Annotated in this window: 46 protein-coding genes and 1 pseudogene; 37 read left to right on the forward strand and 10 right to left on the reverse strand. The window is 26.9% G+C overall.

All coding sequences use genetic code 11. From position 1 onward, the window contains the following. Positions 1–181: 181 nt before the first annotated feature. From agaF to GM111_RS02995, 6 genes are all read right to left on the reverse strand, one after another. Positions 182–604: a PTS galactosamine/N-acetylgalactosamine transporter subunit IIA gene (gene agaF, locus GM111_RS02970; RefSeq protein ID WP_156299399.1), complete on the reverse strand. Its 423-nt coding sequence runs from the start codon at positions 602–604 to the stop codon at positions 182–184. A 9-nt stretch (positions 605–613) separates the two neighbouring features. After that, on the reverse strand, positions 614–1426 hold the full coding sequence (locus tag GM111_RS02975) for a PTS system mannose/fructose/sorbose family transporter subunit IID (protein ID WP_156299400.1): 813 nt from the start codon (positions 1424–1426) through the stop codon (positions 614–616). Further along, the gene (agaW, locus tag GM111_RS02980; RefSeq protein WP_156299401.1) at positions 1416–2183 is read right to left on the reverse strand and encodes a PTS N-acetylgalactosamine transporter subunit IIC; all 768 of its coding nucleotides are present in this window, start codon (positions 2181–2183) and stop codon (positions 1416–1418) included. The genes GM111_RS02975 and agaW overlap by 11 nt, the downstream gene beginning before the upstream one ends. A gap of 18 nt (positions 2184–2201) precedes the next feature. Next, a complete protein-coding gene (agaV, locus tag GM111_RS02985; RefSeq protein WP_156299402.1) occupies positions 2202–2675 on the reverse strand; it encodes a PTS N-acetylgalactosamine transporter subunit IIB in 474 nt (157 codons plus the stop codon). 345 nt (positions 2676–3020) lie between these two features. Then, positions 3021–4487, reverse strand: a complete 1467-nt coding sequence (gene nagE, locus GM111_RS02990) for an N-acetylglucosamine-specific PTS transporter subunit IIBC (RefSeq protein WP_156299403.1) — start codon at positions 4485–4487, stop codon at positions 3021–3023. Positions 4488–4729: 242 nt separating this feature from the next. Continuing rightward, a complete protein-coding gene (locus GM111_RS02995) occupies positions 4730–5755 on the reverse strand; it encodes an extracellular solute-binding protein (RefSeq protein WP_156299404.1) in 1026 nt (341 codons plus the stop codon). A gap of 384 nt (positions 5756–6139) precedes the next feature. On the opposite strand from GM111_RS02995, the gene GM111_RS03000 reads away from it, so the two are divergent. The 9 genes from GM111_RS03000 (at position 6140) to GM111_RS03040 (ending at position 15084) form a co-directional block, all read left to right on the forward strand. After that, on the forward strand, positions 6140–6475 hold the full coding sequence (locus GM111_RS03000) for a hypothetical protein (RefSeq protein ID WP_197034452.1): 336 nt from the start codon (positions 6140–6142) through the stop codon (positions 6473–6475). A 239-nt stretch (positions 6476–6714) separates the two neighbouring features. Further along, positions 6715–7164 carry a hypothetical protein gene (locus tag GM111_RS08165; protein ID WP_197034453.1) on the forward strand — a complete coding sequence of 150 codons (450 nt, stop codon included), beginning with the start codon at positions 6715–6717 and terminating at the stop codon, positions 7162–7164. Between the two features lie 16 nt (positions 7165–7180). Next, positions 7181–8419, forward strand: a complete 1239-nt coding sequence (locus tag GM111_RS03010) for a dicarboxylate/amino acid:cation symporter (protein WP_156299407.1) — start codon at positions 7181–7183, stop codon at positions 8417–8419. Then, positions 8412–9221 (forward strand): HAD family hydrolase, encoded by an 810-nt coding sequence (locus GM111_RS03015; protein WP_156299408.1) that lies wholly within the window; start codon positions 8412–8414, stop codon positions 9219–9221. The genes GM111_RS03010 and GM111_RS03015 overlap by 8 nt, the downstream gene beginning before the upstream one ends. Before the next feature lie 76 nt (positions 9222–9297). Beyond that, on the forward strand, positions 9298–9669 hold the full coding sequence (locus tag GM111_RS03020) for a response regulator (RefSeq protein ID WP_156299409.1): 372 nt from the start codon (positions 9298–9300) through the stop codon (positions 9667–9669). Positions 9670–9672: 3 nt separating this feature from the next. Beyond that, positions 9673–10026: a CidA/LrgA family protein gene (locus GM111_RS03025; RefSeq protein ID WP_156299410.1), complete on the forward strand. Its 354-nt coding sequence runs from the start codon at positions 9673–9675 to the stop codon at positions 10024–10026. Then, positions 10026–10733: an LrgB family protein gene (locus GM111_RS03030; RefSeq protein WP_156299411.1), complete on the forward strand. Its 708-nt coding sequence runs from the start codon at positions 10026–10028 to the stop codon at positions 10731–10733. Before GM111_RS03025 ends, GM111_RS03030 begins: the two co-directional genes overlap by 1 nt. Positions 10734–10911: 178 nt before the next feature. Further along, entirely contained in the window at positions 10912–14910 is a 3999-nt protein-coding gene (locus GM111_RS03035) for a hypothetical protein (protein WP_156299412.1), read from the forward strand. A 9-nt stretch (positions 14911–14919) separates the two neighbouring features. Then, positions 14920–15084 (forward strand): hypothetical protein, encoded by a 165-nt coding sequence (locus GM111_RS03040; RefSeq protein WP_156299413.1) that lies wholly within the window; start codon positions 14920–14922, stop codon positions 15082–15084. A gap of 178 nt (positions 15085–15262) precedes the next feature. Here the strand turns inward: GM111_RS03040 and GM111_RS08480 are convergent, their stop codons facing one another. After that, positions 15263–15700 (reverse strand): transposase, encoded by a 438-nt coding sequence (locus tag GM111_RS08480; protein WP_197034454.1) that lies wholly within the window; start codon positions 15698–15700, stop codon positions 15263–15265. Positions 15701–15735: 35 nt separating this feature from the next. Here GM111_RS08480 and GM111_RS03050 point away from each other — a divergent pair, with 35 nt between their 5' ends. The 6 genes from GM111_RS03050 (at position 15736) to GM111_RS03075 (ending at position 19918) form a co-directional block, all read left to right on the forward strand. Beyond that, complete coding sequence (locus GM111_RS03050) at positions 15736–16284, forward strand: NADPH-dependent FMN reductase (RefSeq protein WP_156299415.1); 549 nt, start codon at positions 15736–15738, stop codon at positions 16282–16284. Positions 16285–16354: 70 nt separating this feature from the next. Then, positions 16355–17245, forward strand: a complete 891-nt coding sequence (locus GM111_RS03055; RefSeq protein ID WP_156299416.1) for a VOC family protein — start codon at positions 16355–16357, stop codon at positions 17243–17245. Between the two features lie 7 nt (positions 17246–17252). Continuing rightward, a complete protein-coding gene (locus GM111_RS03060; protein WP_156299417.1) occupies positions 17253–17867 on the forward strand; it encodes a flavin reductase family protein in 615 nt (204 codons plus the stop codon). Beyond that, a complete protein-coding gene (locus GM111_RS03065; protein WP_156299418.1) occupies positions 17864–18460 on the forward strand; it encodes an alpha/beta hydrolase in 597 nt (198 codons plus the stop codon). The genes GM111_RS03060 and GM111_RS03065 overlap by 4 nt, the downstream gene beginning before the upstream one ends. A 372-nt stretch (positions 18461–18832) precedes the next feature. Further along, positions 18833–19573, forward strand: coding sequence for a MerR family transcriptional regulator (locus tag GM111_RS03070; RefSeq protein ID WP_156299419.1), 741 nt, complete (start codon positions 18833–18835; stop codon positions 19571–19573). A 69-nt stretch (positions 19574–19642) separates the two neighbouring features. Continuing rightward, a complete protein-coding gene (locus GM111_RS03075) occupies positions 19643–19918 on the forward strand; it encodes a hypothetical protein (protein WP_156299420.1) in 276 nt (91 codons plus the stop codon). Positions 19919–20196: 278 nt separating this feature from the next. Here GM111_RS03075 and GM111_RS03080 read toward each other — a convergent pair whose 3' ends face one another. After that, positions 20197–23058: a S8 family serine peptidase gene (locus tag GM111_RS03080; RefSeq protein ID WP_156299421.1), complete on the reverse strand. Its 2862-nt coding sequence runs from the start codon at positions 23056–23058 to the stop codon at positions 20197–20199. Between the two features lie 355 nt (positions 23059–23413). Between GM111_RS03080 and arcA the strand changes: the two genes are divergently transcribed. The 8 genes from arcA to GM111_RS03120 all read left to right on the forward strand — a co-directional run bounded on the left by arcA (position 23414) and on the right by GM111_RS03120 (position 36275). Continuing rightward, positions 23414–24625 (forward strand): arginine deiminase, encoded by a 1212-nt coding sequence (arcA, locus tag GM111_RS03085; RefSeq protein WP_156299422.1) that lies wholly within the window; start codon positions 23414–23416, stop codon positions 24623–24625. A 57-nt stretch (positions 24626–24682) separates the two neighbouring features. Beyond that, on the forward strand, positions 24683–25675 hold the full coding sequence (argF, locus tag GM111_RS03090) for an ornithine carbamoyltransferase (protein ID WP_156299423.1): 993 nt from the start codon (positions 24683–24685) through the stop codon (positions 25673–25675). Between the two features lie 10 nt (positions 25676–25685). After that, positions 25686–26618 carry a carbamate kinase gene (gene arcC / locus GM111_RS03095; protein ID WP_156299424.1) on the forward strand — a complete coding sequence of 311 codons (933 nt, stop codon included), beginning with the start codon at positions 25686–25688 and terminating at the stop codon, positions 26616–26618. A 23-nt stretch (positions 26619–26641) separates the two neighbouring features. Further along, on the forward strand, positions 26642–28096 hold the full coding sequence (locus tag GM111_RS03100) for a YfcC family protein (protein ID WP_156299425.1): 1455 nt from the start codon (positions 26642–26644) through the stop codon (positions 28094–28096). A 77-nt stretch (positions 28097–28173) separates the two neighbouring features. Beyond that, positions 28174–29622: a C69 family dipeptidase gene (locus tag GM111_RS03105; protein WP_156299426.1), complete on the forward strand. Its 1449-nt coding sequence runs from the start codon at positions 28174–28176 to the stop codon at positions 29620–29622. 99 nt (positions 29623–29721) lie between these two features. Beyond that, complete coding sequence (locus GM111_RS03110) at positions 29722–31209, forward strand: class I SAM-dependent methyltransferase (RefSeq protein WP_156299427.1); 1488 nt, start codon at positions 29722–29724, stop codon at positions 31207–31209. 198 nt (positions 31210–31407) lie between these two features. After that, on the forward strand, positions 31408–32394 hold the full coding sequence (locus GM111_RS03115; RefSeq protein WP_156299428.1) for a transglutaminase-like domain-containing protein: 987 nt from the start codon (positions 31408–31410) through the stop codon (positions 32392–32394). A gap of 68 nt (positions 32395–32462) precedes the next feature. Continuing rightward, entirely contained in the window at positions 32463–36275 is a 3813-nt protein-coding gene (locus GM111_RS03120) for a YadA-like family protein (protein ID WP_156299429.1), read from the forward strand. 346 nt (positions 36276–36621) lie between these two features. On the opposite strand, the gene GM111_RS03125 is transcribed toward GM111_RS03120, so the two are convergent. Continuing rightward, entirely contained in the window at positions 36622–37578 is a 957-nt protein-coding gene (locus GM111_RS03125) for an IS91 family transposase (RefSeq protein WP_331279611.1), read from the reverse strand. 227 nt (positions 37579–37805) lie between these two features. On the opposite strand from GM111_RS03125, the gene GM111_RS03130 reads away from it, so the two are divergent. From GM111_RS03130 to GM111_RS03180, 10 genes and pseudogenes are all read left to right on the forward strand, one after another. Further along, positions 37806–38054 (forward strand): helix-turn-helix domain-containing protein, encoded by a 249-nt coding sequence (locus GM111_RS03130; protein ID WP_456243023.1) that lies wholly within the window; start codon positions 37806–37808, stop codon positions 38052–38054. Continuing rightward, positions 38047–38301 (forward strand): class I SAM-dependent methyltransferase, encoded by a 255-nt coding sequence (locus tag GM111_RS03135; RefSeq protein WP_003145474.1) that lies wholly within the window; start codon positions 38047–38049, stop codon positions 38299–38301. Before GM111_RS03130 ends, GM111_RS03135 begins: the two co-directional genes overlap by 8 nt. Next, positions 38298–38771 carry a DNA-methyltransferase gene (locus GM111_RS03140; protein WP_231479748.1) on the forward strand — a complete coding sequence of 158 codons (474 nt, stop codon included), beginning with the start codon at positions 38298–38300 and terminating at the stop codon, positions 38769–38771. The genes GM111_RS03135 and GM111_RS03140 overlap by 4 nt, the downstream gene beginning before the upstream one ends. Further along, positions 38752–39186: a DNA cytosine methyltransferase gene (locus GM111_RS03145; protein ID WP_156299432.1), complete on the forward strand. Its 435-nt coding sequence runs from the start codon at positions 38752–38754 to the stop codon at positions 39184–39186. Before GM111_RS03140 ends, GM111_RS03145 begins: the two co-directional genes overlap by 20 nt. 262 nt (positions 39187–39448) lie before the next feature. After that, positions 39449–39520, forward strand: coding sequence for a hypothetical protein (locus tag GM111_RS03155; protein WP_456243024.1), 72 nt, complete (start codon positions 39449–39451; stop codon positions 39518–39520). 180 nt (positions 39521–39700) lie between these two features. Continuing rightward, positions 39701–40069: an ArsR/SmtB family transcription factor gene (locus tag GM111_RS03160; protein WP_156299433.1), complete on the forward strand. Its 369-nt coding sequence runs from the start codon at positions 39701–39703 to the stop codon at positions 40067–40069. Between the two features lie 145 nt (positions 40070–40214). Beyond that, a complete protein-coding gene (locus GM111_RS03165; RefSeq protein WP_156299434.1) occupies positions 40215–40436 on the forward strand; it encodes a cation transporter in 222 nt (73 codons plus the stop codon). Positions 40437–40451: 15 nt separating this feature from the next. Beyond that, complete coding sequence (locus GM111_RS03170; protein ID WP_156299435.1) at positions 40452–42296, forward strand: heavy metal translocating P-type ATPase; 1845 nt, start codon at positions 40452–40454, stop codon at positions 42294–42296. Positions 42297–42538: 242 nt separating this feature from the next. Beyond that, positions 42539–42919 (forward strand): annotated as a pseudogene (locus GM111_RS03175) ((2Fe-2S)-binding protein); the annotation flags it as partial. Positions 42920–43502: 583 nt separating this feature from the next. Beyond that, positions 43503–49166, forward strand: a complete 5664-nt coding sequence (locus GM111_RS03180) for a DUF3320 domain-containing protein (protein WP_156299436.1) — start codon at positions 43503–43505, stop codon at positions 49164–49166. A 118-nt stretch (positions 49167–49284) separates the two neighbouring features. Here GM111_RS03180 and GM111_RS03185 read toward each other — a convergent pair whose 3' ends face one another. Further along, on the reverse strand, positions 49285–52134 hold the full coding sequence (locus GM111_RS03185) for a S8 family serine peptidase (RefSeq protein ID WP_156299437.1): 2850 nt from the start codon (positions 52132–52134) through the stop codon (positions 49285–49287). A gap of 408 nt (positions 52135–52542) precedes the next feature. Between GM111_RS03185 and rpsL the strand changes: the two genes are divergently transcribed. From rpsL to GM111_RS03205, 4 genes are all read left to right on the forward strand, one after another. Then, the gene (rpsL, locus tag GM111_RS03190) at positions 52543–52914 is read left to right on the forward strand and encodes a 30S ribosomal protein S12 (protein WP_012858232.1); all 372 of its coding nucleotides are present in this window, start codon (positions 52543–52545) and stop codon (positions 52912–52914) included. A 31-nt stretch (positions 52915–52945) separates the two neighbouring features. Further along, entirely contained in the window at positions 52946–53416 is a 471-nt protein-coding gene (gene rpsG / locus GM111_RS03195; RefSeq protein ID WP_156299438.1) for a 30S ribosomal protein S7, read from the forward strand. 15 nt (positions 53417–53431) lie between these two features. Further along, positions 53432–55507 carry an elongation factor G gene (fusA, locus tag GM111_RS03200; protein ID WP_156299439.1) on the forward strand — a complete coding sequence of 692 codons (2076 nt, stop codon included), beginning with the start codon at positions 53432–53434 and terminating at the stop codon, positions 55505–55507. A 21-nt stretch (positions 55508–55528) separates the two neighbouring features. Continuing rightward, on the forward strand, positions 55529–55652 hold a 124-nt coding region (locus GM111_RS03205), incomplete at its 3' end, for a GTP-binding protein (RefSeq protein WP_231479751.1).

Below are 55652 nucleotides of genomic sequence, written 5' to 3' on the forward strand. Positions count from 1 at the left end.
ATTACACAAGATAAAAGAAATATCATAAATACTTAAAATATTTAAACCCTTATTTTTGTTGTACAAAAAAATTAATAAAATAGAAGGAATTATCTAATTTTTTTAGATTAATCCCTTCTATTTTTTTAAGGAGACTATTGAGGAAGAAAAAAACTCTTACTTTTCAACAGCCCCTTTTATACTATATTCCATCTTCTTCTTCAGATGGTTGTTCTTTAACTTTTAATTCAAAACCTACGATTTCTTCTTTACCAATTTCTAAAGCGAAATTGTATAATTTTTCAACAGTAGAGTAGTCTCTTTCAGATAATACTTCAAGTACCATAGGTAAGTTCATACCTCCAATAACTTTAACATTTTCATGTTTTAAAGTTAATACTGAAGCAGTTTTGAAAGGAGTTCCTCCAGCTATATCAGATAATACTAAAACACCATCTGTAGCTGATAGAATTTCTTTTTCAATTTTTTCTTCTAAAACTTCAGGTGTTACATCTTGAGTAAAGTCTATTGCAACTAACTCTTCAGCAACTCCGTATATTAATTCTACTGATGAATGTATACCAGAAGAAATTTTACCGTGTCCTGTTAATACTACTTTAATCATTTATACTCCTTATATAATACCTAAGTAAGTTCCTACGATACCAATTACTAATGTAATTAATACTAAGTTTAATGGAGATACTTTCTTTCTTAATAAGTATAACATTAAGAATGTATAAGCTACTGGTAATAATTTAGGCATAACTTTGTCAAAGCTTTCTTGTAAGTTAACACTTGCTTCCCCTGCTGGTATAACAATTTTAGTTGTTAATCCGATGAATGAAGCTATCATAGCACCAACTACTGTTAATCCTAAGATAGTAATTGATTTAGTGAATTTTTGAGTGTTAGCTTTTAATGTAGCGATAGAGTTAACCCCTGTTTTGTATCCGTAGTGCATTAATCCGAATTTTAAAGCAAATTGCATTGCGTTGAATAATACGAAGAATACTATTGGTCCAACTATTGATCCTTGTAAAGCAAATGATGCTCCAAGTCCAGCTGAAATTGATAAGAATGTTAACCAGAATAATGAATCTCCTATTCCACCTAAAGGTCCCATAGTAGAAACTTTAATCGCTCTTATTGTATCTACGTCTTCTTTATTTTCTTCCATTGCAACTACTAATCCTAAGATGAAAGTAATTAATAATGGGTGAGTGTTAAAGAATTCCATATGCATTTTCATTGATTTAGATAAATCTTCTTTGTTAGTGTGAATTTCTTTTAAAGCAGGGTTTAATGAATATAACCAACCTGCTGCTTGCATTCTTTCCATGTTGAAAGCACCTTGACAGAAGAAAGAACGTACTGCCATTTTGTTTAACATGCTAGGTGTTACAACTTTTTTAACTTGTTTGTCTGTGTATTTATTAGATTCCATTTTCTTCCTCCTCATTTCTTACAACTTCTACTGCTTTAGAAGAGTTTGAATAATAATCATATAAAGCTATTGAGATTGCAACTAATGTAACTGCAACTAAGTCTAATTTTAAGTATGCAGCTAATACGAATCCTGCTATTAAGAATCCAAAGTATTCTTTTTTAAGCATGATGTTTAATAATAATGCAAACCCTATAGCAGGCATCATTCCACCAGCTGTACCGAATCCAGCTACTAATTTTTCAGGTAATGCTTCTATAATAGCTTTTACTGAATCTGCTCCGAAGTAAACGAATAAGAATGTAACTCCACCGAATAATACGAATCTGATTAATAATTGAATGTAAACTAATCTGTCAACACCAGCTGGGTTAGCTTCTTCTGCAGCTTGATCCCCAAATTTCATCATACCTGAATATAATGAGAACATTAAAGTAACTATCATTTGTCCTATTACTCCTAATGGGAACACGATTCCTATAGCTTCTTGAGCTTGTAATCCTGATAATAGAGCTAATGAAACACCGAAAATACCTCCAACAACTATGTTAGGCGGTTGAGCACCTGCTAATGGAACTAGTCCCATCCAAACAAGCTCTAAGCTTCCTCCTACCATTAATCCTGTTTTAACATCGCCTAAGATTAACCCTATGATTAACCCTGAGAATATTGGTCTGTGGAATGTTTGAAGTCCATCAAATTGTTCAATTCCAGCAAATCCAGCCCATATAGCGATTAAAATTGCTTTTAATAACATAAAGATTCCTCTCCTTTACTATAATAAATTAATTAATTCCTGACCTTTATCTGTTGGTACCCCTTTAATTGTAAGCTTGATACCGTAGCTTGATATTTTTTTAAGAACTTCTCTATCATCATCATCTACAGAAACTGTAGGAGTGATTTGAGTTTTCCCTTCAGCAAAGTGCATGTTTCCAACTATCCACTCATCTAATTTTAATCCTAATTCAGTTAGTCTTAAAACATCTTGTGGAGTTTTACATACTAATAAGATTTTTTGGCTTGGTGAAGCCTTGTGTATTACTGCAGCTGTTTTTTCAACTGAGAAATATCTAGTTTGTATCCCTTCTGGAACAACCATGTCCATTAGTGATTGTTGTACAGTATTTGTAGCAACCTCGTCATTTGCAACTAAAATTAAGTTTGCTTGTAAACTGTTAACCCATGTCATTCCAACTTGTCCATGAATAAGACGATTGTCTATTCTTGCAGCTAAAATATTTGGCATAATATTCCTCCTTAAATTTTTATTAGGTGCATAAGGTGCATACCACTGTCACCGCTTAACTTAATTATAGTTTGTTTTTTCATTTTGTCAATATCAAACATGAAAAAAATTTTCATTTTTTTGTAAACCTCTTTTATTAATCTTTGAATAAACTAAGTAAAAACAAATCTTCGAGATATTAAACTAAAATTTCAAAAAACACTGAAAATCTTTTTTACAGGATTTTAATAAGTGGTTAATCTGCTAAAATTTTTATTAAAACAAGAAATTTATCTTGACTATTGTAAATGAAAAAACACTGAAAAAATTTCAGTGCTTTTTCTATTTATAAAATATTATATGAGACTATAATATTTTTTTTAGTTCATTTGCTGCAAATTCAACTTTTGATCCAACTATTACTTGAACGTGAGTAGGACTAATTACTGATACTCCAAATGCTCCTGAAGATTTGATTAATTTTTCATCTATTTTAGAAGAATCTTTAACATCAAGTCTTAATCTTGTAGCACAGTTATCAACTGATACTAAGTTTTCTCTTCCACCTAATCCATTTAAAATAACTTCAGCCATTGCAGCAAATTTATTTGATCCAGAAGTGTGAGTAGTAGTTTCTACAACTTCATCTTCTCTTCCAGGTGTTTTTAAGTTAAATGTTTTAATTGCTCCATAGAATACTGCAAAGTAAATAGCAGCAAATACTAGACCAATTGGGATTAATAATAGAGGGTTATTAGCATTAGGGTTTCTTAAACTTAATACGAAATCCACAAGTCCAGCACTGAATCCAAATCCAGCTGTTGAACCTATAGTTGCTACAACTACCATTGAAACAGCAGTTAATGCAGCATGTAATAAGTATAATACTGGTGCAACGAACATGAATGCGAATTCTAATGGTTCAGTAACTCCAGTGAAGAATGATGCAACACCAGCTGCTAACATTAATGATCCAATTTCAGATTTTCTTTCAGGTTTAGCTGTTGCATAAATTGCAAGTCCTGCTGCAGGTAATCCAAACATCATTACAGGGAAGAATCCGGCTTGATACATACCAACTCTATAAGTTCCTTCAACTACTGCAGGTAAATCTTTTAATGCATCAGCAGGGTTACCCCAGAATCTTCCTATATCGTTGATTCCAATTAAGTTGAACCAGAAGATTGCGTTTAATGTGTGGTGTAATCCAACTGGGATTAATAATCTGTTTAAGAATCCATATATACCAGCACCAACTGCACCCATTGCAGCAAATTTAACTCCAAATGTTTGTAATCCAGAGAATATTACTGGCCAAACATAGAATAATACTCCAGAAACTAATACCATTACAGCTGATGTAATGATAGGAACTAATCTTTTACCACTGAAGAATGCTAAGAATTCAGGTAATTCAGTTTTACTGAAGTTATTATATATTATTGAAGCAATAACCCCAGATAAAATACCAATGAATTGGTTGTTGATTTTACCGAAAGCTGCTGGAACTTCTTCTACAGGAATTCCTTTAAGTTGAGCAACTGCACCTGTTGAAAGTAATGTTGTAACTACTAAGAATGCTACAAGTCCTGATAAAGCTGCTGATCCATCTCTATCATCTGACATTCCTAAAGCAACCCCAACTGCAAATAAGATAGACATACTATCTATTATAGATGCACCAGTTTTGATTAAGAATGCTGCCATAGCACTGTTTCCGCCCCATCCAGTAGGGTCAATAAAGTATCCAACTCCCATTAAAAGAGCTGCTGCAGGTAATACTGCCACTGGTAACATTAATGATTTACCAAGTTTTTGTAAGTATTTCATCATACATTTATACCTCTTTCCTTAAAATATAAAAATTTACAATAATAATATACACAAAATGCAAAAAACTATGTATATACTTTTTTTGATAAAATAGCTATCTTTTTTAAGTTGAAAAACTAAAAGTGTCAAAAACCCTTTTTTTCTTACTGTTAGAAAAAAATGACTTTTTTAACTAAAAAAAAGAAGTGGAAATAAAAAGTACCGAAAGCCTTGTAAAAAAGCTATTGGTACTCACCACTTATTTATTTAACTTTAATTTCATTCCAAATTTTGTCTTGTTTTTCTTTAGCTTCATCATCTAATGCATTAGGCAATGTAGAATTTTCTAAAACATAGTCTAGTTCTAGAATTGGAGCCTTATTAGCTTTAATATGTGCAAAAATACTTGGTGTTTTAAATTGATCAAGTACTTTAACAAAGTTTTCTGGTTGATATAAGAAGTTTAAGAACTTATATGCATTTTCCTTATTAGGAGCATCTTTTAATAAAGCCATAGTATCTATATACATCATAGCTCCTTTAGGTAAATAGTAAGTATATTCTTTAAATTCTTCCTCATCAATTTCATAAAATACATCTTGATATCCGTGTACTGCTACAAATTCTCCTGTTGTTAAGCCTTTACCGTATGTTACATTTTCAAATTTAGCAATATTTTCTTTCCACAATAAGATTAAATTTTTAGCTTCTTGTAACTCATTATCATTTTTTGAATCAGATGGATATCCTAAATATTGAAGAGCCATTCCAATAACTTCTCTTGAATCATCAAGTATAGTCATTCTTGACTTATATGCTGGATCAAGTAAGATATCTAAACTTCTTTCTTTAGCATATTTTGGATCTACTGAATCATTTTTTAAACTTATACCAGTTGCAAATATGTTATATGGTATAGTGTATTCTAGGTTTTCATCATAAGTTTTTAATAAGTCTTTTGAAATAGTAATATTTTCAAATACGTTGCCAAACTTAGATTTGTCTAGTTTTTCTAAGAAATCATTATCTCTCAATACTTTAATAAAATCTGTTGATGGAGAAATGATATCATATTCCTTAACTCCTGATAATAATTTAGAAAGCATAACATCGTTAGTGTCATAGAAACTTATGTTAACTTTTATACCAGTTTCTTTTTCAAAATCTTCAAAAATTTCATCTGGTACGAAAGATTCCCATGTATAGATGTTTAAAACTTCCTTTTTTTCACTGTTTATACCACAGCTGATTAAAACAAAAAACATTAATAAATAAATTAATCTTTTCATTGTCACCTTCCTTCTTTCTATTTGATATTAATATATAGTATCAAAAAAAATAATAAATTTCAATTGATTTTATTTGTGATAATAGATATAATACAATAGACAAATGAAAGAAGGAGGGATTTTATTTTAAGTAAAATTTTTGAAATATATTATAAGAATTTTATAATAATATTAATCGGAGTAATACTTTGTTCAATTATTCCTTTTGCTGTATCAATGATTGAATCAATTTTTATATTTCCTTTTTTAGTTTTACTTTTGATTATTTTTAGATCAATAATGGCAGTTTTTATTTTAAACTTTATCAAGTTGAATATATATAGTAGAAAAGGGATATATATTTTATTATCAATAGTAATAAATATATTTAATATACTTTTTATAATGTTTGAGACTATTCCTTTATATTTATTTTTTTCTTTTGTATCTAATTCATTATTCTTTTCTGGTTATGTTTTGAAGAATAATGATAAAAAAATAGTATATAATTTTGATTTATTCTTAAGTTTTATTGATAATAAGGGAATGAAATTTATGAAATATTCAATGGTATTTTTTACAGTGTACATTATTGTTTGGTATTTATGGTATTTTTTTGGTAGTGGAAATAAAATTGTAATGTTAAGATATCTATTTGAAAATATATTTATTATACCTTTAATGATAATATTATTGATAGAATTAACGGATGAATATATAAATGAAAAAATTAAGGAGTGATTATTATTTTAAAGAACATTTTTAATACATTTTTTGCAAATTTTTGGTATATTTTATTTATGCAATTAATTTTTGTAGGAGGACCTCTATTTTTAGCTTATTATTCTATTTTTAATCAGAATTTAAATTTTATATATTTTACTTGGGTACTAGTATTGATCTTTACTATATTTTTACAACTTAAATTTATTGAGAGATTTAGTGGAAGAAAGTTTGGGAAAAAGATATTATTATATTTTGTGATAAGCTTAATAATTAATTTTATTTTTAGTATTTTAATTGGATTTTTAAGTATGTATTCAAGTGTTGTTGGATTTCTGTGGTTTATTATATCATCATTGTATATTACATATTTTGTCATATTAATTAATTATGATAATATAAATGTTAAAGAAGTTTTTTTGGATTTTATTAAGAAAAAGTATTTAAAATATATTAAGTATATACTAATATTTATTTTTATTTTAATTTTATTAAATTTAGTATTAGGGATTGTTCTATATTTCCTTATTTTTAGTTATTTAAATATTCAGGGGGCAACAGCTGTAGTGTATATCTTTTTATTTTTATTAACTGGAATAATTTTTTTTAGTATATCTTTCATTACTATACCAATAGATATAATATTAATACAAAAACTTTTAGAAGAATATAGAAGTGAAAAAGAAGTAATTGAAATAAAAGAATAAAAACATAGGAGGTAAAATGCATAAAAAAAGTTTGTGGAAATCATACAGATTTTCAATAATATTAATTTTATCCATAATAATTGGTTCTATTATAGGTGCAATATTTGGAGAAAAAGCAAAAGTTCTAAAACCGTTTGGAGATTTATTTATTAATTTAATGTTTACTATAGTTGTACCTTTAGTATTTACAACCATAGCATCATCGATTTCAAGTATGAGTAATATGAAAAGATTAGGGAAGATAATAAGATCTATGCTTATAGTTTTCGTAATCACAGGGTTAATAGCCTCAGTTATCATATTATTTATAGTTAAAGTATTCCCACCTGCAGAAGGTGTTAATATAGTAGTAAATGAAGTTGCGGAATTAAAGACTATTTCAACAGGAGATCAATTAGTTAAAACATTTACTGTTACAGATTTTCCAGAATTAATTTCAAGAAGAAACATGTTACCATTAATAATATTTACAATCTTTTTTGGATTTTGTGTAAATGCTATAGGTGAATCAGGAAGAGTAATATCTAACTTCTTGGATGCTTTATCTAAAACTTTATTAAAGATGATAGGATATATTATGTACTATGCTCCAATAGGACTTGGTGCTTATTTTGCAGCTTTAGTTGGAGAATATGGTAAAGAATTAATAGGTTCATATACTAAGGCAATGTTAATATATTATCCATTATGTATACTATATATGTTAATCTTCTTCCCTATATATGCTTATGTAGCTGGAGGAAAAGAAGGTGTAAGATCATTAAAACATGTTTTATCACCAGCTGTTACAGCCGTTGCAACACAAAGTTCTATAGCAACTCTACCTATAAATATAGAAGCTTGTGAAAATATTGGAGTACCTAAAGATATATCTGATATAGTTCTTCCAATAGGGGCTACAGCACATATGGATGGAACAGTTATAGGAACTGTACTTAAAATTTCATTCCTATTTGGAATATTTAATATTCCATTTACAGGAATAGAAACTTACTTAACTGCAATACTATTATCACTTGCAGGTGGAGTAGTAATGTCAGGAATACCTGGTGGAGGATTAATAGGAGAAATGTTAATAGTAGCACTTTATGGATTCCCGCCTGAAGCATTCCCTATAGTTGCAACAATAGGATACTTAATAGATCCACCAGCAACTATGATTAATGCTGCTGGAGATACTATAGCATCTATGTTAGTTGCTAGAATGGTTGAAGGTAAGAATTGGTTATTAAAAAAAGGAGCAGATAATGTTTAAAGCAGTAATTACAGACCTTGATGGTACTTTATTAAATAGTAATCACGAGGTAAGTGAATATACTAAAGAAGTAATAAGAAAATTTGTAGCTAAAGGATATAAGTTCTATATTGCAACAGGTAGATTACATACATCTACTAAAGAAATAGCAGAATCAATAGGAGTAAAAATACCTTTAATTACAGTAAATGGTACAAGAATATTAGATGAAGAAGGTAATGAAATATATAATAATACTTTAGATTTAGAAACTGTAAGAAAGATAGCTACTATAGACTATAAGTCATGTGGTGAAGAATTATTAATTAATGGATATTTTAGAAATATTTGGTTAGTTACAGATAAAAAAGCTGAGGAATATTATAGAAAAGAAAGACCAGATAAACCATATTTCCCTAATACAGTACCTGTAGAAGAATTTATGTCTAAAACTTTCAATAAAATGCACTTTATAGGTAATCATGAAAGTTTACTTAAATTAAGAGAAAAATTAATAAAAGAATTAGATGTAGATTTAAATATAGTATTTGTAGGAACTAATTGTTTAGAAATCTTTAATAAGGATGCAAATAAAGCAAAAGCTGCAGAATTTGTATTAAAAAGAGATGGGATAGAATTATCAGAAGCTATCGCTTTTGGAGATTCAGTTAATGACTATGAAATGTTAAAAGAAGTAAAAAATGGATATATTATGGGAAATGGAATATACTTATTAAAAGAAATGGCGCCAGAATTAGAAGTAATAGATACTAATGATAATGATGGTGAAGCTAAAAAAATTATAGAAATCTTCGGATTATAGTAAGTAAGGAACTGTTGTAAGTTCCTTACTTTTATTGTATAATAAATTAAATAAAAAGATGCTGATGGAGGTAATTATGGAAAAAAGAGCTCTTGTTGTAGATGATAAGGCATTCATAAGACAAAATACTAGGGAAGTATTAGAAGAATCAGGATTTGAAGTATTTGAGGCTTGTGATGGTATAGAAGGTATAGATAAATATGTAGAACTTAAACCATCTATAGTAATAATGGATATAAATATGCCAAGATTAAATGGACTAGAAGCAACTACAAGAATTATGGAAATAGATCCTAATGCTAATGTTGCAATATGTTCATCTATGCTATTTATACCATATTATCAAAAACTTGCATTAAATGCTGGGGCAAAAGCAATAATTTCTAAACCTTTTACTAAACTAGAATTAATTTCAGCACTTAATCAATTATTAGAAAATATGAGGTAAAATATGAAAATTATTAAGCAGTTAGCATACATTCTTGCCTTTTCATATATAGGCGTGAGTATAAGTAAAATTACAAATATTCCTGTTCCAGGTTCTGTAATAGGATTAATATTATTTTTTATGGCATTGCAGTTTAAATTAATACGTTTAGAAAAAGTAGAAGAAACATCTAGATTTTTAACTGAAAACTTAGCTGTATTATTTATACCTGCAGGGGTTGCAATAATGATAAGTTTTAAATATATTAAGGATAGTTGGATGATAATACTTGGAATATGTTTGATTACTACAATTATATCGCTAATATTTACAGGTAAATTAGTACAATATTTAATTAATAAAGGAGAGGGTAAATAATGTTGTTTGAACTTACTAATGATCCTTTATTTGGATTATTACTTACTTTATTAGTGTATATATTATTTAAAAAGATTTCAGAAAAAGTAAAACTATCTTTACTTAATCCTATAGTTCTATCGATAGTTTTGATAATAATAATATTACGGATGTTTAATATACCTTATGAAAACTATTTTAAAGGTGCAGAAATTTTAAATAGAATGATAGTTCCAGCAACTGTTGCACTAGCTATGCCACTTTATAAAAATTTTCATTTATTGAAAAAATATTATAAACAAATATTAACAGGTATTGGAATAAGTACATTATTACTTACTTTTTTATTAGGATTAATAATTGCTGTTATAAAAATAGATTCTCAAATACTTGCATCAATATTGCCTAAATCGGTGACTACAGCTATTGCAGTAGGAGTATCAGAAAAAATTAATGGTATTACATCCATTACTATAATTACAGTAATAGTATGTGGAAATATAGGTGCTATATTTGGCGAGTCAGTATTTAAAATGTTTAATATTACAAATCCAATCGCGCAAGGTATTTCTCTTGGAACAACATCTCATGCTATAGGAACAAGTAAAGCAATAGAAATGGGAGAAGTTCAAGGTTCAATGTCTGGACTTGCTATTATAATTACAGGATTGTTTACTGTGCTAATAGTACCAATAATATATTTAGTTATTATAAATTTTTTTTATTAGTATAAACATAGTCTAAACTAAGGAAAAATAAAGAGAAAGAGAAATTTTTATTTTTTCTCTTTTTATTTTCACAAAAAAATTAGATTGTTTTTTTATATTTTTCAAGTTATAATTAGATAATGGTTAATTTGAGAAAATTATATTAATAAGGAGGATATGATTTAGTCATAAGTATAGAATGAATAAAAAGAAAATGATGTTTTTACTTCTTTTATCATCTTTGGCATATTCTGAACAAGGAATTAAAAATGAAGATAAAAGTAAGATTAAAGGAGAAGTTACTTTTGGTATAGATGCAAGTTTTGGAGTAGATGGTGCAGAAACTTTAGTTAGAATGTTCCCACCTATGATAGATGTTTTAAGACCATATAAATTTAGTGATTATGAAGCAATTTTTAAAGAAGATGGAAGTAATACTGGAACTCCTGGTGGAGGAGGAACTGGGCCTAGTGAACCTAAAACATATAGTCCAAAATATGAGGGATTAAATAGAGACTTAGAATTAGCAGTTAAATATTTATCTAAAAATGCTGAATTAAGAAAAAGAGTAGGAGTTAAAATAAAAGAAGAATATTTAGGACTAGGATTAGGAGTGGATGTCTCTGGAAAAAAAATAACACATACCGAGTTTTTAGGCAATAATGATATAGAAAAGATTAAATTATCAATTAGTTCTGATAATAAATATGTTAATGGCCATGTTGATGTATATATTAAAGGTGAAAGTAAAGAAAAAATTGATATCGATCAAATTGATAGCGAAAAAGAACTACCAAATAAAGTAGTTGATTATTCGGTTAAAATTAATCCTATACCAGATAAAAAATATTCAATTTCTTTAGATTTTGATGGAAGAAACAAGAATATATATTATGGTCCTACTTTTAGATACAGAAATTCTGGTTCATACTTAGATGTATCATTAATATTAAATAATGTAAGAGATAATTATGATGTTTCAAGTGAGTTAGAAAAAATTAAATATACCGCTCCTGGATATGATAAAATAGAATATTTTAAAAAATGGACCAAAAAAGAAGAGTATAGAAATCCAAAAGAATTATATACAAAAGAAGAATATGATTCAGATAAGGCAAATTTAGCTACTGCAGAAGTATCTGGTTTTAAAGGAACTCAAAGAATACTTGGACATTATTCAGGTTCTTTATATGGAGATTCACCATTTAGATTAATACCGAAGACTATTTTTGATGAAATACATAATAATTCAAACTTTACTACGATGAGTTCTGTAATTAAAGTTCTTGAAAAAAATGAAGCTCCCGGAAAGGTAGCCTTATTATCTGCGGGTGTTCAAAATCTAGGAAGTGAAATAGGGAATAAGTCTGCAATTAATGAACTTGCTAATAAAGTAGGGAAAAAAATATATGATAGATTAGGAATAAGTCAAGATAGAAAATATTCTCATATAGGTATTTGGTCTCAGATACCTAAAGATTTTGCGTATTTACTTCCAGGTTTTTTACCTGAATTTGATTATAGTAAGATAAAAATTAAAGAACTAGGAGCAGATTATTTATACAATAATAATTTAGCTAACGCTAATATGCCTGAATCATTAGCTTTAGTTCCAACAGGTAATTATAACATAGAAGATAAATGGCACTATTTTGATAGAGATATTAAAAAATATGTGGTTGATGAAATATATAAAGAATATAAAATAAATAAAATAGTTGAACTTGCAAATACAAGTACAGGTGGTTTAGTTTTAGATGGAATTTTAGGATCTATATTTGGTGGAGGAAAGATAAATGAAGTAATAAGTTATCTACCAATACTACAAGATGTCATAAAAAATCCATATGAGATGAAAAATATAGATATGCTTAGAGGATTTTATTTTCATCAAAGTGAAAAAGAAAGAAATGTATCAGTTTATGAGAAAGAGTTAAAAGCTAATTTTGCAGATCTTGATTTAAAACAAAATAAAACTAAACATTCTACAAAACTTAAATTAAATTTTGGTCATGTAGATAAAGATTATAATGTAGCAGCAGGATTAATATTAAATGATAATACTTTTGTAGATGCAGAAAAATATGGATTTAATAAAAAAGCTAATCATTTAGGATTTAATGCTCTATATAAAAAAGGTTTAATAAATTTTAATACTAATTTACTTTTAACTATGGCTAAAAATAATTTATTTAGAAAAGATAATGAGACTAGATTTGTGTATAAAACTGTTGATCTAAATACAGATACATATTTTGGTCTTGATATTCCAGTTGTTAAAAATTTTAATATAGGGTTAGGTGTAAGACATATTGGTAAATTTGGATGGATTAATCCATTAGTAAGTAAAAATAATAAAGGTGAAAATATTAAATGGGATAATGTAGCAAAAAGAGATGAAAAAAATAATCCTATAGGTCTTGATGGAAATTCTATTATAGTTTCTGAAACAACAGAAAAAGTATTAGTAGATAAAGTTGCAGAAATAGAAAAAAAATTAAAAAGAGATATACATCAATCTGATTTTATAGAAAAAACTGAAAGTGATCCAGTTAATTCAATGTTTGAAGTATATAATATTGTTTCTCCTAGAATTACTACAAGATATATGCCATATAAAAATTTTATATTTACTTCACATTTAGAAATACCAATTAGTATGAGAAAAAATGCACCAGCGGGTATAAGAGGTATTTATACAGGAGAAATTAAGTATTTATTAGATGATAGTTATGCTGATATAATAAAAAGTAAAGTAAATCCAATGAAATTTAAAACAAATGGATATTTTGAAACAGGGTTAACTATGGGTTCTGATGTTGGATATTATTTAAACTATAAAGCTATGGCTGATGCTTCGGTACTTAGAGCAGATATTGAAGGGAATGATAAAAATATAGACTTTAGTTTATCTTTTAATCCATTAATTGTTAATTTTCCAATTAAACCAAGATTAATATTTGCTAAAGAAGGAACAGAAACAATAACTAAATATGGACTAGAATATTCAAAAGATACTGAATTTTCTTCTATAGTTGGGTTTAAAAATGTAGTTAAATCTAGTAAAAATATAGTTAAAGATGAATTGATTCCAAATATTCTATCAATTTTAAAAGATAGAAATACAAATGAATATAATAAGATGTCTAAAATCTTACCAATAGTTACATTTGATGAAAAACTTACCTATACTTCAACACCGTTTATAGACATAAAAAAAGAAGAAGGGGATTTTAAATTAAGCATTAAGGCAAGCTCTTTAAAAGCAAATGGAGAAAGTTCTAAAGAGGAACAAAGTAATGGACAGTTTAAATTAATTTCTAAAGATACGATAGAACCATTTGCGTGGACTTACATAAAAAAAGGTGGTTGGTTTTCGAAAAGTGAATATTTATACTTTAGTAATTTAGAATATCAAAAACAAGATAAAAATATCAAAGAAAAATATATGCTAGATTATGAGAACTATGATTTATCATTTGCTGCAAGTTATATCAAGAAAAAAGGTATAGATTTTAACACAAAACTTGGTATTAATTATGATAATATATCATTAAAAGGAACAGGAATTTTAGAGACAACTATAAATACTAAACATGAAATAGTTGCTGTAAAAACAGGAGTACAGTATCCTAAATTTAATAAAAATGAATTAGTTGCTTCAGCTGATAAAGTTACGATTAATGAGTCAAATTCATTACAATCGTTATCAAATTATGCTAAGGATAAAAAAGCTGTTGATACAACGATATATGAATATTTTAATAAATTTACTTTTTCTAATACTAATTTAACTTCTGAAAAAGCAAATAAGGCTACTTTAGCAAGTGAAATAAAAACAGCAACTAAAAATGACGAATCATTATTATTAGAAAGCAAAAAAATTGTAGGTAATTTAGATACGTATTTAGGATATAATTTTAATCCTATAGAAAAAATGATTATTTCAACAGGAGTAAAATATAATTTAAAAGTAGATTACTCATCAATAAATAAAATAATTTTAAATGACATTGCTTTATTTGGGAGTAGAAAAATTTTAATAAATAATACATTAGCTCCAGAATTTGGAATAAAATATGAGATGTTTAAAGGATTAAATACGGCTTTAAAGGTAAATATGCCATTTAAATTTGAAAATAAGGATTTTAAAGGTATTAAATTTAATATAAATACAGGATTAGAATATAGTTGGTAGGTGATTAAAATGATAGAAATACCAGAAAGAATAAAAGAAATAATTAAAGATTTCAATGAAGAAGAAAAAAATCTAATTTTTTCAAAACAAACAGAATCAGAAATGTTTGAAGAAGTTGCAAAAATTGCAGAAAAATATTGGAATCAGACCAAATGTGTACATTTAAAGAAATAGATAAAAATTAAAATCTGCTCTTTTTACAATTTTTAGTAAAAAGAGCTTTTTAAATTTTTAATTCTATAGGAAATTAGAATTCTAATAAGATGTATATAATTTTATTGATTAATGTAAAAAGAAGTTACAGTTTATAAAAAATAAAATTAATAAGTAAATTTGAGTAATACAAAAATACCTATTTAAATAATAGGCCATTAGGGTTATAGAATTTATGAATAGGTCGTCCAATAGCAGAAGAAACAAAAAGTTCATAAACTTCAAGCTTAATACTGCAATTAGGACACATAAAAGGATCAAAGCACCAAATAGCTTTAAAGTTCTTTCTAAAAAGAGAAGGAACTTTTTTAAGTTTAGACTTAAATAAAGTAAGAGCTAACTTTAACTTACTAGATTTTCTTCTAGCATAGAAACCAAATCTATTAATCATCTTAAAATGTTTATAAGGTAAATGAAAAAGTAATTTAGTAACAAAATCTTGAATAGATAAAGTTTTATAAGTAATTTCTTTATATTGAAGAATCGAAAAGTTATTAGTAGTATGAATATATTTGTAAAATAAAAAAATATTTAATAAAAAAATATTGACAAAAAAGAAAAAATAGTATACTATCAATATATCTAACTAGATATAAAAGATGGAGGAATAAAATGAAAAAAGTATTATTTGTAGTTGGTTCTACTAGAAAAGAATCATTTCACAGACAATTAGCAGAATTTTTAAAAGGGGAAGTTGAAAAAACAGGAAATGCAGCAGAAATTTTAAATTATGAAGGGTTACCATTCTTTAGTCAAGATATAGAATTTCCTACACCTGAAGTAGTAAAAAATATTAGAAGTAAATTTGCTGAATCAGATGCATTATGGATTTTATCACCTGAATATAATGGTTCATATTCAGGAACTTTAAAAAACTTATTAGATTGGGTTTCACGTCCAGTTGATCCAGCAGTTCAAGGTGCGCCTGAATTTATTAAAGGAAAACCAGTTACAATAAGTGGAGCTGCAGGAAGATCTAAAGCTGCGTTCGTAATTGAAAACTTAAAGAATTTAGCAACATATATGGGATTCAAAGTTGCTGCAAACAATTCAGGAATTAATATTCCTGGAGAATCTTGGGGAACAAATGTTTTAGTTTTAGGTGAAGAAGAAAAAGCTTTATTAACTAAACAAGTAGAAGATTTTATTAAAGAATTATAATTAACATTAAAATACCTGTAAATTATTTACGGGTATTTTCTTTAGAAAAATAATGAAAGGAAATAAAAAAATGGAAAAAATACAAAGAATACATCATATATCAGCAATAGTTGGTGCTGCACAAGAAAATTTAGATTTTTATAGAAATATTTTAAATTTACGTTTAATTAAGAGAACAGTAAATTTTGATGATCCAAATGTATATCATTTATACTTTTCAAATCAAAAAATGGAAAATGGAACTATAATGACATTTTTTCCTTGGGAAAATGCACATTTTGGGAGAAAAGGGAGTGGACAAGTTGGAAGAATAGCGTTTAAAATACCTAAAGGAAGTTTAGAATATTGGAAAAATAGATTAAATGAAAAAAATATATCATTTGAAGAAAGTGATCTTTTCTTTAATAAAGGAATATTTTTCCAAGATGTACATACTCTTGATTTAGCATTAGTTGAAGGAGATGAAGAAGCAGATAATAATGATATTATAGGATTTTATGGTTCATTTTTATTATCATTTAAACCAGAAGAAACAGCTAATACTTTAGAAAATGATTTAGGACTAGAAGAAGTTTTAAGAGATGATAACTATATACACTTTAAAACATTAGGTGAAGAAAAACATCATATCATTATACCAAGAAAAGCTGCAGAACTTGGAACATGGGGTGTAGGAACAGTACATCATATTGCATGGTCAGTTCAAAATGATGAAATGCATAAAATGTGGCAAGATTATTTAATTTCTGAAGGATATGGTGTAACAGAAGTTAAAGATAGAAATTACTTTAATGCAATATATTTAAAAGAAAGAGGACATATAATATTTGAACTTGCAACAGATACACCAGGATTTGGAGTAGATGAACCGATAGAAACTTTAGGGACACAATTAAAACTACCTCCTCAATATGAACAATATAGAGATCAAATAGAAAATAATTTAAAACCTTTAGTATAGGAGTTATATGAATATTTTTAAAGCAAATGAAATTGAAGATAAATTAAAATATAAATTGTTAATTGCTTCAGTAATTCCAAGACCAGTATGTATGTTGTCTACATTAAATGATAATGAAAGTTTAAATTTAGCACCTTTTAGTTTTTATAATATAGTTTCATATAATCCAGGTATACTTTCTATTAGTATACAAAGAAAAAATGGGGAAATGAAAGATAGTGTAAAAAATATATTAAGAAATAAAGAAGCAGTATTACACATAGTTGATAACGATATTTTAGAAGAAGTAAATAAAACATCTATTGAACTTGAATATGGAATAAGTGAATTAGATTATACCAATTTAACAGCAAAGGAATCAATTAGTATAAATACACCATTAATAAAAGAAGCAAAAATAGCCTTTGAAACAAAATTATATCAACATATACCAATAAAAAATGATGATGGAGATATAATTTCAGATTTAATATTATTAAAGGTATTAATTTATTATGTATCTAATAAGGTGTATGAAAATGGATATATTATTAGTGAAAAACTAAACCCTATTTCTAGACTTGCAGGAAATAGTTATAGTAAATTAGGGGAAGAAATAGTTTTAGAAAGGCCTAAAAAATGAAACATATATATAAAAAAGGTAATAAAGATTTAGTATTTATAACTTTACATGGAACAGGAGGAGATGAAACTTCTCTTTTAAAAGTTACAGAATTAATAGATGAAAATGCAAATGTATTAAGTATTAGAGGATTAGAAAATGAAAATGGAGCATTAAGATTTTTTAAAAGACTTGCACCTGGAGTATATGATGTAGAAAATTTAAATGAAAATGGGGAAAAATTATTAAATTTTATAATAGAATCTTCTCATAATTATGGATTTAAATTAGAAAATTGTATTTTTTTAGGATTTTCAAATGGGTCAAATATTGCTATAAATGTTTTATTAAGAAAAGATAATGTTATAAATAAGGCAATATTATTTGCACCTCAATATCCAGTAGATGTAAAAGAAAATAATGTAGATTTATCAGATTATAGACTTTATATATCTATGGGAGAAAATGACTATATATCACCAAAAGAAGATAGTGAATATGTATTAAATATATTTAAAAGTAGAAATGCTAAGATAGAAGAATTCTGGGTTAATGGTCATGAAATAAATAAAGAAACATTACTTCAAGCAAAAAAATGGGTAGAAAAATTATAGAAAAAGGGGACTGTTCTGAAATAGACAACTCTAAATAAAGCAAAAAAGCCAGAAAAAAACTGGCTTTTTTTGTTTGTAAACTAGCAAAACAAGGATATGCACAAATCTTCTATCTTTTCCTTTTTTATGTATTTTTAAAGATTTTAAATTTAATAGATACAAACTTAACTAATTATGTTAAAAATATTTTATAATATATTTATTATTAAGGTTATGTAGGAGATCTAATACTATAGAAATTAGTTATTTAAAATTTTAATATGAAATATATTATAGAAGAAACGTTTTTTAATAGTATAAAATAAAAAATATAAAAACTATTGACTCTTACATAACGTTATAGTTTATAATTGTATCAGTTAGGAGGTATAAATGTATTTGATAAAAAAAATTAGTGAAATTAGTGGTGTATCAGTGCGCACTTTACATTATTATGATGAAATAGGACTACTTTCTCCAAAGAAATATGAAAATGGATATAGATATTACTCTGATGAAGATATATCAATTCTTCAATTAGTACTATTCTATAAATATTTAGGATTTTCATTGAAAGATATAAAGAAAATGATAAAAGGAGATCAATTAGATATTTTGGCTAATTTAAAAAAACAATTAAGCTTAATGAAAAAAGAAAAATATAAATTAATGCTCCTAATAAAAACACTAGAAAATACAATTAATGTAGAAGAAAGGAAATTAGATATGGATGTAAAAGAAAAATTTAAAGGATTTACGTATAAAGATAATGAAAAATATAGAGAAGAAGCAATAAAGAAATATGGAAATAAAGTTATAGAAGAATCTATAGAAAAACAAAAGGGAAAAGAACAGGAAGTTATTGATGAATTTAATAATATTTTTTTTAGTTTTTCAGAAAATTTATTACAAGGATTAGAATCTAATTCAATAGAAAATATAGAACTAGCTAAAAAATTACATAAACAAATATGTAAATATGGTTTTGATTGTAAAATAGATATATTTTCTAAAATTGGATATGGATATGTATATAATGAAGAATTCAAAAATAATTTAGACAAATTTGGTAATGGAGTTGCACAATATGTTTGTGATGCTATTCAAGAATATGTAAAAAAAAATAAAAAATAATATTTTGAATTTTATAAGATTACATAATATATAATAATATTATTTCAAATATATCAATTTGGTAAAAATATGGATATAGTAGAACAAAAAATTAGTTATGGATATTCAATATCAAATTACAATAAATATAAAAATGGTATGGGATATGCTCTATTTAATATTTGGGGACAATGGACTGATGGAAATAAAGTTACTCAAGGTAAGAAAGAATATGTAACAGATTATGCTAAAGTTTGGTTAGAAGCAGGACTTGGAGCAAATATACCAGTAACTAAGAATATAAGTTCTTATTTTGAAGTAAGTCTTGAAAAATCTTTATTAATGTTGAAATATTACATTAAATAAAGATTTTTTATTTACTTTTAAATTTTTTTGTTGACTTTTGTTTGTGTGGTAATATTTGGTATATAGAAAATTAATAATATAAAATAGAGGTTTATTTAGAAGTGTATTTATTAAAGATAGTAAATAAGAGATAATGTATTAAGAGGGTAAGAATTTGCAATGTATACTTTAGAGTTTAATTTAAGAAAATATATTATTTCAAAAAAAAGGAGAATTCTAAAAAAATTCTAGAATTCTCCATTTTTTTTTTGAGCTATTTCATAACAGATTCTTTTATATTAAAATATTAAACTTAAACCTAATCCTAAATTTTTATTAGTATCAATAGTAGTATTTATGTTAAAGTTTTTATATCCTATTCCTAAACTATACATTAATTTAAATTTATCAAGGTTTTTACCAGAAAATTTAGTGTCTATATCTGCTAAATTAACATTTAAAAAATTATTTTTATTATTTAAATTAAGTTTTGCTTGAACATTATTATTAATAACAAAATTATTATTTATTTTAGTTTTTGTATTTAACGATAATAACATTGAATGATTTAATAATGTATTGTTTAATATTGTTAATCCGAATGAATTTTCTTCTTTTTTAGATTTTTCAATGCTTAACATGTTAAATTCATAACCTATTTTTGGTGTGATAGATGTATTATTTATCTTAAAATCTTTACTTATATTAGTTAATATTTTAAAAGATGTTGATAAAACTTTATTATTTATTGAATCATTTTCTATATTTCTTAATATATTTGTATAATTTCTACTAATATTAATGTCATTTTCTAATTTAAAATCATTTCCAAAGATATTATTTATACCTAAAATATATGATGTATTATTAAAACTTCCCATATTATTTTCAAAGTTATATTTTTGTTTTAATAAACTAAAGTTTAAACCTAAATTATATATTTTACTAAATTTATTATTAAATCCTAATGTGTATATGTTATTTTTTTTAGAAAATGCAGTATAATTATTAGATTTAGATAAATTAAATGTATTATATATATTAAAGTATAAGTTAGTTTTTTTGTTACTTAAAAAATATTTCATATTTTCATCATTATTAGTTTTTAAATTTTGTCCTTCTAATAAATCGTTAAAGAAAGTTGAATACATATCAGTAAATACTTCTTTTTTTAGTCTTTCTTTATCAGAACTTGCTAAATTATATATTCTAGCTGTAGTAGTATAATAATTATCACTATTAATTCTATATGACTTAAAAAAATTATTTTCATTTACATCATAGCTTGGTAAATCTTCTTTATGTTTAGCATCCCTTAATTTTTTAGTAAGAGGTTCAAATTCTATAATATATTCATTATCATTTTCAGTTACCTTAGGTTTTAAATAAAGATTTTCTAAATTTATACTTCCTTTTAATTCCTCTAAAGAATTAATATTTTTTTTGTTTATTACTATTTTAGACTTTAGTAAACTTAAATTATTATTACTTATATTATTATTTATATATCTTAAAGCTCCATTTGTTTTAAAATGCTTAGCTTCTATTTTTGTATTTTCTCCTATATATGTTAAAGAATTATTATCTCCTTCATATTTTTCTAGATTTAACTTACTATTAAAGTATACATTACCAGAATTATATATTTCAGAAAGTTTTAATTCATTTTTGTTATTATCTACTTTAAAATTAGCATTTTTTTGAACTATGTATTTACTTTCTGAATCATTTTTTAATATTAGTGTACCTTCATTAATATATGTTTTGGTGTTATATAATTGTTTTCCATTTAAAATTAAAGTACCTATTCCATCTTTATATAATCCGGCTCCATTTTGTTTGTAGAAAAGCTTTTCGCTCGTTAAAACTTTAGCAGTTCTATATTTTCTACCATTTATTTCATATATTTCATCATGATTTTTGATATCATCAATTTTTCCTTTTAAACCACTAGTAATATCATTATCAAAACTGTATTCTTTGTTTTCATCTATATTTACATAAAAATATCTATTGTTATCTGTGTCGTATATTTTACTTCTAATATCTTTAAAATATTTTTGTTCTTCTATTAATCCAGCATTGAAATCAGAAGGGCCTTTTATAGCTTTTTCATAATCTACTATACCCCATCCTACATTATTATCAAGAAATTCGTCTTTGCCAGCCTTTCTTTTTGCAGTAGTAAGTATTACTTGCTTTATTTGTTGGTAAGTTAAAAATGGATATTTTTTCTTAAGTTCGTATGCAAGTCTTGTAACTCTGGGAGCTCCAACAGAAGTTCCATATACATTTTTCTCATTAAGAGAAATATAGTTAGGGGTAGAAACTGTAAAGCTTCTTAATAATAATGGTCTTGCATAAGCATTATATTTTGTTATTTCTCCAATATTGTTGTGATAGTAGTTTATATTATCTTTATCTGTATATATTTTTGCATTTTCATTTATATGTCCATTAAATAATTTTTTAAATTCATTTTCAGAAAGTGCTGCAGCAACAAAAATACTTTCAGCTCTAGCAGCCCTTTGAATGTCAGGACTCATAACTTGATATGAATTCAGTACTTCAGATGAAAAAATTTTGTCTTTATTTTGTGCATTTGAAGTATTACCAAGTGCCTTTATTTTTAAAACTTTATTTTCTTTATAGTTTTTATCAAATATTAAAGATGATAGATAGTGTTTTTCAAATCTATTTGTGTAAGCTCCAGCTTTATCAATATATCTATCATTTTCATTTAAGGTATGAAGATAATCACTGCTATTACTAATACCATAAGACATATTTATTATACCAGATAATGGATAATATTTTTGATCTATTGATCTTACTTCAACATCATTTTTGTTAACATCATTTTTTTCATAATTTGCAAAATCATCATGATTTTTTATAAAAACTTTGAAAACTTCATAAGCATGGTTTGATGATCCGTTTTGTGCTCCTTTAGTTTTTACCTTAAACTCATTTATTATTTTATCTGAAGATATTTTACTAAAACCAGATTCTATAATATATACTTTATCTGGTTTTATGATATTATCATCTCTTTTTTTATCGTTATCCATATTTATATTATCTATATTACCTGCTGATGAGCAAGCGATAAGATTAAATAATAAAAAGGAACTAAAAAAATATTTTTTAAATTTTTGCATTTCTCCTCCATTTTATAAATCTATAGATTTTAACGCGATATAAATAATATCATAAATTTAAAAAAATAAGAAGAAAAAATTTTAATATTTTATATTCAAAGGTAAATAAAAGAAATAAATATGTATAAACACATAATATTTGTAAAATGTTAGAAATAAAGAAGTAAAAGGAAAATAAAAATAGAAAAAATATATTGATATATAGCATTAATTAGGAGTATAATAAAAATGAAAATATAATTTTAAAAAATATTTTTTGAACATATTTTACAAAAACAATGAAGGAAATTTTCCATATACTCTTAAATTTTTAGGCTATACTATGGTATAAATAAAAATACAGGAGGAATTAAGTATGGTTATTAATGTTAGAAGTGAAATTAACACTTTAAAAAAAGTACTATTACACAGACCTGGTAAAGAATTATTAAATTTAACACCAGATTCATTAGGAAGATTATTATTTGATGATGTTCCTTTCTTAAAAGTTGCACAAGCTGAACATGATAGATTTGCGGAAATTTTAAGAGAAAATGGAGTAGAAGTTGTTTACTTAGAAGATTTAGTAGCAGAAACTTTAGACACTTCATATGAATTAAAAGTACAATTCTTAAAACAATTCATCGAAGAAGGTGGAGTACAACTTGAAGTGTATAAAGAAGCTTTATTAAACCTATTCTTAAGCTATACAGATACAAAAGAAATGGTTCTTAAAACTATGGAAGGTGTAAATATGTCAGAACTTAATGTTCCAAGAAAAGATTTAGTTAGTTATTTAGATGATCCAACTGAATTAATTTTAGACCCTATGCCTAACCTATATTTCACAAGAGACCCATTTGCATCAGTTCAAAATGGAGTTATCTTAAATAGAATGTATTCAGTAACTAGAAATAGAGAGACTATCTATGCTTACTATATTTTCCATTATCATCCAGAATATAAAGGACAAGTTACTTTCTTCTATGATAGAACAAATCCTTTCCATATTGAAGGTGGAGATGTATTAAATATTAATGATAAAGTATTAGCAATAGGTATTTCTCAAAGAACTGAAGCAGCGGCTATAGATTTAGCAGCAAAAACTTTATTATTTGATGAAGCAAACTCTCATATAGAAACTATATTAGCATTTAGAATTGCAGAATCAAGAGCTTGGATGCACTTAGATACAGTGTTTACTCAAATAGATCATGATAAATTCAGTGTTCATCCTGCAATTTTAGGACCATTACAAGTATTTGAATTAACTAGAGATGGAAATGATGTTAAAGTAACTCCTAAAGAAGGAAAACTTGAAGATATACTTGAACAATATATGGGAACTAAAGTTACATTAATTCCTTGTGGTGGTGGAGATAGAATAGCTGCTGAAAGAGAACAATGGAACGATGGATCTAATACTTTATGTATAGCTCCAGGAAAAGTTGTAGTGTATGAAAGAAATGATGTAACTAATGACTTACTTAGAAAACATGGTATAAATGTTATAGAAATGCCAAGTGCCGAATTATCAAGAGGACGTGGAGGACCTAGATGTATGTCTATGCCTTTAGTTAGAGAATAAAAATATGTAAGAAAATATGCAAGAAAATATAATTATGAAGAAGAAAGGAAGATTTAAATGCCAAAAAATTTACAAGGAAAACACTTTTTAAAATTATTAGACTTCAGTACAGAAGAAGTTAGATATTTAATAGATTTATCAAAAAAATTTAAAGAATTAAAATTAACTCATACACCTCATAGATATTTAGAAGGTAAAAATATAGTATTATTATTTGAAAAAACTTCTACAAGAACTAGATGTGCATTTGAAGTTGCAGGAATGGATTTAGGAATGGGTGTTACATATCTTGATCCAGGTTCATCTCAAATGGGTAAAAAAGAAAGTATTGCAGATACTGCAAGAGTTTTAGGAAGAATGTATGATGGAATTGAATATAGAGGATTTTCTCAAGAAATAGTTGAAGAATTAGCGCACTTTGCAGGTGTTCCTGTATGGAATGGATTAACAGATATGTTCCATCCAACTCAAATGTTAGCAGATATGTTAACTATTGAAGAACATTTTGGACATTTAAAAGGATTAAACTTTACATTTATGGGAGATGCTAGAAATAATGTTGCAAATTCATTAATGGTTGCTTGTGCAATGCTTGGATTAAATTTCACAGCATGTGGACCAAAAGAATTAAAACCTGAAGCAGAATTAATAGCTAAATGTGAAGCAATTGCTAAAGAAAATGGAGCTACATTAAGATTTACTGAATCAGTTGAAGAAGGATGTACTAATGCTGATGTAATTTATACAGATATTTGGGTATCTATGGGAGAACCAGATTCAGTTTGGGAAGAAAGAATTAAATTATTAAGCCCATATCAAGTTAATAAAAAAGCTATGGGATATGCTAAGAAAGAAGCAATATTCTTACACTGCTTACCTTCATTCCATGATTTAAAAACTACTATAGGTAAAGAAATTCACGCTAAATTTGGATTACCTGAAATGGAAGTTACTGATGAAGTATTTGAAAGTAGACAATCTAAAGTATTTGATGAAGCAGAAAACAGAATGCATACAATTAAAGCAGTTATGTTTGCTACATTAAAATAAGAGGTGTACTATGGCTAAAAGATTAGTAATTGCATTAGGAGGAAATGCTTTAGGAAATAATCCTAAAGAACAGTTAGAATTGGTAAGAGGAACGGCTAAGGCTATAGTTTCGATGGCTAAAGAGGGTTATGAAGTAATAATAGGACATGGAAATGGTCCACAAGTTGGTATGATAAATTTAGCAATGGATTATGCAGCTAATGGTGAAGTAAAAACTCCATATATGCCATTTGCAGAATGTGGAGCAATGAGCCAAGGATATATTGGTTATCATTTACAACAAGCTATTAGAGAAGAATTAAAAACTCAAGGTATAAATAAAGAAGTTGCAACTATAGTTACACAAGTTTTAGTTGATAAAGAAGATGAAGCTTTTAAAAATTTAACTAAACCTATAGGTATGTTCTATACTAAAGAAGTTGCAGAAGAAATAGCAAGTGAAAAAGGATTTACTTTTGTTGAAGATGCTGGAAGAGGATATAGAAGAGTTGTAGCTTCTCCTAAACCAGTAAAAATTATAGAATTAAATGTTGTTAAACAACTAGTTGAAGCAGGAAACATAGTAATCACTGTTGGTGGTGGAGGAATACCAGTAATAGAAACTGAAACTGGATTAAAAGGTGTTGATGCGGTAATAGACAAAGATAAATCAAGTGCTAAACTTGCACAAGATTTAAATGCTGATATGTTAGTTATATTAACAGCAGTTGATAAAGTTTGTATCAATTTTAATAAACCAAATCAAGAGGAATTATCAGAATTAACTATAGAAGATGCATTAAAATATATAGAAGAAGGACATTTTGCAAAAGGATCTATGTTACCTAAAGTTGAAGCATGTCTTGATTTTGTTAAAAATTCAAACGGAAATGCATTAATAACTTCACTTGAAAATGCTGCAATAGCTTTACAAGGGAAGACAGGAACATTAATAAAAAAATAATTAAATAAAGAGAGGAAATAGCTATGAGTGAAAAAAAAGAACGTAAATCACTATCTGCTTTTACGATAATATTCATACTATTAATATTAATAGCTCTTGTAACAAGAGTATTACCTAAATTACCAGCAGAAGTTACAAAAGAAATGTTAGATGAAAATATAGCTCTTGCTACAGGGGTAAATGGAGCTTCAATAGCAGATGTGTTTATGGCTACATTTAATGGTTTCAAAGATGCAATAGATGTTGCAGTATTTGTATTATTACTTGGAGGTTTTTTAGGAATAGTATCAAAAACTGGTGCACTAGATGCAGGAGTTGGAGCATTAGTTAAAAAATTAAAAGGAAGAGAATTATTATTAATTCCTATTTTAATGACTTTATTTTCTATAGGTGGTTCAACTTATGGAATGGCAGAAGAAACAATAGCTTTCTACGGATTAATTTCAGCAACTATGGTAGCAGCAGGATTTGATACTATGGTAGCAGCTTCTACTGTATTACTTGGAGCAGGTGCAGGAGTTTTAGGATCTACTGTTAATCCATTTGCAATAGGGGTAGCGTTAGATGCTGCTAAAAGTGCAGGAACTGATCCATCAAATGGAACAGTAGTATTATTGGGAATTATACTTTGGATAGCAACTTTAATACCAGCAATTATATTTGTAATGAACTATGCTAAAAAAATTAAAGCTGATAAAGGATCTATAATACTTTCATTACAAGAACAAAACGATATGAAAGAACATTTTGGACATGTAGATTTTGATAATATTGAATTTACATCAAAACATAAAATGACTTTATTAATATTTGCATTCTCATTTGTGATTATGATACTTTCATTAGTTGTTTGGTCAGAATATGATATTCATGTATTTGAAGGATGGTCATCATTTTTAACAGGTACATCACTTGGTGAATGGTATTTTGGAGAATTATCAATGTGGTTTACTTTTATAGGAATAGTTATAGGTGTTGTAAATGGATTTAGTGAAAAAGAAATAGTTGATTCGTTTATGTATGGTGCGGCTGATATCTTATCAGTTGTGTTAATAATAGCTTTATCAAGAGGTGTTTCAGTATTAATGTCTGTTACTTATTTAGATAAATATATATTAAACTTAGCATCACAAGGACTAGCTGGATTATCTGCATTAATATTTGCACCAGCATCATACATACTATATATGGTATTATCATTCTTTATTCCATCTACATCAGGACTTGCATCTGTTTCAGTACCGATACTTGCACCACTTACACAAAGTTTAGGATTTAGTGTTGAAGTTATCATCATGATATTCTCAGGTGCATGTGGATTAATTAATTTAATTACACCAACTTCAGGAGTTGTTATGGGAGGACTTGCAGCTGCAAAAGTTGAATACGGTACTTATGTTAAATGGGTATTTAAATTATTAGTAGCTATATTTATAATAAATATAGTAATATTAACTGGGGCTATGATGATACTTTAATTAGATTTTAGTTTCTTATTCATATATTATAAAGGGGGTTCAAATACCCCCTTTTCATACTTTTTGGAGGGCTTATTATGAAAAAAATATTTAGTTTATGTTTATTATTATTTTCTATAAATGCTTTAGCATGTACTGGTTTTTTAGCAGGTAAAGATGTTACTGTTGATAATTCTATGATATTTGCAAGAAATGAAGATTTACAAGGTGTAAATCCTAAAAAATTTATGGTAGTTAAGTCTAGAGAATATAAAAAGGGAGAAATTTTTGAAAATCCAGATACTGGATTTAAGTGGCCATATCCTAAATATGCCCTAAAACATACTTTAGTTCCTGATGCAGATCCTAGTTATGGAGTATTTGGTGAAGCAGGAACTAATGAATTAGGTGTTAGTGTTTCAGCTACAGTTTCAGCTAATGCTAATGATAAAATATTAGCACTTGATCCATATGTTGAAGGAGGACTTACAGAACCAGATATAGCATCTCTTGTATTGATGCAGGCAAAAACTGCAAGACATGCTGTAGAAATAGTTGCAAATATAGTTGAAAAAGCAGGAGCAGGAGAAGGGAATATAATAATATTTGGAGATAAAAATGAAATGTGGTATATGGAAATATATACTGGACATCAATATGTTGCAGTAAAAGTACCAACTGATGTTTATGCAGTGATTCCAAATGCGTTTTATTTAGGAAGTTATGATTTTACAAGTAAAGATGTAATTGCTTCTAAAGATATTCAAAACTTACCAGAAAAAAATGGTCTTGCAAAAACACTTAATGATAAATTTCATTTAGCTCTAACTTATAGAGAAATACATTCTAAATATAATGTAGATAGAATAGCTATGGGACAAAATCATTTTTGTCCATTACTTCCAGTAGAACATGATTCAGAAATTGCTTATGAACTATTTAGAAAACCTGATAAAAAAATTTCTGTTAAAGAAGTAATGAATTTTTTAAGAGATAGATATGAAGGTAGTGATTATGATGTTGACACACCTGAAAATAAAGGAAAAATTAGACCTATAGGGACTGATACTAATTTAGAAGCACATATATTCCAAATAAGAGATAATGCACCAACAGTAATGTGGCTTGCTATGGGAACAGTTGAACATTCTGTATTTGTTCCATATTATGAATATATAACTAAAACTCATAAGAGTTATATAGCAGATGCTGATGAATTTAATAGAGATTCTATGTATTGGGCAATGAAAGGATTGCATATACTTGCAAGAGAAGATAGAATGAGATATGGATTAGGAGTTAGAACATATTGGGATAAAGTAGAAAATGATTTTATTAGTAAGTTAAAAGAAGAAGATAAAATTATTAATAGTAAAAAAGGTAAAGATAAAATTAATTATGCAAATAATCTTGGATTAATGAAAGCAGAACAAGTGAAAAAAGATGCTGATATGATGTTTGATAAATTAATATACTTTAAAGGGACTATGACTGATATGGCTCTTCAAGGTAAGAAAAAAGACGCAAAATTTGAATTTAAAAAATAAAAAAATGGGGAAGATTTTTGTCTTCTCCTATTTTATATTTATTTAAAATATGTTAAAATATGTTAAAATATATAAAAATATTATAGAAAAGAGAGAAAAATGACATTAGAAAAAAGTTATAATAAAATACCATATAGTTCAAAAGCTTTTGAAAAAACACAACCATATTTTTTGAGAAATATTATGAATATATTAAGTTTTGAAACTCCAGATATAAAAAAAGCAAGAGTACTTGAAATTGGATGTTCATTTGGTGGAAATATTCTACCAATAGCTTTAAATTTTCCAGAAACTGAAGTAGTAGGTATAGATTTATCAAGTGTTCAAATTAATAAGGGAAATGAAATAATAAGAAAAATTGGACTTACAAATATACGTTTAATTAATCAAAATATATTAGAATATAGTAATGATTTAGGAAAATTTGATTATATAATATGTCATGGTGTATTTTCTTGGGTTCCTGAAATAGTTGCTGAAAAAATACTTGATGTTATTAAAGAAAATTTAACTGAAAATGGAGTTGCACTTATTTCATATAATACATATCCTGGATGGGCTAAATATGATGTTTATAAAAACTTAATGAAATTTAGAGTAGATTTTTTAAATGAAAATGGAGCTGAGATTTCTGATGTTGATAAAATAAATTATGGAAGAGGGGCACTAGAGTTTTTAGAAAAATATTCTCATCTTCCGAAAGAATTTAAGGAAAGCATTAAATCTGTTATAGATAAAGATGATTATTATTTACTGCATGAATATTTTGAAGAATATAATAAACCAATGTATCTATATGAATTTAATAATATGTTATTAAAAAAAGATTTATTTCATGTAACTGATGCTAATTTAGCACTAACTTTTAAATTACCTAAAGATAATGAAGCTTTAAGTTTGATAGATAAGGAATGTGGTGATAATTTATTAGCAAAAGAACAATACTATGATTATATGTATAATACTCAATTTAGAAGTAGTATAATAACTCATAAAAATAATAAGGGAAAAATAAATTTAAGTGAATCATTTAATAGAAAAAATTTAGAAAAACTATATATTTCAGGAAATTTTTTATTTGAAAATGGTCAATATTCAATAAGAAATTCAAAATTTAGTGTAGTAAATAAGAAAATAGAAAAATTGATTAAACATCTAACAAAGATATATCCGGCAAATATTTCTATTGAAGAAATTTTAAAAAAATATGGTGATGATTTATTGAAAGAAATATTACATTTAATATTATTAAATGCTATAGAAATATTTCCATATAAAATAGATAAAAAAGATAGTCTGTTAAATATTAATGGATTAATATCGAAGTATTTAAATGTATCTTTTGAAGAATCAAATGCAATTAAGATAAGTAATTATAGAGGACAGGTTTGTGAAATTAATGAATATTTAATTAGAGTAATTGATAAAATATTAAAATTAGAAAAATTTGAAGAACCAAGTGATATAATAGTGAAAATGCTTAAAGAAAAAGAATTGACAGTTAATGTTGATGAAAGTGAATATATGAAAATTGTAGATAACATACTAAAGGAAGTTAAACAAGTATTAGATTTCTTTTTAATTTAATGGGGAATTGAAAAAATAAGGTTAAAATAGTTTTTGAATTTTGAGGAAATGTCAAAGTAATAATTGTAAAAATATATTTTAAAATAAAAATGTATCAATAAATATAAAAGTTTAATGATACATTTTTTATATATAAAATATTTGTAAAAAATATAAAATAGAGGTATACTAAAAAAAAGATAAAAAGGTGGTAAATTAATGTTTAAAATAAAGAAGGAAATGTTAAAAAGTATAAATTTTTTATTACACCATAATTATGTACCTATGATACGTAAATTAGAAATAGAAAATATTAGTGACAATATATATGAAAATTTAAGTTTAAAAATACATGTAGAACCTGAATTTGCAAGAACTTTTGTTATACCTTTAGGAATAGTTCATCCTGGAGAAAATATAGAAATAGATGATGTAAATATTAAATTAATTCCAGAATATCTTTATTCTATTAATGAATTAAGTAGAGCACAAATGTTTATTGAAATATATATGATAGATGAAAAAATATATGAAGAGACTATAGATATAGATTTAGAGCCATATAATCAATGGTTGGGTGTTAATATTATGCCTGAAACAATAATTTCATTTTCAACCCCTAATCATCCTAAGATTTCAGAAATTGTAGTTAAAGCTTCAAATTATTTGAAAAAATGGGGATTTGAACCTTCATTTACTGCATATATGTCAGGTAATCAAAATAATGTTAAAATACAAATGGCTGCTATTTATGCTGCATTACAAGAAAGTAACATAATATATAATATACCGCCTGCTAGTTATGAAGTTTTTGGACAAAAAATAAGGCTACCTCATAGTGTTTTAGATTTAAAACAAGGAACTTGCTTAGATCTTGCAATGCTATATATTTCATGTCTTGAAGCGATAGGTCTTAATCCTTTATTGATAATAATAGAAGGGCATGCTTATGTTGGATGTTGGTTAGAAGAAAATACTTTTTCAGATATAGTTATTGATGATGTTTCAGCTATAGAAAAAAGAATAGTAGATGGATTAGAGGAAATAATTTTAGTTGAAGCAACAGATTTTGTTTCAGGTAAAAATATTGATTTTGATAGGGCAATAAAACATGGAAAAGATCATTTATTGGATTCAGGAGTTTTTTATTTAGCTTTAGATATAGTAAGAGGAAGAGGAATTGGAATTTTACCTATAAAAATTTGACATTTTATATTTGAAAAGGGTATAATATTAAGTAGATTTAATTTTAAATTAAATAATGGAGGAGAAAAATGCAAATAAAAATAAAAGAATTGAAAAGATATATAAAAAGAAAAATAAGTATTGATAAAAAAGTTATAAAGGTATTTTTAATTACAGGATTATTAATGATTGGAAGTAGTTTTTCGTTTTCAGCTATTGATCCAGTAACACAAAAAGAGGGAAATAGCACATATATTGGAGGATTTACTAAAACAGGTAATAACCCAGAGTATTCAGTGATTATTGATGGTAATACAAAGGTAACAGAAGGAAGATTAGAAAATAGTATTATAATTAAAGGAACTTTTGAATCTAATGGTGATCATACTAGATCAAAAAATATAATAATAGGTGAGGGTTCATTAATAAAAGGTGGAAGTGATGGTTTAGTTATAGGAGGAAGTATTTATACTAATTCTTTAGCTGGGTATCAGAAAAATAATATGGCATTAGGAAATAATGCAAAAGTAGGTTATGAAGGAAAAATAATAAATCAAGGAATTGCAATAGGTGGTGGAGATAGAAATCAAGGCCATGAAGATAAAGATGTAAGAACTATTAATTCTAGCGCATATAAAGGAGGAGCATGGGCTAGAGGAGATCAATCTATTGCAATAGGTGGAAATACAGTTGCGTATGGAGATTCTTCAATCGTAATAGGTGGAGATGATTTGAAAAATGCAGCTGATGCAAGGGTTACATATACTAACAATAATGGACAAGCAGTTGAAGGAACACTTGATAGTGCATTTACGCATTTATCTGGCGGGAATTTAAGAAAAAATGAATATATTTCATCAAGAAGTAATACATTAGGGGTGTCAATAGGTGTAAAAGCAAAAGCTGGAGAGTTAGGATTAGCTATAGGAACAGCCTCTGAAGCTGATAAAGTAAATGCAATGGCGATGGGTTCAGGTTCAAGAGCATTACTTGATAATGCTGTAGCTATAGGTGGCGGTTCACAAGCAGGGGGAGAAAATAAAGATGGGACAAAACAAACAAAGTTAAAAGTAAATATTGATACAAATCCTATAGGAATTAATTTTTCTTGGAAAGGAGGAGAGAATACTTTAGCAGGAGATATAGTAAGTTTTGGTAAAGTAGGTTTTGAACGTCAGTTAAAAAATGTTGCACCTGGAGAAGTTAGTGAAAATTCAACAGATGCAATAAATGGATCACAATTATTTTCTATAACAAAGGCTTTAGTTGATAAAATAAATAATACTTATTTTCATATTAATTATAATAATCAAGATCAGCCAGAAGGGAATGAAAATACAAATAAAGGAACAATAGATTCAAAAGGAGGAGCTACAGGAAAACATTCTATTTCAGCAGGGGTAAATGCAAAATCTACAGTTGAAAATGCTATTTCAATAGGATATAATACTATTAATAATATTGAAAATTCTTTAGCTTTAGGCTCAAATACAACAACTAGAGAGAAACAAAATGTTAATACTGCAATTGTTGGTGAATTAACTTATAGTGGATTTGCTGGAAATACCCCTATATCTGTTGTATCAGTTGGTAATGAAATAGAAAAACGTCAAATAATAAATGTAGCTTCTGGTCAAATTACAAAGACATCAACAGATGCGATTAATGGTTCTCAACTACATGCAACAAATAATACTTTAAGTAATTTAGCAAAGTCTACTAAGAATATTTTAGGTGGTAATGCTATAATTGTTCCAAATGGAGATGAAACGGGAAATATTACTATGAATAATATAGGTAATACAGGTAAGGCAACAGTTCATGAAGCTTTAATGGTAGTTAAAACAGAAGTAAAAGCAAAAGAAAACAGTGGAATAACAGTAGAAAAAACAGAAGATGGAACAGATGGACATCCAATATATACAGTAGGAGTAGAAGTTGATAATACTACAATAACTGTAGCAGATGGTAAATTAAAAGCAATTATTCCAGAAGTTGCACCAGGAACATTAACAACAAATGTAACAGGTGGAAATAATGAAGTAATTGCAGCAGAACCAAATAAATTAGCAACAACAGGAGATGTAGCAACAGTAGTAAATAAAGTTGGAAACAACACAATAAAATTAGGTGGAGATAATAATAGTGAAACGGATACACAAAACCTAAATAAAGATGGTGGACTTAAATTTAATGTTAAAGGAACAGAAAACTTTGTTACAACAACAGCAGCAGGGGAAGATATTACTATAGATGTGGCACAAGATGTAAAAGATAAATTAGCATCAATAGAAAATAAAGCAAATAAAACATTAGATAATATAACACATGAAGGAGAAACAGTAATTAAGAATTTATCTGCATGGAATTTAACAGCAAATGGTGCAGATAGTAGTAAGATATCAGGTGGAGATAAAGTAGATATAGCAAATGGAGATAATATCTTAGTTACAAAAGAAAATAATAAGATAACAGTAACAACTAAGAAAGATGTGACATTTGATAATGTAACAACAACTAAATTTACTGCAGGACCATTAACTGTTGATAATGAAGTAATAAATGCTGGAAACACAGCAATAAAAGGAGTAGCTAAAGGAACAGATGGAACAGATGCAGTAAATGTAGATCAATTAAATGAAGCAATAGCTAATGTAACAAATAATGCTACAAACCAAGGCTTCAATGTAACATCAGGAAAAGATGGAAATGGAGTAGTAGAAGGCGAAGCTGTAGAGAAAGTATCAAATGGAAATACAGTAACATTTAAATCAGGAGATAACTTAAAATTAGTACAAGCAGGAAAAGACTTTACATATTCATTAAGTAAAAACTTAGAAGGTTTAGAAAGTGTATCAATAGGTGAACAAGGAAATGAAGCAATAAAATTAACAGGAACTAATGGAGTAGGTACAATAGGATTAAATGGAGCAGATGGTAAATCGGCAGATATTAAAGTTGTGGATGGAGCATTAGGAGTAAATGGAGCAGATGGAGATACAATGACACGTGTTGAGTATACAGATGCTACAGGGACACCACATAGTATAGCTACATTAGAAGATGGGTTAAAATTTGCAGGAGATAATGGAGATACAGAAGATAATGTTATAAAGAAAGCATTAAATGAAAAATTAGAAATCGTTGGAGGAGCAGACAAGGCTAAATTATCAGATGGAAACATTGGGGTAAACTCTAAAGATGGTAAACTAGAAGTTAAGTTATCAAAAGAAATAAAAGGGATTACATCATTAGGTGGAGAAGAAGGGAAACCAAGATTTGAATTTGGAGATACAATAAATGTATCAGGAGATTTAAATATGGGAGGAAATAGAATAACAAATGTAGCTTCACCAGTTGATAAAGGAGATGTAGCAAATAAAGAGTATGTTGATTTAGGAAGAACAAAAGTAACATCAAATGATGGAAGTGTTAAGATAACACCTACAACAAGTGAAAATGGAACAACATATGATATATCAGTTGAAGGAGATTCTAGGGTAACTGCAGCAAATTCAGGAGTAGCTTCAGCAGTAGCAATGGCTAACTTACCACAAGTAAGTAACACAGCAGGACATAGACATAATATAGCAGGAGCATATGGATATTATAATGGAGAACATGCATTTGCATTAGGATTATCAGGTTTAAATGAAACAGGTAACTTAGTATATAAGGCAAGTGGGTCATTAAATACTAAAGGACATGTAGCATTAGGAGCAGGATTAGGATATCAATTTGATAAATTAGAATCAAGAAGAAAAGATATGTTAACATTACAAAGAAATGGAAACATTAATTTACTTGATGAAAAAGTTTATGAACTTGATAATAGTGTTAAAGAATTAAGAGAGCAATTAAATCAATTAGAAAAATTAGTTAAAGAGTTAATTAATAAATAAAATTGATAATTAAGAAGTTTGAAAATTAGATATTAATCTAAATTTTCAAACTTTTTTTTATTCTATAGGAAATTAGAAGTTTAATAAAAATGATATATTTTTATTAATTAGTATAAAATACAACAACAATTTATATTAATTCAAAATAATAGATAAATTTAAGTAACAGAAAAATACCTATTTAAATAATAGGCCATTAGGATTATAGAATTTATGAATAGGAGGTCCAATAGAATTATTTATAAAGAGTTCATAAGCTTCAAGATAAATATTACAATTAGGACACATAAAAGGATCAAAGTCCCAAATAGCTTTAAAGTTCTTTCTAAAAAGAGAAGGAACTTTTTTAAGTTAAAGTAAAATCTAACTTATTAGATTTTCTTCTAGCATAGAAGCCAAATCTATTAATCATCTTAAAATGTTTATAAGGTAAATGAAAAAGTAATTTAGCAACAAAATCTTGAATAGTTAAAGTTTTATAAGTAATTTCTTTATTATTAGCTAAATCATTAAACATAAAAGTGACAATATTTTTATTAAGATTAATATCAACAATTTTATACTCAGCAATAGGGACTCTAGCTAAATATCTACCGAGGTATTGGATAATACCTTTAGGGTTATTAACATCATTATCACCAACATTAAAGAAGAATCTAACATCTTCTTTAATCATTTTAGAAGCCATATCTAAAGCATTTTTTTTAATAGTATCATTAGGATAATTAGCTTGACTTAAGGCTCTATATACGACATATCTCCATTGATTAGCAATAGAATTAACATGAAAATAATTAAGTTTTTTAAAGATAAAATTTTTATTTAATCCCCCAAGAGAAACGATATAAATGACATCAGAATCAGTAAAGAATTTATTATTAGATTTAGGTATATATATTTTTCTTTTCTTTTTATCATGAATATTATGGAATTGATATTTGAAAATATTATTAATATCAGCAGCTAATTTAGAAAGAATAGTTTTATCATAAGCAATAAATTTTCTAAATTGTTGAGGAATAGTAAAAAGAACATGTCTATGAGGAATATTAATTAATTGATTAGTGATGGAGTTAGTCCATTTAATAGAGTAATTATATCCACAAGAATTACATAATCTAGATTTATAAGTAAGTTTCATTTTATGTTGAAAGTTACAGATATGACATCTATATGAAATGAAAGCTTTAGAGAGGTCACCACAAGCAAGAAATTTATTAATAGAGTTAGAAATATGTTGATTAGAAGAATAAGGCTTGATAGAATTTAAAGAATTTGTTAAATAGTATTGGTTAAGATAAATTTGATTTTAGATATCATGTTTATCCCCCCCTTTTCTGTTTATTTGGTTTGGCGATTAAATTATACAGAAAAGAAAGAGGTGATTCAAGGATTTTTTTAAAATCCCGAATCACCTTTTTTTATTTTGCTTTTTTAAAGTGATGTATCAATTGATTGAAAATAACCTATAGTTAATGTTATAATAAATTTGTATGTAATAACAAACATAAGTATTTTTTTAATGTATATATGTACGAGATCAGCTATCGAAAAAATAATCTTGGAAGTTATATGGAATTAAGTTATAAAAGGTTATTTAAAAAACTTATTGATTTAGATATGCAACATAATGAGCTTATGGAAAAAGCAAATGTAAGTAGAAGTACATTTTATAAATTAAAGAATGGTGAGAATGTAACTACCGATATTTTGCTCAGAATTTGTGATGCATTAGATTGCGACATATCAGAAATTATGGAGTGTATTAAAAATGATTGAAATAATAAATGGAGAATGCATAGAAGAATTGAGGAAGTTAGACTCATCTACGGTTGATTTAATTATTACAGATCCTCCATATAATATTGCGAATTTCATGAACGGGAGAGATACAAATTTACAAAAAATGCGTTCTAATTTTTTTGGTGCTGCTGGTTGGGATGATTTAGATTTTAATGATTGGAAAGACCATATGAGATTGTTTTTAAAGAATCAAGTAGGATACTTAAGAATGGTGCTTCCATGATAGTTTTTATGTCAATATTAAGGATTGAAACTCTTGTTGAAATAGCAAATGAATTTGGTTTTTATTATAAAACCACTGGAATTTGGCACAAAACAAATCCAATGCCTAGAAATATGAATTTACATTTTGTTAATTCAAATGAGTGCTGGATATATTTTACTTATAAAACAAAAACAGGAACATTCAATAATAAAGGTAAATTGGTTCTAGACTATATTGAAACATTTGTTACGACTGCTAGGGAAAAGAAATTAGGTAAACATCCAACACAAAAGCCAATTATATTATTCGAACATTTTATAAGATTGCTTTCAAATGAGGGCGATTTAGTAGTAGATCCATTTCTAGGAAGCGGTTCTTCTGCAATTGCAAGCTATAGATTAAATAAAAATTTTATCGGTGTTGAATTAGAAGAAAAAAATGCTAAATTAGCGAATATGAGGGTAGAAGATGAAAAGACAAGTTATTGATTTGTTTTCTGGAGTTGGTGGACTATCTAAAGGATTTTTCGACTCAGGATTTGAAATTGTTTTAGCAAATGAAGTTGACTATTCTATAGCTAATTCTTATAAAAAAAATCATCCTAAAGTGAAAATGATTAATGAAGATATTTCAAAATTAGATATTGATGATGTTTTTAATGAGTATAAAAATATAGACGTAATTGTTTGGGGACCACCTTGTCAAGGATTTTCTCAAAAAGGGAAAAGAAAAATAATGGATGATCCACATAATTATTTATTTAAATATTTTTTTGAGGTAGTTAGTGTTGTTAGACCGAAGTATTTTGTGCTAGAAAATGTACCCAACATATTAACTGCAAATAACGGACATTTTAAAGACGAAATTTATAGCTTATGTTCCAGTAATGGTTACACGTTATGATGATACCCTAGTAAGGAAGATTATCCAGAATGTTAGTGTTTATGATGACCACTTTGTAATATGCTTTAAATCTGGAATTGAAATGGAAGTATGATTTAATACTAATATAAACCGTCAATTAAGAGTTAGGTTCTCTTGATTGGCGGTTTTTGCATTGACTTTTATATGATTTATACATGTGATATTATCAAAAATGTTGTTTATAAGGTTATTGATAAGGAGTTGACCACATGAGTGATGTAATAAGCTGTTAGATGAAGCTATTAAAGAAACCGAAAACTTGTACGAAGGAGAAGTCTTTATTTTTAAGGATTTGTTTAAAGGATATGTATAGGACAGGATACCGAGAAAGGACTAGTAGATGTTTTTGAGATATTTTAAATAATATAAAAAACACTTGAATAAATGTTCATATAACTATTGACACAAGAGAAAAAAAATAATATAATAAATATACAACGTATGAATGCTTGTCCAAGTATTCGGATGAAGTGATTTAAAAAGAGGTGATAATATGACTAAAAAATTTAATGCAATTGAAAGATGTGACTGCAATGTAATTCATGAGGATATTGTAAATCAAGTTAGAGATAAAATGCCTCAAGAAGAAAGCCTTTATGAACTAGCAGAATTATTTAAAGTATTTGGAGATTCAACACGAATCAGGATATTATGGGCTTTACATGAAGCTGAAATGTGTGTTTGTGATATCGCTGTATTACTTAACATGACACAATCAGCAATTTCCCATCAGCTGAGAGTCTTAAAGCAAGCTAATTTAGTGAAAAACAGAAAAGAAGGCAAAGTAGTATATTATTCATTAGTTGATGATCATGTAAGAGAAATATTTGACCAAGGTCTAATTCATATCAACGAGAAGTAGTAATGCGGTAGAATAGAATATTTTTTGAAGATATTTGGACATATATTTAAGTCTTCATTTCAAATGAGCAATGCTTCAAGAAAATTTGAAAAAGACTTGTAGTATTCAAAATAAAATTACAAATAATATTTAGGAGGATTTAATAATGAAAAAGAAATTTATACTTGAAGGTTTAGGTTGTGCAAATTGCGCGGCAAAAATAGAAAAGGCTATTAATGAGCTTGATGGAGTGAAAGAAGCTACTGTTAACTTTATGACCACAAAACTCGTTATTGATGGTGAGGATGAAAAAATGCCAACAATAATAGCAGAGATGGAAAAAATAGTTAAAAAAATCGAACCCGATACAACTATGAAAAAGGCTTAAAGGAGGCTATTTAGTATGACAAAACGACTATGGCGAATAATTATTGGTGTAGCCGTGTTAGCTACAGCGGTATTGCTTAGTTTAAATAACGAATGGTTACAGATTGCTCTCTTTATAATAAGTTACATTATTGTAGGTGGAGATGTTGTAAAAAGAGCTGTAAAAAATATTTTTAAAGGTCAAGTTTTCGATGAAAATTTTTTAATGAGTATTGCAACAATTGGTGCATTTTTTATTGGTGAGTATCCTGAAGGTGTTGCAGTTATGCTGTTTTATCAAGTTGGAGAACTGTTTCAAAGCTATGCAGTTGGCAAGTCGAGAAAGTCAATTGCAAGCCTTATGGATATTCGACCAGATTATGCAAATGTTAAAAAAGGTGATGAACTTGTCAAAGTTGACCCAGATGAAGTACAAATTGGAGATATTATTGTAATTAAAGCAGGAGAAAAAATTCCTCTTGATGGCAAGGTAATTGAGGGAAGTTCAATGATTGATACATCGGCACTAACAGGCGAATCTGTTCCTCGTGAAGTAGAAATTGGAAGTGATATCCTAAGTGGGTGCATCAACATTAATGGGGTTATTACAGCAGAGGTTACCAAGGAATTTGGAGAATCTACTGTAAGTAAAATTCTTGATTTAGTTGAAAATGCAAGTAGTAAAAAATCCAATTCAGAACAATTTATTACGAAGTTTGCGAGATATTATACACCGGTTGTGGTTATAATTGCAGTTTTTCTAGCTATTATACCACCTCTTGTTATAGACGGGGCGACTTTTAGTGATTGGATATATAGCGCACTAGCATTCCTTGTGGTATCCTGTCCGTGTGCTTTAGTTATTTCAATTCCTTTGAGTTTCTTCGGTGGAATAGGTGGAGCCTCAAAAAAAGGTGTTTTAGTCAAGGGTAGTAATTATTTAGAGGCATTAGCAGAAACTGAAATTGTTGTTTTTGATAAAACTGGAACACTAACGAAAGGTATATTTAATGTACAGGAAATTCATCCAGAAGGAGTTTCCAAAGAAGAGCTACTAGAATTAACTGCACATGCGGAAAGCTATTCCAATCATCCGATTTCACTTTCACTGAAACGTGCATATAGCAAAGAAATAGACAATGGACGTATTTCAGATGTAGAAGAGATATCAGGTCATGGTGTTATTGCAACAGTAGATGGCAAAAAGGTTATGGCAGGAAATATCAAACTTATGAAAATGATGGATATCCCTTATTTCAAGGAAGAGCTGATCGGTACTATTGTACATGTTGCTGTTAATAACAAATATATAGGTTACATTGTAATTGCCGATGAGGTAAAGGAAGATTCAGCACAAGCAATCAAGGAACTTAAGGCAGCTAATATTAAACAAACAGTTATGTTAACAGGTGATAATAAAAGTATTGGTTCAAAAGTTGCTAAAGAGCTTGGTCTTGATAAGGCTTATACAGAACTGTTGCCAGCAGACAAAGTTGAAAAACTAGAAGAATTATTTTCGCAAAAATCTAAAAAAGGTAAACTTGCCTTTGTTGGTGACGGAATCAATGATGCACCTGTATTAGCTCGTGCAGACATTGGAATAGCAATGGGTGGTTTAGGTTCTGATGCGGCCATTGAAGCTGCTGATGTTGTAATTATGACTGATGAGCCATCGAAAATTGCTACTGCAATGAAGATTTCTAAAAAGACACTAAAAATTGCACATCAAAACATAGTATTTGCAATTGTAATAAAAATAATTGTTCTTATTTTGAGTGCTTTTGGAATAACTACTATGTGGGCAGCTATATTTGCAGATGTAGGTGTAACTATCATCGCAGTATTAAATGCTTTTAGAGCTTTGAATGTAAAGAATCTATAAACTATTTTTCCTATTCACCCCTTGAATGATACCGATAATTGACGATACAATCAAGGGGTATTTTTTAATTTAAAAACTATAAATGAAAATTGGTTGGGATTTACCTTGAATTAAATGGTTTTAAAGATATGGAGGTTATGTAATTGAAAGTTATTGATGAATATTGCTGTGAATGTATCACACAAAATTTAAATAGAACAAATGAGAGTTGCACTGTCTGTAATAATTAAGGAGTAACAGTTAGTAGGATAACCGTTGAATACTTGGTGACATATGATTATCGTAATGCCGTTGATGGAGATCAATATAAGATATGCATGAATGAGGACTGCGACGTTATTTACTATAACTTAGATAAAGAAATAAAATTCTTAAAAGACCAAGTTAGGGTTACTATCTGGTTTAAGAAAGATGCAGATCCTAAGTATGCTTGTTATTGCAGCAAAGTCACAGAAGATCAGGTAATTGAAGCAGTTGTAAAGCATGGTGCGAAAACCGTTAAAGAAGTAAATGCCATAACTGGAGCAATGAAAAATTCGCTTTGTAAGGAAAACAATCCTTTGGGGGTATGTTGTCATAAGATTATTCAGGAAGGCATTGATAAGGGATTAACCATGAAATGATTTGAGTTGATATGTTCTCACGAACAGACAAAACCGTTGATATCTTCCCACAAACGAGAGCCAATGTTGGATATGTTCCCCTTAACCATAGGGGTTGAGACCGCAGTTTTGATAGCTATCAAGGCAACTCGAAACATGTTGAAGCCCTAACCCTGCTATCGCGCGATTAGCAAAGCTAATCGATGCGAAGCAGAGGTACCAAAGGCATTAGTTTTTCTTAGCCAATCGCTACGCTCTTGGAGAAAAACTGAATAGGCCTCACGTGTGCCCTGTAGGCATGCCAGACTTTCCCAAAGAGAAGCGAGTGAATAACGAACTTCAATTGGTGAAAGATACGGCTGAGGCTCTAGTATTGATGACAAGGGAATAGAGGGTTAGAGGCTCTGTAAATCTTGAAATCAATAGGTTTATGAATTTTGAACTAAATAATCATATTATTAATTTTTTTATTAAAAGTCTAAGCAGCATTAAAAATAGTGAATGAGATGATTCAATATTAGATAAATAATCTTTGTTCAAAAAATTGAAAAAATATAAAAGTAAAGGTATACTAAGTTTAGAAGAAATTGGAGGTGCTAGTATAATGTTTAAAATAAAAAAAGAGATGTTAAATAGTGTAAATTTTTTACTAAATCATAATTATGTACCTATGATACATAGATTAGAAATAGAGAATATTAGTGAAAAAGTATTGGAAAATTTAAGTTTGAAAATATACGTAGAACCTGAATTTTCTAGAACATTTGTAATGCCGATAGGAACATTACATCCAGGGGAGAGTATTGATTTAGATAGTATAAATATGAAATTAATTTCAGAATATTTATATAATTTAAATGAATCAACTAGAGCACAAATGTTTTTTGAAATATATATGGTGGATGAAAAGATATATGATGAAATTTTAGATATAAACTTAGAAGCTTTTAATCAGTGGTTGGGAATAAATATTATGCCAGAGACAATAATATCATTTTCTACCCCTAATCATCCTAGAATATCTGAACTTATTGTTAAAGCATCAGATTATTTAAAAAAATGGGGATACACTCCTTCTTTTACTGGATATATGTCTGGAAATCAAAACAATGTTAAAATACAAATGGCAGCTATATATGCAGCGTTGCAGGAAACAAATATTATATATAATATTCCACCAGCAAGCTATGAAGTAGTAGGTCAAAAAATTAGATTACCACATACAGTACTTGAATTAAAACAAGGAACTTGTTTAGATCTTGCTATGCTATATATATCTTGTCTTGAAGCTATAGGTCTTCACCCATTATTAATAATAATACAAGGTCATGCTTATGTTGGTTGTTGGTTAGAAGAAACTACATTTTCTGATGTAGTAATTGATGATGTATCAGCTATAGAAAAAAGAATAGTTGAAGGTTTAGAGGAAATCATTTTAGTTGAAGCAACAGACTTTGTTTCAGGAAGTGGAATTAATTTTGATAGAGCAATAAAACATGGTAAAGATCATTTATTGAATCCTGAAATATTCTATTTAGCGATTGATATTCAAAGGGGGAGAGGTAGTGGGATATTACCTATTCCATTAAAAATTGATGAAAAAATTGTAATAGAAAGAGAAAAAAATAATGAAATAACAACTAAACCTAAAGAATTAGTAATAAATAATATAGGAGTAGTTGAAGATACTAAAATAGATAAACAAAAATTATGGGAGAGAAAACTATTAGATTTTAGTTTGAGAAATTCTCTTTTAAATTTTAAAATTACAAAAAATTCTTTAAGAATAATGTCTCATAATTTAGCACACTTAGAAGATAAATTAGTAGATGGCAAAGATTTACATATATTAGAAGCACCTAGAGAATGGAATGTATCTTTAAAAAGTTCTAAAATTTTTGAGATAGAAACATCTCAAGATTTAATTAAAACAATAGCAGAAAGTGAGTTTAAGAGTAATAGAATTAGAACATATTTAGATGAAGAAGAATTAATAAAAAATTTAAAAAGTGTGTATAGAGCTTCAAAAATGAGTCTTGAGGAAAATGGAAGTAATACTTTATTTTTAGCTTTAGGTTTCTTACGTTGGTTTGAAAATGATATTTCAGAATTACCAAGATATGCCCCGTTAGTACTAATGCCTATAGAAATTGTGAAAAGTAGTAGGAATAGAGGTTATGTAATCAGAAGTAGGCAAGAAGAAACGCAAATTAATATTACTTTACTTGAATATTTAAGACAAATGCATGATGTTAAAATTGGAGGATTAGATCCACTTCCAAATGATGAACATGGAATTGATTTACCATTAATATTTAATACTATAAGACAAGCGATAATGAATAAAAATAGATGGAATGTCTTAGATGACTTTTCTTTTATAGGTCTTTTTTCATTTGGACAATTTGTAATGTGGAATGACTTAAGAAATAGAGGAGATGAAATAAAAAAAAGTAAAATTGTTTCAAGTTTAATAGAAGGTTATAGGAATTTTGAGATTGAAAATAAAGAGATAATAATAGAAGATTTGGCTATACCTTTAAATGCAGATTCTTCACAACTTAAAGCGATTATAAAAGCTATGAATGGTGAAAGTTTCATTTTACATGGTGCACCAGGAACTGGGAAATCACAGACTATTACTAATATGATTTCAACAGCCTTATATCAAGGGAAAAGTGTTCTTTTTGTAGCTGAAAAAATGGCAGCACTTAATGTGGTTGAGAATAGATTAGATAAAATAGGTTTAGGTCCTTTTTGTTTGGAATTACATTCAAATAAAACAAATAAAACAACAGTTTTAAAACAGCTTGAAAAAGTTTTAGAAACATCTAAATATAAATCACCTGAAGAATTTGAGAAGATTAGGTTAGAAATTTTAAATACAAAAAATTATATTAAAAATATTTTTGATAGTCTACATGAAAAGAAAGAAAATGGTCTTTCGATATATGAAAAAATTGAAGGATATATAAAAATAAAGCAATATAAAGACTTAATAGAAATTAAAAAAAGTGATTTTGAAATTTCAAAAGAAATATTAAAAAATAAAAATGAGTTAATAAAAAGTTTTAAAATAAATATAGAAGAAATAGGAAATTACTCGGAACATCCATTAAGTATTTTTAAAAGTTTAGATTATTCTTTAGAAATAAAAAATGAACTAGAAGAAAAATTATTAGATTTATTAGAAAAAAATCAGGAGTATTTAGAATTATTAAATGAACTAAATATAGATAATATTGATGTTTTAGAAAAAATGATAAAAATTTTTAGAAATGTTAATAGTAAAGAAAAAATACTTGATAAGTTAATAATAGTTGATGATTTTGAATTTAATTTAAATAAAGTAAACGACTTGGTAGAGTTGTTGGAAAGATACAATGAAATAAAAGAAAGAATTTTAGTTTCATTTGATAAATCTGTTTTATTATTAGATATAAATAAATTTTTGATTGAGTGGAAGAAATCAGAATTAAGTTGGTTTCTAGGTAAAATATTTAAACAGAACTCTCTTTTAAAAGAAATAAATATACATTCAAAGATAAAAGTAAATAAAAGTAATATATTAAATGTAATTGATGAATTAGTAAAATTAGAAGAATTAAAGAAAGAAATTGGTGAAACCAATATTTTCGTTTTAAATATACTTGGAAATTTATTTGAATATGAAAAAACAAATATAAAATTATTAAAAGATAGTATAGAAGTATCTTTAGAATTAAGAAATAATATCAATGAATTTTATGGAAGCGTAAATGAAATTAATTTAAATAAAGTGAAACTGATGAAAGAAAATTATATAAAATTTGAAAAATTAGAATTATTTTTAACTAAATACATGAAATTAAAAAAAGATTTTGATTTAGAAATAGACGATAAAAATATTTTTAATTTATTTGAGTTGATAAAAAATGCGAAAAATAATATACAATTATTTAAGGAAATAGTAGGTTATAATCAAAAAAGAAAGTTGTTGATAGAAAATGATTTAGAAAATGTTATTATATCTTATGAAAAAAATAAAATAAATAAAGAAAATATTTTAGAAGCATATTTATCTAATTTATATTATAATTTAGCAGTTAAAGAAATAAGTGAAAATAAAGAATTAAGAGAATTTAGAAGAATAGAATTTGAAGAAGTAATAAAGAAATATGAGGAATTAATAGTTAATTATCAAGAATTAACAATGCAGGAACTGGTTGCAAAGCTTTCAATGAAAATTCCAAATACGGAATCATCTATAATAAACAATTCAGAAATGGGAATTTTGAAAAGAGCAATAAAATCAGGTGGAAGAATGATGAGTATTAGACAGTTATTTAATCAAATTCCTAATTTACTTAGAAGACTTTGTCCTTGTATGCTTATGAGTCCCATGTCTATTGCTCAATATATAGATCCTAAATTTCCTAAATTTGATTTAATAATTTTTGATGAGGCATCTCAAATTCCAACTCATTCTGCTATAGGAGCAATGGCAAGAGGAGAAAATGTTATAATAGTTGGAGATCCTAAACAAATGCCACCAACGAATTTCTTTAAAAACAACAAAATAGATGAAGATAATATAGATATAGAAGATTTAGAAAGCTTACTAGATGATTGTCTAGCTATAACGTTACCTGAAGAACATTTAAAATGGCATTATAGATCTAAACATGAAAGTTTGATAAGTTTTAGTAATAAGATGTATTATGAAAATAAATTATTAACTTTTCCATCACCAGATGATTTAGTATCTAATGTTAAATTTATAAAAGTAGAAGGTTATTATGATAAAGGAAAATCAAAACAGAATAAAAAAGAAGCTGAAGCAATAGTAAAGGAAATAATTAGAAGGTTAAGTGATGAAAAATTAAGAAATGATAGTATAGGTGTAGTTACCTTTAGTAGTGTTCAACAGATGTTGATAGAAGATATGTTGTTTAATGAATTATATAAACATCCGGAACTTGAAAAAGTTGCAAATGATTTAAATGAACCAATATTTATTAAAAATTTAGAAAATGTACAAGGTGATGAAAGAGATGTCATATTATTTTCTATAGGTTACGGTGCAGATAAGGATGGTAAAGTTTCGATGAATTTTGGTCCTTTAAATAGAGAGGGTGGATGGAGAAGGCTGAATGTAGCAATTTCTAGATCTAGAAAAGAAATGATAATTTATTCTACTTTACTCCCAGAACAAATTGATTTAAATAGGACTAAATCAGAAGGTGTTAAAGGATTGAAAATGTTTTTAGATTTTGCAATAAGAGGTAAAAATATCCAGGGAAGTAAAGAGAATTCTAGTTTAAATAAAGATGAACTAATAACTGAACTATCTAGAAAATTAGAAAAAAAAGGATATTTAAGTAAGAGTAATGTAGGAAGTTCAGGGTACAAAATAGATTTAGCATTATTAAATCCGAAGAATAATAAAAAATATATTATGGGATTACTTTTTGATGGATATGGATATTTAAATTCTGAAACTATTAGAGATAGATTTATACTTCAACCGACTATACTTAAATTATTGGGTTGGCAAATATATAATGTATGGTCGGTAGAATATATTGAAAATCCAGAAAAAGTTATAGATGCAATTATTGAAAAAATTAATAATATTTTAGAAGGAAATCAAAGTCAAAATTTTGATTTGTTGAAGGCTAAAAAAATTTCAGAATTACAAATGGATAAGCTAGAGAATTTAGAAAATGTAAGTAATAAAATAATGTATAAATCATATAATATTTGTAAATTAGGAGAAAGTTCAGACTTTTATAGTGTAGAAACTCAGTTAAATATTAAAGAAAATATATTTGAAATAGTAGAACAAGAAGGGCCGATAAGTAAAAAGAATTTAATAAAAAAAGTTATTGCTTGTTGGGGAATAAATAGAAGTGGTAGTCAAGTAGAACAAATAATTTCATTACTATTAAGGCAATTAGAATTTAAAAAAACCGAAGAAAATGATGTAGAGTTTTTATGGCCAAATTCATTGGAAATAAAGCCATTGAAACAATATAGAGTTGAAGATGAACAGGGGAATAAAAGAAATATAGAGGATATATCTAAATATGAGATTATACCTGCTATTATAGAAATATTAGAAGTACAAATTGCTATAGATAAAAAAGATTTAGTAAGAGAAGTAGCTAAAAAATTTGGATTTACAAGAACTGGGTCTTCTATAGACAAAATTTTAAATTCAACTATTGTATTTGGAATAGAAAAGAATATTTTAAAAGAAGAAAATGAAAAAATTTTGATGTTTTAGTAAAATTAATATACTTGTAGAAGAAAATTATTAATTTTGAATAAAATTTTTATTATTTAATATTATGACCCTCTTTGCTGTTTTTACAGTAAAGAGGGTCATGTTATTTTAAGGCTTATTAAAAAATCAAATTTAATCCTAAGCCTAAATTTTTATCTGTATCAATAGTTGCGTTGATATTGATATTCTTGTATCCTAGACCTATACTATATATTAATTTAAATGTATCAATTTTTTTTCCAAAAAAATTAGAATTTATATCTATTAAATTAACTTTTAGAGAATGGTTTTTAGTTAAATTAATTTTTGTTTGTAAGTTATTATTAATATTAAAATTATCATTTATTGTAGTTTTTGTATTTAATGATAATAAAAATGAGTGATTTAATAGCGTATTATTTAGTATTGTTAATCCAAATGAATTATTTTCTTTTTTAGATTTTTCAATATTTAATATACTAAATTCATAACCTATTTTTGGAGTAATATTTGTATTATTTATCTTAAAATCTTTACTTAAATTAGTTAATACATTTAAAGATGTAGATGAAATTTTGTTTTTTATTAAATCATTTTCTATGAGTCTTAATACATTTGTATAATTTCTACTAATATTAATACTATTTTCTAATTTTAATTTATTGTTAATAATATTAGTTATTGATAAAATATATGAAGTATTATTAAAATTACCTATATTATATTCAAAATTGTATTTTTGTTTTAATAAGCTAAAATTTAAATCTATACCATATAATTCATTAAATTTATTAGTAACTCCTAAAGTATATATGTTGTTTTTTTTAGAGAAACTAGTATAATAATTAGATTTAAATAAGTTAGATGTAGTATAAATATTAAAGTATATGTTAGTTTTTTTATTATTTAAAAAATATTTAATATTTTCATCATTATATGATTTTAAATTTTTTCCTTCTAATAAGTCATTAAAGAAGGTTGAATATATATCAGTGAAAATTTCTTTTTTTATTCTATCTTTATCAGAACTAGCTAAATTATAGATTCTAGGCGTAGCGATATTATAATTTGTAGGATTACTTAAGTATGAATTAAAAAATTTTTTTTCGTTTATGTTATAACTTGGTAAATCTTCTTTATATTTTGCATCTCTTAGTTTTTTAGTAAGAGGTTTAAATTCTATAATATATTCTTTATCATTTTCACTTATTTTAGGTTTTAAATAAAGATTTTCTAAATTTATATTATCTTTTAATTCATTTATTGAATTAATATTTTTTTTATTTATTAATATTTTAGAATTTAATAGATTTAAATTATAAGAATTTATATCATTGTTTAGATATCTTAATCTTCCGTTTGTTTTAAAGTACTCAGTTTTTATTAGTGAATTTTCACCTAGAAATGTTAAAGAATTATTATCTGCTTCATATTTTCTTAGATTTAATGGAGTATTAAAATATACGTTACCAGAATTATATATTTCAGAAAGTTTTAATTCATTTTTGTTGTTATCAATTTTAAAATTAGCATTTTTTTGTACTATATATTTGCTATCTGAATGATTTTTTAGTATTAAGGTACCTTCATTAATATATGTTTTAGTATTATATAATTGTTTTCCATTTAAAATTAAAGTACCTAGACCATCTTTATATAGCCCGGCTCCATTTTGTTTATAAAAAAGATTCTCACTTGTTAAAACTTTAGATGTTCTATATTTTCTACCATTTATTTCATATATTTCATCTTGATTTTTATTGTTGTTAATTTTACCTTTTAAACCACTAGTAATATCGTTGTCAAAACTATATTCTTTATCTTTATCTATATTTACATAAAAATATCTATTATTATCGTTATCATATATTTTATTTCGGATATCTTTAAAATACTTCTGTTCTTCTATTAATCCAGCGTTAAAATCAGAAGGGCCTTTTATAGCTTTTTCATAATCAACTATACCCCAACCTACATTATTATCAAGGAATTCATCATCGCCATCTTTTCTTTTTGCTGTAGTGAGTATTACTTGTTTTATTTGTTGATATGTTAAAAATGGATATTTTTTCTTAATTTCATATGCAAGTCTTGTAACTCTTGGAGCACCTACGGAAGTTCCGTATACATTTTTTTCATTAAATGATATATAGTTTGGTGTTGCTACACTAAAGCTTCTTAGTAATAGTGGAATTGCATATGCATTATATTTTGTTATCTCTCCAACGTTATTGTGATAATAATTTATGTTATCTTTATCAGTATATATTTTGGCTCGTTCATTTATATATCCGTCATTTAATTTTTTGAATTCATTTTCAGAAAGAGCGGCTGCAACGAAAATGCTTTCAGCTCTAGCTGCTCTTTGTATATCAGGGCTCATAATTTGATATGAATTTAGTATTTCAGATGAAAAGGTTTTATCTTTATTTATTGCATCTGAAGTATTTCCAAGGGCCTTTATTTTTAAAACTTTATTTTCTTTATATGTTTCATCAAAAATTAAAGATGATAAGTAGTGTTTTTCAAATTGATTTGTGTAATTTCCAGCTTTATCAATATATTTGTAATCTTCATTCAAAGTATGAAGATAATCACTACTATTACTGATACCGTATGACATATTTATTATACCGGATACTGGATAAAATCTTTGATCTATTGATCTTACTTCAATATCATTTTTATTGATATCATTTTTTTCATAATTTGCAAAATCATCATTATTTTTTATGAAAACTTTGAAAACTTCATAGGCATGATTTGAAGAACCGTTTTGTGCTCCTTTAGTTCGTACTTTAAATTCATTTATTATCTTATTTGAAGATGTTTTACTAAAACCTGATTCTATAATATAAACCTTATTTTCTATTGGTTTTGAAATTGGGTTATTTTTGGATTTTGGTGTATTTTCATTATCATTTTTATTAACTGATGAACATGAAATTAAAGTTAATAATAAAAAAGAACTTAATATATATTTTTTCATTTTTTCTCCAATTTATTTTTTTATATAATATAAATAATATCACAAAATAATAAAATTAAAAAGTAAATATAGAAAGGTGCAATATAAATTTTAAGTTAAAATAGTAAATATTCAAATGATATTTTTAAATTGTATTTTTGTTAAAAATTATATTTAGAAAAAAATTGACAAAATAACGAAAATAGTATATACTTATCTAGTACAACAGTTAATGTTGTGGTTGGATATATGTTTAAATTATTGTAATTTCTACTTTAAATGAGAGCATTTAAGGTAGTTTTCTTGTGTCTTTTATTGTTAGAACGTCAATGGAACCACGAGGGAATATAGACTTAAAAAAGGTAGAATGTTTTCACGATGATTTAACTATATATGAATATTAAAAAAATAAGTTTGGGAGGAGGAAATATGCCTACAATTAATCAATTAGTAAGATTTGGTAGAAGCACATCTGAAAAGAAAAAGAAATCACCTGCATTAAAAGGTAATCCACAAAAAAGAGGTGTTTGTGTAAGAGTTTATACAACTACACCTAAAAAACCTAACTCAGCGTTAAGAAAAGTTGCAAGGGTTAAATTAGTTAATGGTATTGAAGTTACTGCATACATTCCAGGAATTGGACATAACTTACAAGAACACTCTATCGTATTAATAAGAGGAGGAAGAACTAAGGATTTACCAGGGGTTAGATATAAAATAATAAGAGGAGCACTTGATACTGCAGGAGTTGTTAATAGAAAACAAGCTAGATCAAGATATGGTACTAAGAGACCTAAATAAATATAAATCATAAGGATGAAGGAGGCAAATCGTGTCAAGAAGAAAACAAGCTAAGAAAAGAGATGTTTTACCTGATTCAAAATTTAACGATATTATCGTAACTAAATTTATCAATGGATTAATGGTTGATGGTAAAAAATCAGTTGCAGAAAACATTTTTTATTCAGCATTAGAAGAAATTGAAAAAGAAACAAACGAATCAGGATATGAAATATTCAAAAGAGCTATGGAAAATGTAAAACCATCAGTAGAAGTTAGATCAAGAAGAATCGGAGGAGCTACATATCAAGTTCCAGTAGAGGTAAGAAAAGAAAGACAACAAACTTTAGCTATAAGATGGTTAGTTAGATATACAAGAGATAGAAAAGAGTATGGAATGATACTTAAACTTAAAAAAGAATTAATAGCTGCAGCTAATAATGAAGGTGGATCAATTAAGAAAAAAGATGACACTTACAAAATGGCAGAAGCTAATAGAGCGTTTGCTCACTATAAATGGTAATAATAGGAGGATATAATGGCTAGAAAAGTTGCTTTAAAAGATACTAGAAATATAGGTATCATGGCACATATAGATGCTGGTAAAACAACTACAACTGAAAGAATCTTATTCTATACAGGAGTTAACCATAAATTAGGAGAAGTTCATGATGGAGCTGCTACTATGGACTGGATGGAACAAGAACAAGAAAGAGGAATAACAATTACATCAGCAGCAACTACTTGCTTCTGGAAAGGACATAGAATTAACATTATAGATACTCCAGGCCACGTTGACTTTACTGTTGAAGTTGAAAGATCTTTAAGAGTATTAGATGGGGCTGTTGCAGTATTCTCAGCAGTTGACGGAGTACAACCTCAATCAGAAACAGTTTGGAGACAAGCAGATAAATATAATGTACCAAGACTTGCATTTTTCAATAAAATGGATAGAGTTGGTGCAGACTTTGATATGTGTGTAAACGATATTAAACAAAAATTAGGTGGAAACGGTGTACCTATACAATTACCAATTGGTGCTGAAGATGCATTTGAAGGTGTAATAGATTTAATTGAAATGAAAGAATATATCTTCACTGATAAACAAGGAGCAGACTATCAAGTGGTAGATGTAAGAGATTCATTAAAAGATGATGCAGAACTTGCAAGACATCACTTAATTGAATCAATTGTTGAAACTGATGAAGAATTAATGGAAAAATATTTTGCTGGAGAGGACATTACAGTTGATGAAATTAAAAGAGCGTTAAGAATAGCTACAATAGCAGGAACAGTAGTACCTGTAACATGTGGTACTGCATTTAAAAATAAAGGTATCCAACCCCTATTAGATGCTGTAGTTGCATATATGCCTTCACCAGTTGATATAGAAGCAGTTAAAGGGATAGATCCTAAAACAGATGCAGAAATTTCAAGAAAACCTGCTGATGAAGAAAAATTCTCAGCATTAGCATTCAAAATTGTTACAGATCCATTTGTAGGAAGATTATCATTCTTTAGAGTTTATTCAGGAGTTTTAGAAAAAGGTTCTTATGTATTAAACTCTACTAAAGATAAAAAAGAAAGAATGGGAAGATTACTTCAAATGCATGCTAATAAAAGAGATGAAATTGATATAGTATATGCTGGAGATATTGCAGCTGCAGTTGGATTAAAAGATACAACTACAGGAGATACATTATGTGCTGAAGATGCTCCAATTATTTTAGAAAGAATGGAATTCCCAGAACCAGTTATTTCGGTTGCAGTAGAACCTAAAACTAAGGCTGACCAAGAAAAAATGGGTACTGCATTAGCTAAACTTGCAGAAGAAGATCCTACTTTCCAAGTTAAATCTGACCAAGAAACAGGACAAACTATTATTGAAGGTATGGGAGAATTACATTTAGAAATAATTGTAGACCGTATGAAGAGAGAATTTAAAGTAGAAGCTAATGTTGGAAAACCACAAGTTGCTTATAGAGAAACTATACTTGGTTCATCAGATGTTGAAGAAAAATATGCTAAACAATCTGGAGGACGTGGACAATATGGACATGTTAAGATTAGAGTTGAAGCAAATGATGGAAAAGGATATGAATTTGTTAATGAAATTACAGGAGGAGCAATTCCTAGAGAATATATACCTGCTGTAGATAAAGGTATAAGAGAAGCTCTTGATTCAGGAGTTTTAGCTGGATATCCAGTACAAGATGTAAAAGTTACACTATATGATGGATCATACCATGAAGTGGATTCATCAGAAATGGCATTTAAAATTGCAGGATCTATGGCAATGAAAAAAGCTTTAAGAGCTGCAAATCCTATCTTACTTGAACCAATATTCAAGTTAGAAATTACAACACCTGAAGAATACATGGGAGATGTTATAGGAGATTTAAATTCTAGACGTGGAACTGTATCAGGAATGAATGATAGAAATAATGCTAAAATTATTTCAGGAGGAGTACCTTTATCAGAAATGTTTGGATATGCAACAGATTTAAGATCTAAAACTCAAGGAAGAGCTACATATTCAATGGAATTTGAAAAATATCAACAAGTACCTAAAATGTTAGCAGAAAAAGTTATTGCAGAAAGAACAGGAAAATAATAAACTAAAGGAGAAAATAAAATGGCAAAACAAAAGTTTGAAAGAAGTAAACCACACGTAAACGTTGGAACAATAGGACACGTAGATCACGGTAAAACAACAACAACAGCAGCTATTTCAAAAGTATTAGCATCAAAAGGATTAG

The organism is Streptobacillus canis (assembly GCF_009733925.1).
In the GTDB taxonomy this organism is placed as follows: Bacteria; Fusobacteriota; Fusobacteriia; order Fusobacteriales; family Leptotrichiaceae; genus Streptobacillus; species Streptobacillus canis.

Coding starts and splice junctions, on each gene's coding strand:
- agaF (WP_156299399.1), bottom strand. CDS start 604: ATGATTAAAGTAGTATTAACAGGACACGGTAAAATTTCTTCTGGTATA.
- GM111_RS02975 (WP_156299400.1), bottom strand. CDS start 1,426: ATGGAATCTAATAAATACACAGACAAACAAGTTAAAAAAGTTGTAACA.
- agaW (WP_156299401.1), bottom strand. CDS start 2,183: ATGTTATTAAAAGCAATTTTAATCGCTATATGGGCTGGATTTGCTGGA.
- agaV (WP_156299402.1), bottom strand. CDS start 2,675: ATGCCAAATATTTTAGCTGCAAGAATAGACAATCGTCTTATTCATGGA.
- nagE (WP_156299403.1), bottom strand. CDS start 4,487: ATGATGAAATACTTACAAAAACTTGGTAAATCATTAATGTTACCAGTG.
- GM111_RS02995 (WP_156299404.1), bottom strand. CDS start 5,755: ATGAAAAGATTAATTTATTTATTAATGTTTTTTGTTTTAATCAGCTGT.
- GM111_RS03000 (WP_197034452.1), top strand. CDS start 6,140: ATGTTTGAGACTATTCCTTTATATTTATTTTTTTCTTTTGTATCTAAT.
- GM111_RS03010 (WP_156299407.1), top strand. CDS start 7,181: ATGCATAAAAAAAGTTTGTGGAAATCATACAGATTTTCAATAATATTA.
- GM111_RS03015 (WP_156299408.1), top strand. CDS start 8,412: ATGTTTAAAGCAGTAATTACAGACCTTGATGGTACTTTATTAAATAGT.
- GM111_RS03020 (WP_156299409.1), top strand. CDS start 9,298: ATGGAAAAAAGAGCTCTTGTTGTAGATGATAAGGCATTCATAAGACAA.
- GM111_RS03025 (WP_156299410.1), top strand. CDS start 9,673: ATGAAAATTATTAAGCAGTTAGCATACATTCTTGCCTTTTCATATATA.
- GM111_RS03030 (WP_156299411.1), top strand. CDS start 10,026: ATGTTGTTTGAACTTACTAATGATCCTTTATTTGGATTATTACTTACT.
- GM111_RS03035 (WP_156299412.1), top strand. CDS start 10,912: ATGAATAAAAAGAAAATGATGTTTTTACTTCTTTTATCATCTTTGGCA.
- GM111_RS03040 (WP_156299413.1), top strand. CDS start 14,920: ATGATAGAAATACCAGAAAGAATAAAAGAAATAATTAAAGATTTCAAT.
- GM111_RS03050 (WP_156299415.1), top strand. CDS start 15,736: ATGAAAAAAGTATTATTTGTAGTTGGTTCTACTAGAAAAGAATCATTT.
- GM111_RS03055 (WP_156299416.1), top strand. CDS start 16,355: ATGGAAAAAATACAAAGAATACATCATATATCAGCAATAGTTGGTGCT.
- GM111_RS03060 (WP_156299417.1), top strand. CDS start 17,253: ATGAATATTTTTAAAGCAAATGAAATTGAAGATAAATTAAAATATAAA.
- GM111_RS03065 (WP_156299418.1), top strand. CDS start 17,864: ATGAAACATATATATAAAAAAGGTAATAAAGATTTAGTATTTATAACT.
- GM111_RS03070 (WP_156299419.1), top strand. CDS start 18,833: ATGTATTTGATAAAAAAAATTAGTGAAATTAGTGGTGTATCAGTGCGC.
- GM111_RS03075 (WP_156299420.1), top strand. CDS start 19,643: ATGGATATAGTAGAACAAAAAATTAGTTATGGATATTCAATATCAAAT.
- GM111_RS03080 (WP_156299421.1), bottom strand. CDS start 23,058: ATGCAAAAATTTAAAAAATATTTTTTTAGTTCCTTTTTATTATTTAAT.
- arcA (WP_156299422.1), top strand. CDS start 23,414: ATGGTTATTAATGTTAGAAGTGAAATTAACACTTTAAAAAAAGTACTA.
- argF (WP_156299423.1), top strand. CDS start 24,683: ATGCCAAAAAATTTACAAGGAAAACACTTTTTAAAATTATTAGACTTC.
- arcC (WP_156299424.1), top strand. CDS start 25,686: ATGGCTAAAAGATTAGTAATTGCATTAGGAGGAAATGCTTTAGGAAAT.
- GM111_RS03100 (WP_156299425.1), top strand. CDS start 26,642: ATGAGTGAAAAAAAAGAACGTAAATCACTATCTGCTTTTACGATAATA.
- GM111_RS03105 (WP_156299426.1), top strand. CDS start 28,174: ATGAAAAAAATATTTAGTTTATGTTTATTATTATTTTCTATAAATGCT.
- GM111_RS03110 (WP_156299427.1), top strand. CDS start 29,722: ATGACATTAGAAAAAAGTTATAATAAAATACCATATAGTTCAAAAGCT.
- GM111_RS03115 (WP_156299428.1), top strand. CDS start 31,408: ATGTTTAAAATAAAGAAGGAAATGTTAAAAAGTATAAATTTTTTATTA.
- GM111_RS03120 (WP_156299429.1), top strand. CDS start 32,463: ATGCAAATAAAAATAAAAGAATTGAAAAGATATATAAAAAGAAAAATA.
- GM111_RS03130 (WP_456243023.1), top strand. CDS start 37,806: ATGTACGAGATCAGCTATCGAAAAAATAATCTTGGAAGTTATATGGAA.
- GM111_RS03135 (WP_003145474.1), top strand. CDS start 38,047: ATGATTGAAATAATAAATGGAGAATGCATAGAAGAATTGAGGAAGTTA.
- GM111_RS03140 (WP_231479748.1), top strand. CDS start 38,298: ATGATAGTTTTTATGTCAATATTAAGGATTGAAACTCTTGTTGAAATA.
- GM111_RS03145 (WP_156299432.1), top strand. CDS start 38,752: ATGAAAAGACAAGTTATTGATTTGTTTTCTGGAGTTGGTGGACTATCT.
- GM111_RS03160 (WP_156299433.1), top strand. CDS start 39,701: ATGACTAAAAAATTTAATGCAATTGAAAGATGTGACTGCAATGTAATT.
- GM111_RS03165 (WP_156299434.1), top strand. CDS start 40,215: ATGAAAAAGAAATTTATACTTGAAGGTTTAGGTTGTGCAAATTGCGCG.
- GM111_RS03170 (WP_156299435.1), top strand. CDS start 40,452: ATGACAAAACGACTATGGCGAATAATTATTGGTGTAGCCGTGTTAGCT.
- GM111_RS03180 (WP_156299436.1), top strand. CDS start 43,503: ATGTTTAAAATAAAAAAAGAGATGTTAAATAGTGTAAATTTTTTACTA.
- GM111_RS03185 (WP_156299437.1), bottom strand. CDS start 52,134: ATGAAAAAATATATATTAAGTTCTTTTTTATTATTAACTTTAATTTCA.
- rpsL (WP_012858232.1), top strand. CDS start 52,543: ATGCCTACAATTAATCAATTAGTAAGATTTGGTAGAAGCACATCTGAA.
- fusA (WP_156299439.1), top strand. CDS start 53,432: ATGGCTAGAAAAGTTGCTTTAAAAGATACTAGAAATATAGGTATCATG.